Origin of the sequence: Gilliamella sp. wkB308 (assembly GCF_001690185.1) — a bacterium.
In the GTDB taxonomy this organism is placed as follows: Bacteria; Pseudomonadota; Gammaproteobacteria; order Enterobacterales; family Orbaceae; genus Gilliamella; species Gilliamella apicola_I.
On sequence record NZ_LZGN01000037.1, the window covers coordinates 230,685 to 288,355 of the forward strand.

Sequence of the window (57,671 nt, forward strand, 5' to 3'; positions counted from 1 at the left end):
TACATTGTCCGCCCTCAATGCTGCCTACATAACGCAATACTTTCCCCTCTTGTATCGCTTTTTCGGATTTTGCTTTAAATTCAGCATCCAACTGAGGTAATTTTGTCATAAACTCTTCGATACTTCCTTGCGCATATTCTTTAGGTAACACCGATTCCACTTTTATCTGATCTAACTCAAGTTGTAATCCTGCTTCACGGGCTAAGATTAATAGTTTGCGAGCAACATCTGTCCCTGACAAATCATCTCTTGGATCAGGTTCAGTAAAGCCTTTCTCTTTTGCTAATTTTGTCGCCTCTGATAACGACATTCCTTCATCGAGTTTACCGAAAATAAAAGAAAGCGAACCCGACAAAATACCCGAAAATTTAATAAGTTCATCACCAGCATTAAGTAAATTTTGTAGATTTTCAATAACGGGTAATCCTGCACCCACATTGGTATCATATTGGAACTTACGTTTACTTTTTTCAGCTTCTTGTCGTAAACGTAAATAATAAGCCATTGAACTGGTATTCGCTTTCTTATTAGGGGTAACCACATGGAAACCATTGGCTAAAAAGTCTGCATATTTATCAGCCACTTCACTACTAGATGTACAATCAACCAAAATTGGATTGAGAAGACGATTATTTTTAGCAAATTCAATTATGCCTTCTAGAGTATAAGGGATGTCAGATTGTTTAATCCGTTCTCGCCAATTTTTTAGATCAATGCCATCACGATTTAATAAACTGTGTTTAGAATTAAACAGACCACAAACACGCAAATCAATCTGTTTGTTTTTAAGCCATTTTTGTTGGCGTCCTATCTGATCAACCAGTGCTCCCCCTACACCACCAACACCAACGACAAAGACATCTAACATTTTGTCGGTGCCAAATAGCATTTGATGAGTAACACGTACACCCATTACGGCGACATCATTATCCACAACGACCGAAATTGAGCGTTCAGATGAACCTTGAGCAATAGCAACAATATTAATATTGGCTCGTGCCAAAGCAGTAAAGAAATTAGCTGATAAGCCTCGTAGCGTACGCATACCATCACCAACCACCGAGATAATAGCAAGCTTATCAATCACTTCAATCGGCTCCAGTAATCCATCTTTTAATTCTAAATAAAATTCATCATTTAATGCTTCTTGAGCTCGATATAATTCTGTTTGAGGAATACAAAAGCTAATACTATATTCTGATGAAGATTGCGTAATGAGTACAACCGAAATACCTGCATAAGACATGGCAGCAAAGACCCGTGCCGACATGCCGACCATACCTTTCAAACCAGGGCCAGATACATTAATCATAGCCATGTTATTGAGATTAGTTATGCCTTTTACTGGTGTTGTTGAATCAACAACATTAGCACCGATCAATGTTCCCGGCGCATCAGGATTATTGGTATTTTTGATAAGACAAGGTATTTGGAACTGAGCAATAGGTAAAATGGTTCTTGGATGAAGCACTTTGGCACCAAAATAAGAAAGTTCCATGGCTTCTTGATAAGACATAGTCTTGAGTAATTTAGCATCCGGTACAATACGAGGATCACAAGTATAAACACCATCGACATCCGTCCAAATCTCGCAACAACTAGCTTGCAAACAAGCCGCTAATACCGAAGCAGAATAGTCAGAGCCATTACGCCCAAGCACAACGAGTTCCCCTTTATCATTTCCGGCAGTAAAACCAGGCATCAATATTATATGGTCTTCAGGGATATGCATATCACTAATTCGATGTGTGGATTGAGCAATATCAACCGTTGATTCCAAATAGTCACCTTCTGCAATTAGCATTGCCACTGGGTCAATAACCGTCACTAAATGCCCTTTCGCTTTAAGCAGTGCTTGCATAATGGCAATAGAGAGTTTTTCACCTCGACAAATGATAGAAGCATTGATGCTATCAGGGCATTGCCCCAATAAACGAATACCTTCAAGTAGCTGTTTGATATGATTTAACTCATTTAACGCAAAAAGCTTCATGGCTTCGTAAGCAAAATTTGGTTGTGCTTTTGAAAGACCTTCTAACAAATCCGCAAAGATTTTTTCCGCTTCATAAAGGTTATTTTTAATATCTTGCCCATCAACCGTTTTCTCAACCATTGCTACTAAATGGTTAGTGATTTTTGCCGGCGCCGATAATACTGTCGCTGTTTGCTCCTGTTTAGCATTATTCTCAATAATTTCTGCTACTCGTAAAAAACGTTCTGCATTAGCGACAGATGTTCCTCCAAATTTTAATACTTTCATATCACACCCACCCTTACTATCCTAAGTTATGTCATTGACCATCCAAAATACCATTGAGCCAAAACGTCTAATAAAAATTCATTGCAGTTGAATAAGATTTCTTTCTTATCTTGCCTGAAGTCGTTTCATCTTATAAGAAATTTTGAACCTCATATCTTCAATACAAAATAAAAACCCGCCTTTTTTGGCGGGTTTTCTTATATTTTTTAGAAAAATATCAACCCGCCCTAGATCGCATAATGGTGCCTAAGGTGCTAATAATGCCTGTGATTGTCATTACTATGTTCATGATATTCTCTACTCTTTTTTTATTGCTATACAAAATAAAACAGCCCGACATTTTCATATCGGGCTGCTATATCAAAATACTTTTTTGCTATTTTCGTATTCATTGACCACTTTGTTCAATGCTTGATATATGCTTTGTGCATCTTGTTTTTTCAATGCTTCATCAAGGATATTTAAATACGACAACATTAATTTTTGATTATCTTCGGCAAACTGGGGTGACACTTCCTGATCTTCATACAACATGACATAAGTTCGCGCAAACCCAAAAATCAAAAAATACACGGCAGCATTTTTTGGATCGTCTTGAATTAATGAGCGCATAGCTTTACGCAGTTTGACATAACTATCTGTGCCAGGCAAACTTGTCGCAAATGTTTTTGTTACTTCAGAGAAAGTCATTGCCATAAACCTTAATCAAAATTATAGGATAAAAGAATAGCAATCCATTAGCTTAAGTGCAAGTCTATTTTGTTTACTAAATTTAATTTTTTACTATTCAATAAAACAAAATGATTTATTTTGTTTTTTACTCTTTAAATACTGATAATCCTGCTTGAGCTTGAGCCACAGGCATAATTTCTATCGAAGTCACATTAAAATGTGGTGGTGTATTGACTAACCATGAAATGGTATTAGCAATATCGTCAGGCGTAATATAATCCACACCTTTATAAACAGCAGCGGCTTGTTCATTATTACCATGAAATCGCACATTCGAAAATTCAGTTCCGCCACATAATCCCGGTTCAATATTGGTCACTCTAATTTTTTTACCCAGTAAATCTGTTCGTAAATTGGCACTAAATTGTTTTACAAAGGCTTTAGATGCACCATACACATTGCCACCTTTATAGGCATAACTCCCCGCAACAGATCCAAGATTAATGATATAACCAAAATTACGCTCAACCATTCCCGGTAAGATTTGATGTGTTAAATGCACTAAGCCAATAATATTTGTTTCAATCATGGTTTCCCAATCATCATAATTAGCTTGATAGGCAGGTTCGAGTCCTAACGCTAAGCCGGCATTATTAATAAGAATATCAATGGGTTGAAACTCTTGAGGAAGTTGTAACAATAGAGATTCTACCGCATCTTTTTTGGTCACATCTAAAACCAATGGTAAAAAATTACACCCTAGTTCACTGGCAAGATTTTTTAATTTATCTTCTCGTCTTGCAGTACCGATGACTTTGTAACCATCAGCAATCAACTTACGACACGTTGCTTGACCAAAACCTGAAGATGCCCCTGTCACTAATGCAATATTCATCGTAACTCTCCTTATTGATTAATTGATACCTTTGAGTATAGCGCTGAAAACGTTAATATGCCTTATTAAAAAATGGCAAAGTAGCCATGTTACATTCATCTAACTTATAAAATAAGAATGGGTAGCATTGCTTTATAATAACGTGCAAAGAATAAAAAAACCCGCTGTTTAAGCGGGTTGATCGTTAACTTTTCCTTTAGCGGTTTGCTCTGCCGGTTCTTCATCTTTTAATGGAACAATCAAAGTATCAATATGTGTATTATTGATAAGTTGACGCGCAGAAGACATTAATTTACTCCAGAAATCTTGATGATGACCACATACAACAAGATCAACGTTGAACTCATGAATAGCTTCAATCAATACCTGACCAAACTCGCCATTGCCTGATAATGTATGAGCGATAGGATAACCGGCATCATCAGCTAATTTATTTAAAGCGATATGGGCATCTTCGGTAATTTTATCCTTCATATCATTCATATTAATATCAACTAAACCTGTGTAAAGATCAGAATAATTAATACCAACATGAATCAATGAGACTTGAGCATTATAAGGTCTTGCCATCGATACCGCTTTTTCAACAAGCACTTCACTTTCAGGTGATAAATCCACTGCGACTAATATATGTTTATAAGCCATTGTTCTTTACTCCTTTCTTTTTTGGCGCTTAGATTAAAAGTAAAATGAATATCTTCTTTTTTACTACTAAATTAATTTTTGAGCAAGCCAAAAAAGTGATCCAGATAGCAAAATTGAAATTGGCAATGTTAAAATCCAAGTTAATGCAATATTTTTTATCGTTTTGCTTTGTACCCCACCACCATCAACAATCATAGTACCGGCAACTGATGAAGAAAGAACCTGTGTCGTTGATACAGGCATTCCGGTATAACTGGCGATACCAATTGATAATGCGGTAGTAATTTGCGCTGACACGCCTTGTGCATAGGTCATCCCTTTTTTACCAATCTTTTCACCAATAGTGATTGCAACACGTCGCCAACCAATCATGGTACCTAATGCCAATGCTGAAGCAACAGCAATAATAATCCAAACAGGCGCATACTCAACGGTTTTGAGTAAATCATTATTTAAGGATTTTAGATATTGTCTATCTTCAGTGGAAACATTAGGTTGTTTTGCAACATGCGATACCGTATCGGATAAACAAAGTAAAATACGTCTTGCTTGTGAACGTTGATCGACCGTTAATGCTTCATAATCATTTAGTTTATTAAATAATGAATTAGCAATACCGATCGTCATAAATGAACGAGAGTAATCACAGTGATATTGATTAATATCGGTGGTTGGAATTGTCGAATCGATAGCTGGTTGATGACCAATTACGCTGGTTAAATCTTTTTGATGTGAAACAAAATACTCTTCAATATTGTGAATGGCATTACGCGTATTGGTAATGTCATAAGTAGATGCACTCATATTGACAATAAAGCCTGCTGGTGCAATTCCCATTAAAACCAACATTAACAAACCAATCCCTTTTTGCCCATCATTCGCACCATGTGAAAAGCTAACACCTGCTGCTGATATAATTAACATGATACGGATCCAAAAAGGAGGTTTCTTCTTACCATAGAGTTTTTCACGCTGTTCTGGCGTCATAAAGATGCGTTCTCTTTTTTTACTGCTTTTTTTACTTTGACCTTTACGAGTCCAGTATTTACGCAATAAAAATATCATTAAACCCGCAATGGTTAACCCTACCAAAGGGGAAACAATTAATGATAGGAAAATTTGAATCATTTTAGGAATATTAAGCGCTTCAATAATTGAAGTATCCATGATAAATGCGTTAGCAAGTGCAACCCCAATAATTGAACCAATCAAGGTATGAGAACTTGATGCAGGAATACCGACATACCATGTCCCTAAATTCCAAATAATGGCAGCAAATAAAATTGAAAAAACCATTGCCAGTCCATGCGCTGAACTAACATTAAGTAATAAATCGGTGGGTAAAAGGTGAACAATTGCGTAAGCAACACTTAACCCACCCAAAAGTACACCAAAAAAATTAAACACGCCAGCCATAAAAACAGCGAGTTGTTCTTTCAATGCTCTTGTATAAATGACAGTTGCCACAGCATTAGCTGTGTCATGAAATCCATTAATTGCTTCGTAAAAAAGAACAAAAAGCAATGCAAAGACTAATAATATAATTGTTGAAAATTCTAAATCAGCAAATAGATGAAACATAATATATCTTTCTGTAGTTAATGGCGGCTCTATTATCCTTGAGAATAAGGCAATGAGCAAAATAATTTTTATATTTTTCGCTTCGCATAACGAGCGGCTAAAAAGGCACAAATCATCAATTGAATTTGGTGAAAAATCATTAAAGGTAAAATCATTATTCCCATAATCGATATAGGAAAAATCACACTTGCCATGGGAATACCACTAGCAAGACTCTTTTTTGACCCACAAAATACAATGGTGATTTCATCTTCTTTATTAAAGCCCAATAATCTTGCGCTATAAGTAGTGAACAATAATACAAGAATTAATAATAAAATAGAAAAAAAGATGACACTAAATAGCGATAACACACCAACTTGAGACCAAATTCCATTTACAACCGCATCACTAAATGCCACATAAACCACTAAAAGAATAGATAAACGATCCGTTTTAGAAATGATATTTTTATATTTGTCGACCCATTTGCCTATATAGCGTCTGGATAAATGACCAATAATAAAGGGTAACATTAATTTAAGCATAATTGAGCTAATGGCATCCATGATATTCATGGATGCAACAGCCTGTGTATGCATCAATAAACCAACTAATACAGGCGTGATAAAGACACCTAATAACGTGGATGCTGAAGCACTACAAATGGCTGCTGCGACATTACCTTTAGCAATTGATGTAAAAGCAATGGCAGATTGAACAGTCGCAGGTAAAACGCAAAGATAGACAAATCCTAAATAAAGATTTTCAGATAGGAAAGTCGGCACCAATAGTTGCATCATGATGCCAAAAATAGGAAAAACCACAAAAGTCGTGATAAAAATCAGCAAATGTAACCGCCAATTTTTAATGCCCATAACAATTGATTGAAAAGAAAGCTTTGCACCATGCATAAAAAACAGTAAACCAATAGCAAAAGTGGTTAGATGTTCGAACACAGTTTTAGTTTCACCTTTACAAGGAAACAAGCTAGCAGTCAGCACAACGCAAATCAGAATTAATAAAAATGGATCTATCTTAAAACGTTGTAATATATTCATAGTTAACAAGTTTACACGTTAAAAAAATCGCCACAATTGTGGCGATATAATTAAAAATAAAAAAGACTATTCTAAAAAGCTACGTAACACGTCTGAACGGCTAGGATGACGCAATTTACGCAGTGCTTTGGCTTCAATTTGACGAATACGTTCACGTGTTACATCAAACTGTTTACCAACTTCTTCAAGCGTATGATCGGTATTCATATCAATACCAAACCGCATACGTAATACTTTTGCTTCGCGTGGGGTTAACCCAGAAAGAATATCACGTGTTGCGCTACGTAAACTTTCAGATGTTGCCGCATCTAATGGTTGCTCAAGCGCCGTATCCTCGATAAAGTCCCCTAAATGTGAATCTTCATCATCACCTACTGGCGTTTCCATTGAGATTGGTTCTTTGGCAATCTTAAGTACTTTACGTATTTTGTCTTCAGGCATTTGCATGCGCTCTGACAACTCTTCTGGTGTTGGTTCACGACCGATTTCTTGTAACATTTGACGTGAAATACGATTCAATTTATTAATCGTTTCAATCATATGTACTGGAATACGGATAGTTCTTGCCTGATCGGCAATCGAACGAGTAATCGCTTGTCTGATCCACCAAGTTGCATAGGTTGAAAATTTATAACCACGACGATATTCAAACTTATCAACCGCTTTCATCAAACCAATATTACCTTCTTGGATAAGATCTAAGAACTGTAAACCACGGTTTGTATATTTTTTAGCAATAGAGATCACTAAACGTAAATTTGCTTCAACCATCTCTTTTTTAGCACGACGAGCTTTCGCCTCACCAATAGACATACGACGGTTAATATCTTTAATCTGCTCGATAGAAAGATTCGTTTCCGTTTCAATTTTTTGTAGCGATTCAATTTGTGCAGCAACTTGCTGTTCAAACTCTTTTAAATTAGCGGCAAAAGCCCCTTTTGAGTTTGATGCTTTAGTAAACCAGTTCATGTTATTTTCATTACCCGTAAAATAGGTCATAAACTGTTTTTTCGGCATTTTACTTTGTTCGACACAAATCTTCATAATGACACGTTCATGTGCTCTTACACGATCCATCATGCTTCGCATATTGTTGACAAGAATGTCGAACTGCTTGCCAACCAAACGAAATTGCTTAAATATTTCAGATAAATTTTCGATCTCTTTTTGTGCTTTTTTGTGAGCTCGTCCGTATTTTTTGATCGCTTCTGATGTTTTATCGTGTTGCTCTTTTAATTCAGCAAATTTAGCACGTGCAACTTCAGGATCGATAGAGACATCATCATCTGCTGAAGAATCGCCATCATCGTCTTCGCTTTCATCATCACTGTCATCAAGTTCGATGTCTGCTTCACTATCTTCCAAATCTTCAGGAAGTGCATCACCTGATCCTTCAGCATTAGGATCAACAAAACCAGTGATTAGGTCGGATAATCGTACCTCACCACTTTCGGTTAAATTATATTGTTCTAAAAGATAAGTAATTGCTTCTGGATATTCTGATACCGATGTTTGGACTTGGTTAATCCCATCTTCAATACGTTTGGCTATATCAATTTCGCCTTCACGAGTTAGTAGCTCAACTGCCCCCATTTCACGCATATACATACGGACGGGATCGGTTGTTCTACCAATTTCTGACTCAACATTTGATAATACCAATGCAGTTGCTGCTTCAACGGCTTCTTCATCAGGGACATTGTCTGAAAGTAATAAGTCATCAGAATCTGGGGCTTCTTCAAGCACTTGAATCCCCATGTCATTAATCATTTGGATTATATCTTCAATCTGATCTGAATCAATAATCTCTTCAGGCAAGTGATCGTTGACATCAGCATAGGTTAAATATCCTAACTCCTTACCTCGAATGATTAGGAGTTTAAGCTGTGATTGAGAATTTTGCTCCATAAAGGTATCCACATTAAAGTTGTTCGGTCATGTATATTATATATGTAAAACACGGTAAAATTTGGTTCTACATATACCCAATATTTAGTCTTTTTTCGATAAAACAAGTATAAGTGTCGCTAATTCTTTTTTCTCTGCGGTACTTAAGCCGGAGACTCTCTCTTTTGCGATCAGTTCATCTTGCCGTTGGGCGAGTATATTATCATATAACTCTTTTAACGTATGCGAAAAAATTGACTCTATTTGATTGTCTTGATAATGGTGCTCCCATATTGCTAACCGGTTTAGTTGCTTATAAAACGGTTTATCAATATATTCAGTTAAGATCTGTGCAGTAGTTATATTTGGGTAATGTTGGCATAATTCAAGTAGTTCAATAAAAATTTCAATTCCCGCCATTTTCACTTGACTGATAGCTTTAATATCGGTGACTAGCTTAGCAAGATAAGGGTACTGAATTAATAAGCCGATTAAAATACGCATAGTAGTAAGTTTTACCTGAGACACAGGCGTATTAACCACCGTATTTGTATCGTTTTTACTTCGACTTGCACGCAATAATTGCTCAAGCTGAGACACATCAAGTAAACCCAAATATTTACCTAATTGTTGCAACAAATTTAAACGGAATGCTTTTGCTTTTACTTGATCAATTAAAGGTAAAGCGAGTGAACTTAATTTAGATTTTCCTTCAGGCGTTTTTAAATCAACTTGTTTTAAAAGCTCATCAAATAAAAATTTAGATAAATTTGGCGCCGTTTGTAAATAGGACTCAAATCCATCTTTACCTATTTTTCGAACCAAACTATCCGGATCTTCATCTTGTGGTAAAAAAGCAAAAGTTATCTCTTTACCGTCAATCAAGCAAGGTAATAATACATTAAGTGCTCGCCAAGCTGCACTACGTCCGGCATTATCGCCGTCATAACAAAATAGGACAGAATCAGTTGCTCTAAATAACAACTTAATATGCTCTTCAGATGTCGCTGTACCAAGTGCCGCAACTGCATAATCTATCCCAAATTGGGCAAGTGAGACAACATCCATATATCCCTCAACCACCATCAGTTGTTTAGGATTACGATTCACTTCTTGTGCTTCATAAAGTCCATACAATTGAAACCCTTTATGAAAAATAGGCGTTTCGGGTGAATTGATATATTTCGCATTATCATTGATAATCGTTCGCCCACCAAAAGCAATCACATTACCTTGTCTGTCACGAATCGGGAACATAATTCGACCACGAAAGCGGTCATATTGGTTACCATTATCATTCGTGACTAACATACCAGCTTGATTATAAAGCTCGGCTTCTGCTTTGCTTTTAACCACGTTTTGTAAGGTTAATCGCCATTCATTTGGTGCAAAACCAATTTTATAACGATTGATAATTTCGGCATTCAATCCGCGTTGTTCAAGGTATTTATTGGCATCTGTTGATGTTGGTTGGGCTAATTGTTGCTGATAAAAATGGGTAATTTTAGCCATTAACGTATATAAATCTCGGCGAATATTTCGAGATTCAATATGTTTGGATTGGTCTATTTGCTTGTTTGCGCTATCGACATAAGGGACACGGATCCCTTGCATATTGGCTAGTTCTTCAATAGCTTCTGGAAATGATAAACGTTCATATTGCATCAAGAAAGTGACAGCAGAACCCGTTGCGCCACAGCCAAAGCAATAATAGATCTGTTTTTTTTCGTTAAGCGAAAAAGAAGCCGTTTTTTCATCATGAAAAGGACAACAACCAAAATAGTTATTTCCCTGTTTTTTCATTTTAACACGTTTACTGATCACATCTAGAATGCTAGATCGAGCAATCAGTTCTAAAATAAAATCGCGAGGAATTTGACCTTTCATAATGAACGTTCAACCAATATTGGCATTTTAGAAAGACAACAAGCCGTACCTTGTGTACGGCTTGTAAGAATTCTTTATATTAAAAATATAATAAATTGATTTTTATACCAATTTAAATTTTAAGTATAAATAATCGCAAAAATATTAATATAAACGAGTGCGACGAGCGTTTTCTCTTTCTAATTTCTTAGCATGACGTTTAACAGCCGCTGCTTTAGCGCGTTTACGAATTGTCGTTGGTTTTTCGTAAAATTCACGGTTACGAACTTCAGCTAAAACTCCTGCTTTTTCGCAAGAACGTTTAAAACGACGTAATGCTACATCGAAAGGTTCATTTTCACGTACTTTAATTACTGGCATGTGCCTCTCACCTCAAAATTGGTTAATATCACAAAGGACTAAAAATTAGTGCGCAATTTTACCTCTAATCAACGTATGTTGTAAAGTAAAAATTTGATTTATTCTAATACAGCAAATTAATTTGCTAAACAGCTTTTGGCATCGGATAATTACCCTAATTTTAATAAGAAAAAGTAAGCAGGAGCTTTTATGTCACCATTTATTACAGGTCAATATCCTAAACGCCGACTTAGACGTAATCGGGCACAAGATTTTAGCCGACGTCTAATAGCAGAAAATCATTTAAGTGTTAATGACCTGATTTATCCAATTTTTATTATTGAAGGAAATCAGATTACTCAACCGGTTGCATCTATGCCAGGGGTAAACAGAATGAGCATTGATGTGTTATTAAAAGAAGCCGAACAAATTGTTCGATTAGGCATTCCGGTTTTATCTATATTTCCCGCCATTGAACCTGAAAAAAAATCGCTTCTTGCACAAGAAGCCTATAATGAAAATGGTTTAGTTCCAAAAGCCGTACGTACATTAAAAAAAGAATTTCCTGAGCTTGGCATATTAACCGACGTGGCACTTGATCCTTATACGACTCATGGACAAGACGGTATTATCAATGAACAAGGTTATGTATTAAATGATACTTCTGTCGAAACACTTGTTAAACAAGCCTTAATGCAAGCTCATGCAGGTGTTGATATTATCGCACCAAGCGATATGATGGATGGACGCATTGGCGCAATTCGTGACGAACTCGAAGCCCAAGGTTTTCATAATACGCAAATAATGGCTTATTCCGCCAAATATGCCTCGAGTTTTTATGGTCCTTTCCGAGATGCGGTCGGCTCAGCTAAAAATATAAAAGGTGGTAACAAAAAAACTTATCAACTTGACCCAGCAAATAGCGATGAAGCCTTACAAGAAATTTATCAAGATTTAAATGAAGGTGCTGATATGGTCATGGTAAAACCAGGCATGCCTTATCTTGATATTATTCGCCGAGTGAAAGACACCTTTGCTGTTCCGACTTTTGCCTATCAAGTATCTGGGGAATATGCCATGTTAAAAGCAGCAATAGAAAATAATTGGTTAGATGAAAAATCAGCAATTCTAGAATCATTACTCTGCTTTAAACGCGCTGGTGCTGATGGCATATTGAGCTATTTTTCTAAACAAGTCGCCGAATGGTTAAATAACACTTAACAAAATTAATTTTAGTCATTTATAAAATTGACATGCTCATCTTTGCATGTCGATTTTTAATCCTCCGCTTTATTTAAAATTTTGATGAACACATAATTAGGTAAACCATTATTAAATATCTAGATTTTCAAATCATCGTGATTATTAATTTTCAATTAATTTAGTTTTCTTATAATTTCAATATTGTGAAAAAATTTCTTAAAAAAATCTTCAAAATTTACAAATCAGAATAATGTAAAAAAGTGTTAGCTCACCTACTTGTTAAGCTAAATATCTGATAATATTTGTGATAGCAAGTGATTAGGGAGTAATAAATGATTTATGAATTAGTTCCATCTGAATTACACAATGATCTTAATAATTTTCTTCATAACTTAAGAAGAATAACTATGCAACGTTTTGAAGCATGTCCATTTTGTGGTGAAAGCGATTTTTATTTGATTCGCACAAACCCGACCAACACTTATCGTTGTAAAGCATGTAATAAGTATTCTACCGCGGCAACGAATACTCCTTTCAATCGTTTGACACCATTTAATTGGTTAGAAATAATATTCACTTATCGTATTAAAAATAAAAGCTATCAATATATTGCCAAAAAATTAGCATGTTCACTTGAAAAAGTTATACGACGCGATCATGCAATCATGCAATATTTAAAAATAAATTATACTTGTTTATACAGGTGGTATACCGATAATAAACAAGCCAAAATCACCACAACCTTAGAAGAACAACATCAAGTCATGAACTCAAAAATACTGGCATTACTCAATGAGAAAACGCCCATTTGTCTTCATTGTGGATCATCAGAAACAACCAAAGTCGGAACACGAACATGTTATCGATGTAAACGTTGCCGACAAAGTTTTAATATTTTAGGTGATACCCAATTAAATAAATTACCTAGAGCGGACTTATGGTTACAATTTATCGATTTACTGGTGTCAGGTGAAAATAATTTGCAAATCGAAAAAAAGATGAATTTTAGCAGTAACACTGTCAGACGTTGGCGTTCTGCATGGTGTGACATGATGAAAAACTGGGATTGTAATGCGTTAGCGGTATGGTGTAGCCGTCACTAAAGTGTGAATATTTTTAAGAAAACAAGATGAAAACGTTTAAACTTAAAAATATTCATTAAACCGATAAAACAACTTTAATCTTCACCAAACTTATCGTAATCACGACAAAGCACAATAGTATCTTCGATTAGTCGCCTTGCTATTGTGCCATATTCTGGGATTTTAGGCAGATTCGAATAATGATACCAACCTGCATCAACTAATTCGTTTTTATCTATTTGTATCTCTCCGCTGTCATAATCAGCTAAATACGCCATCATTAGCGAATTAGGGAATGGCCACGGTTGTGATGCCACATAACGGATATTTTTTATTTGTATTTTGGATTCTTCGAAAACTTCTCGCTTAACGGCCATTTCCATTGTTTCACCAATTTCAGTAAATCCCGCCAAGACAGTATATAAATCATCCTGATTATGACGAACATGCTTTGCAAGTAAAATTTTATTTTTGTCTCGAATAGCAACAATGATAGAAGGTGAGATTTGTGGATAATAACGCTCTTTACAATTATCACACATACAACACCATTCCGTCTTACTGATAGACATTTCACTTCCACAATAACCACAATATTTATGAGAACGATAAAATTCAGATAATTGAACCGCTCTCCCTGCCATATGGAATAATGACTGATCGGCTTCATAGGTAAGCAAAGATCGAATTGAACTCATAGAGTTTTTCATTTGCTTGCAAATAAGCCAAGCCGTTTGTCCATTCCATTCACCGATTGGTTGTGCAAGCACTTGAGTAAAACCCAATTCGTTTGCTTGTCCAAACGGCACTTTACCATTCGGTAACCATAGACGCCCATTTTGACTAACAAACCAATATCCCTTTTCATCTCCAGTTAAATGTAATTGTTGCTGTATATTCATAATCAATTAATACTCAAAAACAGATACGAAAAAGGAGGATTTTACTCCTCCTTCAAATTCTCATTATTTCTTTTTCTTTTCGTGAAGACCTTTTTTCTCTAATTCCCAATAGATAATACGTTGCTGTGCAATCGTAAATAAATTACTGACGATATAGTATAAAACTAAGCCAGATGGGAACCATAAGAAGAATACCGTAAAGATTAATGGCATATAGGTCATCAATTTTTGTTGTAATGGGTCTGTAACAGGTGTTGGTGACATCTTCTGAATTAAGAACATCGTCCCACCCATTAATAACGGTAAAATATAATATGGATCTTGTGCTGATAAGTCATGAATCCAAAGGGCAAATGGGGCATGACGGAGTTCAACACTATTACCTAACATATAGAATAATGACAAGAAAATTGGCATTTGAATCAATAGTGGTAAACAACCACCTAACGGATTTACTTTTTCTTGCTTATAAAGCGCCATAGTTTCCATGCCCATTTTTTGTCGGTCATCACCATAACGCTCTTTTAACGCTTGTAATCGAGGTTGTAATAACTTCATTCTAGCCATTGAGCGATATTGTGCACGTGTTAATGGGAATAAAATACCACGAACGATAAACGTGATAGCAATAATTGCAATTCCCCAATTACCAACAAAACTTTGGATAAATTTCAATAAATAAAATAGAGGTTGAGATAAGAACCATAACCAACCATAATCCACAATCAAATCAAGATGTTTTGCGGTTTGTTTTAATTCGCTTTGAATTTCAGGGCCTAACCACAATTTTGCACTAATCGTTTGGGTACTGCCTGCTTGCACTGTTGTGGATTCACCTTTAAAACCAATAGTTGCTTGCGAATTCTTTGCCGCAGCTCGAGAATAGAATAAATTCTTCTGATCTTGTGTTGGAACCCAAGCCGATGCAAAATAGTGTTGCAACATCGCAACCCAGCCTGTTGTTGTTTCGATAGATAACGCTTTATTTTTAATATCATCAAAACTGTATTTGCTATAATTTGTATCAGCGCTAGAGTAAGCCGTACCACGGAAAGCACTTAGCCCTAACCCGCCACCGCCTTCAGTCACGGCATCATGAGGTAACTCAATAGTCTGTTTTAACTGTCCATACATCGCAACTTCAACAGGCGTTGAACTTTGGTTATCAATTGCGTACTCAACATCAATTGCATAACTGCCACGATGCAACACATAATATTTAGTATATTTCACGCCATTGATTTGATAACTGAGCGGTACGCGCAGTTCATCTTGCCCGTCGGCTAACGTATATTCGGTCTGCGCTGTTTGATAAACTGGACGTTGAGAGTTTTGCGTCGCATTATCAGGGCCATCTTTACCGGTTAAACCACTTTCGGCAATATAAACATAATCAGGACGTGAGGTTAACAATTGGAAAGGTGTACCTGAATGGAGAGTCTGCTCATATTTTAATAATTGAGCCGCTTGCACATCACCACCATAAGTATTAATGGTAAGTGAAAGAACATCAGATTTAACAATAATGCTCTTACCAAGCAGTGAAGCATCATTCGAATCATTATCACTAACATGTTGTGTCATTTGATTGGTAATAGGTGGTTTAGGGGCATGATCCTCTTCCCAAGCCTTCCAAATAAAAAACGATACAAAAAGTAAAGCAATAACTAAAATATTACGTTGAGATCCCATTAGTGTTTTTCTCTATTGTTTTTAATATTAGGAGGAACAAGATCTTCTCCTCCCTCATGTAAAGGGTGACATTTTAATACACGTTTCACTGTTAGCCAACCTCCTTTTAATAATCCAAAGCGTCTTAGCGCAATTATTGCATACTGAGAACAAGTTGGCGTAAAGCGACATTTTGGACCAAATAAAGGGCTAATGACTTTTTGATAAATACGAATCATTAAAACAAAAATATTTATTATCAATAACTTACAAGCCATTACATGCTGTTTAATAATCAATAAAATTTTGTTCAAACCTGATGTTTGCCGACAATTTTTTGGCATAGTTTATCTAATGTAGCGAAAAGTTGTTGATTATCTAATTCTATAACAGGTTGCTTTGCCATTAAAATAAAATCAACGTTAGGTAATTGATGTTGATGATGACGGAAATACTCTTTAGCAAGTCGTTTGATCCGATTACGCTCATGTGCTCGCTTAACCTGCTTTTTAGCTATAGCAAACCCCAAACGTGGATGCGATAACTGGTTTTTACGAGTAATTAGCGTAAGAAAAGGCGATCCCGCTCGTGTGGACTCTTGAAAAACATAATTAAAATCAAAGGGAGTTAACAAGCGCAACTCCCGAGGAAAAGTGAGTTTAGTCACTCAACTTTAAATTAGCTAGAAACAGTTAAACGAGCACGGCCTTTAGCACGACGGCGAGCAAGAACTTGACGACCGTTTTTAGTAGCCATACGTGCACGGAAACCGTGAGTTCTGTTGCGTTTTAATACTGATGGTTGAAATGTGCGTTTCATGACGATTTATATCCAAATCTAATTTATCAACAAGTTGTAGAGTAAAAACTCCACAGCATTAATTAAAGAGGTCGGAATTATAGAGGCTATTTTATTTTTCGTCAATGAGATTTTAAAAGATAAATGATATAAAAATAACCTAAAATAGCCATCACTGCCGTAAGTATCAGATATCATGTCACCCTTTAATTTCGAATAAATTAATCATTAAAAGTTAGGACTCGCTTACTTTTTTCACCGCCGACTTCACGTGCTAATTTAGGAACTAAATAGCCCGATACCTGTTCAGATAACTGCTTCATTAATTGTTTAGCGTGCTTGTCTTCTACTAAAAAATGAGCGGCTCCTTGTACTTTATCTAATAAATGTATGTAATAAGGCAAAATACCATTATCAAACAGCTTATTACTCAATTGTGCTAACGTCGTCACATTATCATTAATATTTTTCAATAACACACTTTGATTAAGAACGGTCACATTATGTTGCTTTAATTGATTAACTGCTTGTGACACATCATCATCAATTTCATTAGGGTGATTAATATGCGTGACAACAACAATTTGTAAACGACTTTTAGCAAAAAGTCGACAAAGTTTAGCGGTAATACGAGAAGGAATCACTACCGCTAAACGGGTATGAATGCGTAGCCGCTTAACATGCTTAATTTTTTCTAATTCACTGATTAAATAATCCAACTCATGATCTTTAGCCATTAATGGATCACCACCAGATAATATGATTTCATCAAGTTCTGCATGATTCGCAATATAATCTAATGCAACAGTAAGATTTTTTTTATTACCCTGATTTTCATGATACGGAAAATGTCGCCTAAAACAGTAACGGCAATTAATCGCACACGCCGTTTTAGTCATCAACAAGGCTCGATTGTGATATTTATGCAATAATCCCGGAATGGCGTTATCTTGTTCTAGCAGCGGATCGGCACTAAAACCATTAACTTCAATCATTTCATTATCATTACAAAGTACTTGTAACAACAGCGGATCGCTATAGTCACCCTTCTTCATTCGATGAATAAAAGCCATAGGAACTCGAAGCGGAAACTGTTTTTTCGCTTGTTTCATTGACATAGAAATCGTATCTGGATCCAAATCTAAATAACAATAAAGTTGCTTGATATCGGTCACAACATTAGCAAGATCAAAAATCCAGTCATCTTTATTTGGTAGTTCAACTTTTTGCTGTATAATATGGCTCATTTTTGTAATTCAGAATCATAGTTGGAGCTTTTATGGCATCTTATAGTACTAATGAGTTTAAAGCCGGTCTTAAAATAATGCAAGATGGTGAGCCGTGCGTAATAGTTGAAAACGAATTTTATAAACCTGGAAAAGGGCAAGCAATTAACCGCGTTAAAATTAAAAAATTACTTTCTGGTAAAACCGTTGATAAAACGTTCAAATCTGGTGAATCTGTTGAAGCAGCCGATGTTGTCGATATGAACTTAACCTATTTATATACCGACGGTGAATTTTGGCACTTCATGAATAACGACACATTTGAACAACTATCTGCTGATGCCAAAGCGGTTGGAGACAATGCTAAATGGTTAGTTGATCAAGCTGAATGTATTTTAACATTATGGAACGGACAACCTATCGCCGTTACCCCACCTAACTTTGTTGAACTTGAAGTTATCGAAACAGATCCAGGTTTAAAAGGTGATACAGCAGGAACTGGCGGTAAACCAGCAACATTATCAACTGGTGCTGTTGTCCGTGTACCACTGTTTGTACAAATTGGTGAAGTACTTAAAGTTGATACACGTTCAGGCGAATACGTTTCACGTGTTAAATAAAATCGGTTAAGTATCTTAACGATTGAAAGAATATAGCGAGGCTTAAACAGTCTGGCTATATTCCAAACAACGCTCACAAAGTTACTTGTCAACATTGATAAAATAGCTAAACTCTTTTTTCATTCTTCATTTCTAGTTTTTCAAACAACGACTAAATAGTTATTTAGCACCGATATAACCTAATTGTCGCCATGATTCATAAACTACCACCGCAACGGAGTTAGATAAATTCATGCTACGGCTATTGGCTAACATAGGAATGCGAATTTTATGATCTTGTGGAAGCGCATCAAGTATAGAAGCTGGTAATCCCCGTGTTTCTGGGCCGAACATCAAAAAGTCATTGTGTTTATAACTGACTTCACTATGTGACTTTTGCCCTTTTGTCGTTAATGCATAAACTTGTGTGGCTAAATCAATTTGGTTTGATTCTAAAAAATGATGAATATTTTTATAACGTTTTACATCGACAAACTCTTGATAATCAAGCCCTGCACGCCTTAGTTTTTTATCATCCCAAAAGAATCCCATTGGTTCAATAATATGTAAATTAAAGCCTGTATTTGCACAAAGACGGATAATATTACCTGTATTAGCAGGAATTTCGGGTTCAAACAAAACAATATTTAATGGCGCTATATACACAACAATTCTCTTCTATTTTTTATTTTGGATAGGCAATACTATCACAACTCTTAGTCCCCCTAATGGACTTTTCTCTGCTTTAACAGTTCCGTGGTCTCGTGTAATTGCGTTACAAACAATGGCTAAACCTAAACCTGTTCCACCTGATTCACGATCTCGTGCTTCGCTGGTACGATAAAAGGGTCTAAAGATTTGTTCTAATTCATTGTCAGCCACCCCTAACCCATCATCATCAATAGTAATAGTTAGGTATTTATGATGAGCGACAAAATCCACCACAATTTTATGATTTGAATAACGAAAAGCATTGCGTATTACATTTTCAAGCGCACTACATAACGCCGCTGGATAACACAAAATAGTCTGATTGCCCGGTGGATTTATAATTAAGAAATCTTTTCCAATTTGTTCTGCTTCAAATGTGGCATTATCAAGCACTTGCTTAAATAACACATTGATACTATTTAATTCCCGAATTTCATTATTATCATATTGATGTCTGGCTAATGATAATAAATCCCCAATCATGGCATCGAGTTTTAAGGCTTCATTGTTAATACGAGTGACTTCTGTACCTTCGCCTTGCTTACGACGCAATAATGATGCGGCAAGCTGTAAACGTGTCAATGGTGTTCGTAATTCATGAGAGATATCGGAAAATAAACGTTGTTGAGATTCTTGCATACGTTTCAGTTCCCGTAACATATGGTTAAAACTTGCACCTGTTGCTTTATACTCAGAAGAACCGATCGTTTCAAGATCTGGCCACTCTTGTAAATTACCTTTAGCAACCTGATCAGCTGCGCTTTTTAAACGTCTTGCTGGTTTTGCGATACTCCAAGATAGCCAAAGTAAAAATGGCGAGCTAATTAGCATAGTTAGTGCCAACAACAAAAAGGGATGATCGAAGATAAGGCTAACAAACTGTGATTGAATATCCGATGCTGGCTGTAAAACATACAATTTATATTGCTCTTTAGCGTAATTTACCAGAAATGGGCCGATGATTTCTTGCGAACCATAAATCTTTTTAGCAGGATCATCAACATTATGTGATTTTTCACTAAAGTTTTTTACTAAATCTATGTTTTTAGTATCTGCGGTTATGATTTGCTCATTGGGTGTTAAGATAAATAAGAATTGTTCGGATTTTTGATGATTATCCATAACAACAATAAAACGCATCCACCAACGAAAACTATTTTTAGGAACATTGATTAGCTCTTTTTCGAGCTGATTAGCGAGTATATTGCCAGTTTCTTTTTCTTTATTCGCCAAATAAGTTAAATTTCGGGAATCCAGAGTCGGCAAAACGATAATCAGCATCAAAAAAAAAGCTATTGTAAGTAAGAATATAGTGAATATTCGGATAGTCAGACGATCAAAAATCCACATATCTTCTTACCTTTTTAATAAACAACATCTAACTTTGTAACAGATCATCATTCTGATCTACGACAAATAGATAGCCCTTAGATCGCAATGTTTTAATCCACGGTAAGCCATCACTACGGGGTGGAAGCTTCTTACGTAAATTAGAAACATGAACATCAATTGAACGCGCAAGAGGAATAAACTCTTTACCAAGCACTGTTTCACTCAAGGTATCACGAGAAATTATTTTTCCTGCATTTTCAAGAAGTTTTAATAATATTTGAAATTCGGTGCCTGTTAATTCAATATATTTGTCATCAAAAGAAACAGATTGTTGCTTTCGATTAACGGTTAATTTATCAATCGTATATTGAAGAGACTTCTCACCAAAGCCACCAACTAAATTATCCCAACGTTTACGACGTAATAGTGCGTTAATCCGCGCAACTAACTCCCTATCATTAAATGGTTTCAAGATATAATCATCTGCACCAAGTTCAAGTCCAATAATTTTGTCAAACTCGTTGTCTTTAGCCGTTAAAAAAATAACCGGAACCGTGTATTTATTTCTAAGTTGAGATAAAACACTTAATCCATTCATTTCAGGCATCATAATATCAAGTAAAATAAGATCAATGGTATTATCAAACTTATCTAAAGCCTGTACGCCATTATTAGCTGTTACAACTTCAAATCCTTCTAATTCTAATAATTCACACAACAACGAGGCTATCTCTGGATCATCATCAACTACAAGTAATTTGTTCATTACAACCCTCTTAATCCTATTGATTCATAATATTTATATTTTAATTAAAATTAATCCTATTATTGATATAGCTTTTATTTTTTCCTTACCGTTATTATATATGCAAAAAGTGCTAACAATATACAAAATTCTTAGCAATTTTATTCTTTAAATATTTTAACGTTACAAAAACCCTGTTCAATAAGGTATAAAGCCTGTAATTTACTCATTACACCTCGTGCACAATAAAGTAAATATTGCTTAGATTGATCTAAATTGCCAAATTGAGTAGCCAACTTATAAAATGGAATAAGCTTAACTTCAACATCGCTTAATTCAAGAGGTTGATCTTCTTGTTCATCTGGGGAACGAATATCAATAACCACATGTTCATCATTAAGTTTACTAACAGTTTCGACTTGCGTAATAGTTGTATCGGCTTGTTTAGCAATTTCACGAATATCGATATTTTCAGCTTCATTAACCGCCTTATCTAAAATAGAAAAATCAAAATTCAACTCTTCGGCTTCAATTTTTTCTTTTACTGCCTTCACGGTTGGACTTTTCGAAATCACACCACAAAATTCTGGCATCGTTTTAGCAATATCTTCCGTTCCAATCTGACGAGCAAGATTAATAATGGTTTCTTTATCATGCGTAATAAGAGGACGTAACACTAAAGTATCGCTGACATTATCGATTAAGCGTAAATTGGTCAATGTTTGACTTGAAACCTGCCCTAAAGCCTCACCAGTCACCAATGCTTCGACCTTATAGCGCTGAGCAATTTTTGACGCGGCTCGAATCATCATTCGTTTAAGAATAACCCCCATTTGACCGTCATCAACCTTTTCAAGAATCTCACCTACCACATCAGCAAAATCGATAGCAATAAAACGGACTTTATGCGAACTTCCAAAACGCTCCCATAAATAATGCGCCATCTGTTTAACACCAATTTCGTGTGTCTTACCGCCAAGATTAAAAAAGCAATAATGAACACGACAGCCACGTCTAATAAGCATATAGCTTGACACACCAGAATCAAAACCGCCTGAAATTAACGAAATCACATCTTCTTGTGTTCCTGTTGGAAATCCACCAATACCATCATATCGACCTTTAACAAGTAACAACTTATCTTTATCAATTTCTAAATTAACGGTAATGTCAGGGCGAGTTAATTTGACTTTGGATGAAGCAACATATTGATTAAGTCCCCCACCAACATAACGCTCAACATCAATCGAGGTAAAATCATGTTTTCCTCGACGTTTAACCCGTACACAAAATGATTTATTTTCAATTAAAGGCGCATAATAACCCAATGCTTTTTCGAATATGTCATGAATATTCACATAAGGTAGCTCATCGACCGCTAAAATATGATGAATACCAGGAATTCGGATTAATAAATCAAGAATTTGCGCTTCACTGTTGGCAACTTTTGGACGGACTTCAATAAAATCCCAATGACGAATAACCGCGACTTCTTCAATATGACGTTTCAAAATATTACGAATATTACTGGTCAATATTTTTATAAAACGTAAACGAACAGATTCACTTTTGATGGTAATTTCAGGAAACAACTTAACAATAAATTTCATAAAACAACGATACTATAATAAAAATGGCGACATTATACTGATTTTTACCCCGGAAACATACAATTGATTACGATAAATACAGAAAATAAGAAAATATACTTGCTTGTTTGTCACACTTTCGCTAATATTTCGCATCTATAAATTTTTGTTGTATAACACTTAAAAAGTGACAGGTTAAAATGTACGGAATTTTAATAGCAGGTTATTTGATTATAGCACTAGCAATAATTGTACTAGTATTAATACAGCGTGGTAAAGGTGCTGAAATGGGCTCTTCATTTGGGGCAGGTGCATCTGCAACCTTATTTGGTTCATCAGGCAGTGGTAACTTTTTAACACGTACAACTACCGTTTTAGGTGTGCTATTCTTTGCATTAAGCATTGTGTTATCTAACATGGTCGGTACCAGTAAATTCAGTCATATTGATGTGAATGAAAGTACGCCTGTGACAACACAACAAAATACTAGCGAACAAGCAACACAACAAACAACAAATGATAATCCGACATCGGATATTCCAAATTAATTACGGCGCCGTGGTGGTGAAATTGGTAGACACGCTATCTTGAGGGGGTAGTGCTCTAAGGGCATGCGGGTTCAAGTCCCGCCCACGGCACCAATTCAATAATCAACAACATTCTTCAAAATCCTTTAAAACACATTAAAATCAGCATAAATAAGGCTTTAAGTCTATTTTTACTTCTAAATATAATCTTAATCTTTTTGTTATAAAATTGATTTATTTGTCATTTATAAAGTAAAACAATTTTATTTAAAACACTGCAAATAAAATCCCCTCTTTTCATTAGTATTCACTACCTCAAATTTGACTTTATGAATATAAATACAGTGCTATAATGTAGCTAACTGAATATTATAATATTATTTGCATCTAGGCTAATCCCCCGAACATTCGCAACTATAGCGAACTGGCGCAAATATCTATTAGGGGCGTGAGGGGCGTATGAATCATTCTAAACTATTGACATTAAAAAGATATGTGACCTTATCAGAGGCAGCTGAACGGTTAACTAGATTATTTGGGGAATCAGTTACAGTTATTGATATTTTAGAGTGGGTTTTAGATAAAAAAATAGTTTTATCGGTTAAATTTCCTTATGGAGTAAAAGTAATTGCTTGTAAATACGGGGATCATAGGCAGCTACAAAGTGATTTCGATAGAATGATATTTGGAATGTTTCATGCTCCCAAAGAGCTTAGAAATGAACATTCAAGAAATACAGAAGAATATAAAAAATTAGAGATGGAATATTTAAAGGATCAATATAAACATCTGCTTTCTAAGCTACAAGAAAAATATGAAAATGAACAGCCAGATATATATCAAGAATATCTAAAATATAAAGACAAATTCACATTTGATTTTTATATGGAAGAGCTAGTTTTAGTTACAAAAGGAACTATTGGTAAATCATTTTATTTAGATAAGGATATTTATGATTTTCCTTTGGTAGGAACAGAAAGAGTTTGGATTGAAAATCTTATTTCTTCATTAAAACAGCATACTGTAGTTGAACGATTTGTGATTGATGGTAGCTTTCTTCTCGATGAAGATGGAAATATTTTAAGTCTTAGAGAGCAGTTTGAGGATAGCCCAGAAGATTATCCTGCAGATAATTTACCTGAGGATCATGAGTTGGTTATTACTACCAAGCATTTATTAGAGTTTGAGCAGTCTTTAATGGGAAATGATGATAGTATTGACTATAAATATTCACAATTATTACTTGCTTCAATATTGAAAATTTTGAAAGAATCTAGCCCTAAAAAATGGACTCAAGGGGAGTTATCTGATTTGATTTCAGAACAATCACAATTCAAAGGGTTAGGAAAAAGGAAAATTGATTCTTTCTTTTCTCAATGTAATAAATTATTATATAATTCAATAAAATAGGCTAATAATATTTTGCATGCAAAAATTTAATTTTGTGTGCAATGATATATTTTATTAACAGTTATATCCTTTACCTGTCTTTAAACATCAGGAGAATATAGCTAATGACCAATCAAATTTTATCCAAAAAAGAAGTAAAAACCTTACTTCAATTCAAATCTGACACTAGCCTTTATACGCTAGAACAGAAAGATGAGACCTTTCCCCAAAGAATCAGAATAGGCTTGCGCCGTGTTGGCTATCGAGCTGATGAGATTTATTCTTGGCTTGAATCTCGCAAAGTAGAACATCGCGAGGTGGCATAATGGTGATAAAGCAAAACCCTTTATATGACGAAATAGTAAAGGGCTTAGATTGGAACTTAGACGCCTCCAATCATAGCCAAACTTGCTATAAGTGTCTACATAAAAAGATAACCATTTAGTTAATTATTTAAGAACAAAGCGCATTTTTGCGCTGACGGTATCCCCTTGCCTAAATTTAGCTAAATGGGGAATAAACAAACAGAATTGGAGAAAAAAATGACAAATATAACTAATTTAGTACCAGTAACCGAAACGCAATTAAACGGCAAATTACAGCAAACAGTTAGCGCAAAGGATTTGCATAATTACTTAAACGTAGGAAATGATTTTTTAACCTGGATAAAGGGAAGAATAAAAGAATATGGGCTTATTAACAATGATGATTTTCTAATCATTGATTCATCAGAATTTAGGAATCAAAGCACAAATAACGAGCAACAAATAAAATGGACAAGTGAGCGAGGTGGAGATCGTAAAAGTACAGATTACATCCTGACAATCGGAACCGCTAAAGTATTAGCAATGATTGAAAACAACGAAAAAGGTAGAGCAATAAGAAAGTACTTTATTCGTTGTGAACAACATTTTAAGGAAATTGAGCCTGTAATCCAAAAGAAAGAGCTTAAGCGGTTAAAAGCACGCATCGAGGTAGCGGATTATAGCCGTCCTATGTGTGACGCATTAACTATACAAAGGTTATCACAAAATAAAGAGACTAAACTACATCACTACACTAATGAATTTAATATTATTAATGGTATTGTGCTTGGTATGTCTGCGAAGGATTTTAGAAAAGCACATAATATCACTGGTGATATTCGCAACTATCTTAATGAACAGCAGCTTAATCACCTAGCCTACCTAGAAAAATCAAATATTACATTAATTGATATGGGGTGGGATTACGAAAAACGAAAACCAGAGCTTATCAAGCTATCAAAAAGCTATATGATTCGGTTATTGGGCGATGAAGCATCATGTCCTTAAATGCTAATTTAAACTATTTAAAAGCCCTAGCAATAGGGCGATCTATCCACTCACTAAATAATCGCTTAGTAGATCGCTACGGCACGATTAACGCTATCCAAAAGGTGAAATTTTCTTCTTGGTTGGCAATGAAGATTTTCTACTATCAATAGCCAATCAAATAGCTACTTTTTAGGAATAATTTAATTTTTCGACATACTGGCAAGATTTAATATTGAATTTCATAAATAGGTTTCTTGAGTCCATAAAAAAGAAAATAAGAAATTTAAGGGAATAATAAAAAAGAACCCATAGCGAGAATAAAATCAATACCACTAATCAGTGGTATTAAGTTAAAAGATTATTTCTTTTTTGATTTAGCTAGCTTTTCACGGCAAGCATCCTTGACCCATGCGCTAAAGTTACTATTTTCTTGTAATATTTGTCTTTCTATTAGTTCAAGTAAATCGTCTTCAAAACGGATTATTTTAGATGTACTCTTGGAACGATCAAAACTTCTTTTTTTATTTTCTTCTTGCATTGGTTTATACCATTATGTTAGATTATTAGTTAATGGTTTATACCACACTAAAGGTAAGACCATTAAAAAGCAATGCCTCGAAGTGCTACCAACACTATCGAAGCATCTAACCACAAACATTAAACGGAGTAATGCTATGGCTAATAGTAATGATACCCTATACCCTGAAAACGGGCAACTTGACCTGTCTAATTTACTTTCTGTCTTAAATCTTTATAAGGCGGATATTCCTGTCGAACATTTATCACGAGCAGAGAGCCATTTTGAAGAACTGCAACAATCGATTTTAGGTGGAATCGGTGCGATTGGTAATTTGATGTTCTGGGCTTGTGAAAATGAAGATTATACCGAGCAAAGCTTTAAAAATGATATGCGTGACATAGGTTATTTGTTCATACAATTAAGGGATTTGGCTTGTTTCGCTACCAATCAAAGAAATCGACTCAATACCAAACTTAGCAATAAGGAAGGTAAATAATATGTTGAACTCAAATCATAAAATATCAATCAATCATAATATTAAATTGTTTATATTTTATAACTTGTCACTTGCACAGGTAGTCAAAACGCTGGTGTTCACAGCCCCTAAGCAGGTAAAAGTAATACGGTTATCGGCACAATGGACGCTTTAGAAAAAGCAAGATCATGCATATATTGAGTATGTCCAAAACACAGGGCCTAATAAGCCCCTTTTACTAAACAGCTTTGGCACATCATTAGATTAGGCTCAAAAGGCTTATATTAAGAACGTAATAATACTGTGATGGGAAGAAATTTAGATATGAGTAAAAATTGGCTTCCTAAAGCCGAAGAACCTAGTTAGTTGTTATTATTTTTTATCACATAAACCGCTTAATTTGAGCGGTTTTTTGTTGTTTGCTTAGGCAAGATAAGATACATTAAATGGATATCTTTTTATAAATATAAGGTTGTAAAATTGAGTAATTTATCTCTCGATGAAATTTTATCACTTTATAGATTTAATCAATATTATGGCTTACCTTCAGAGTATTTTTATTCGAGTGCCTTAGTAATTGATTGGGCTGAAAAACAAGTTATGCAAGGTAATGATTCAGAAACACTATTGATTATTGCGTCTTTAGGACTTGATAAAAAAATAGATAGCGATGAGGTTATGACGTACTTAAAAAGATATCTTTCCGAAAAAAATATTTCTATACCAAGCATTAATTATAGTTGTTTAGTTTTCATGAGACTATTTAGCCAAAAAATTATGACTTGTAATAGTCTAGAAGATATTGGAAATCTTCTTCATAGTTTTGTATTTAAATACATAGAATTTGGGAACAGGTATTTTCATCGAATAAAAGACCATTGGCTTTTTATCTATTATGATTACTTTGATATGTATGATGGTCTTAATTGTTGTTGTGCTGAAAAACAGCTCAGTGAAAAAGAACGATATACTAATATAAAAACCTTAGCAAAAGGATTTAATTCTTTTTTAAATAATAAAGAAATGGTGGAATATTTAGCTAAACATTTATAGCTAGATCTAAATTAATCCATTATTTGTACTGTAGTGAACACCTAAAGTGAACACTAGTGAATAGTAAACCCTTAAGTGTTCACCGCCTGAATCCTTTTAGAATAAGGCTTAAAAGAAATAGTGAACACCGTGAACACTTTTTTATAAAATTTTATTTTTATGGGGGGTAGGTAAATCTCTACAGATTTTAGTCATCCAAACCGCTCACCCTCTTTCATTTTAACGCTAACCCGATTTTTTTAATTTTTATGCTTTGTGTATCAGGATAATAATATCTAATTTATGGGGTCATTTTTCGTTTTAGTTATACGTTTAGTTATACGAATCAATTATAAAAAACAGAAAGTATCGATTCAAAAAGGAATTAAGCAGTGCCTTTCAAGTCCCGCCCACGGCACCAATTCAATAATCAACAACATTCTTCAAAATCCTTTAAAACACATCAAAATCAGCATAAATAAGCCTTAAAGCCTAGTTTTCTATTCCTCAAGTGTCCACAAGAAATATTTACAACCACATTATTTATGTATACGTATCTCATAAAACTAAAAATCGTATAACGATGGCTTGTATAACTATTCCCTTAACAGTTACTCAAATCAAAAAAGCTAAATTACAAGATAAAGATTATTCGTTATCAGACGGCAACAATTTAGTTTTGAGTTTAATTTGGTTTGATTATTTTTATTCCTTTGTTTTTGAATAAGGTTAAGCTATTGGTTGATATAAGGCTTAATCACTTAAATTATTCTCTTTTTTTAAATTGCGATTAATATTTGTTAATACTGGTTAATTTTTCTTATGTTATCACTACACTAACAAGAAATGACTACATATTATTTTCTTTTTAAGCTATTCTATTAAGTACGCTATAACTAATTTTTTTGTTATAGCTTTTCTATTAGCCTTTAATCATTTGGCTATATTACTTAATCCAATTTACTAAACGAAACAATGGAATATATCATGAAAAAATTCATTCCTATATTATTCTTATGTAGTTTGTATGGTAGTAATAGTTATGCAGATGAAAGTCAAAATAGTTTCCAAAAACAGCCTCAGTCACAAACAAATACCGATTATACTGAATATAAAGCCCAATTAGCCGATAATCTTTCTTTGTCTTTTTTTGTTGATAGCCAAGAACAAAAAGCCATACCCGTGTTATTGAAAGATGGCAAAAAATATCAACCAATTAGTATTAAATATTGTATTAAAAATTCTGATGCTTGCTGGCGACAAATTATTTATCATAATTCACTTTCTCATATTAGTTATAACCTTGATAAACCCGAAAGCAGAAAGAATTTATTGATATGGAAAATAGAGTATCTCGATAATGGTCAATTAGCTGAAACCGATTTTACACAGGCACCAAAAACAGGAGCTTTACCTGATGGGGATGATGATTATGATCCGTATATCCTTTGGCAATCAGATTTGAGTAATTATTAATTCAAAATAATGATAGCAAATAAGTTAATATAATAAGGATTTGCAAATCGATAATTTGCTTTTTAATTATATTAACTTATATTTTTCTTTAAAAATGAAATTCAATCGGTCACCACAAATTAGAATTTTATTCTTCTAACTCAATTTGTATTGGAAACTCACGTTAATTTACTAAAAAAGCATTTCTAAAATTATCTTTTCAAATCAATAATAATGGCGATAACTAAAATAAGAAATATTCTATGTGAATATCTGAATTTTCCTTAAAACTTAAGCAGTTTAAAAAATTTTATAATTAACAACTAGTTGTTAAAATTGTATTTTTATGTTAATTTGCATCATCAATTTAACAATCTTATAGTTAGACATAAGAGTTATTGGATATTTAATAAGGATATGTATGTTATCAACTATTATTATTATTCTAATTTTTATTACCGGTTGGTTATTCTTTGCCTATAATAAACTACGTGGTTTAGCCGAAAATGTTAAGCAGAAACAGGCTAATATTTATGCTACGGTCAAAAAGAGACAAGATATAGCACAACGACTTTCTGATATTGCTTCGAGCTATGGGAATCACGAAAAGCTTACACACTTTACCATTACTGAAAGTGACAGCATTAGCAACGCAGCTACCCGCACATCACAAACTTCTCAGATCTTAGGTAATGTTCAAATGATAGCTAATCGATATCCTGATTTAAAAGCCAATACAACTTACCAACAATTAATGGTTCAATTAGATGAAATTGAAAACACCGTTCTAATACGAAGAGAAGCTTACAATGCCGCTGTACAAGTATATAATTCCACTCGCGGTAGTGTTCCTCACCTATTCTATGCTAGTAAACTAGGATTTGGTGAAGCGGCCTATTTTGAAATGGATCAAAATGGTACTGAACAACAAGCTTCGTTTAAAACCGACGATGGTAAAATATTAAGAGACACAATTGGTAGAATGGCCTCAGTAGCTTCAGGAAGAGTAAAAAAAATCAAAGAAAAAACAAATAATAACTCAGAAGATAATCAGTCCAATCAACAAAATTAGTTAATCCTATTTTCATACCTAAAGCCTTGTTGTTTTATTAGAATAACAAGGTAATATACCTCATTTAAAATAATTTTTTGTTTCTCATCACAATTAATTAAATTTTTAGCAGTCTATAGTTGTAGGTTTAAAAAATAAAGGTAAAGCACTATTCTGAATATTGTTAACCCGTGCCTAATTAATTTTGATATTCTTTTTATTAAAAGCTTATTGTTGAATTTTAATATCAGACAATAACCTCTTTATCGACTTTCATCAATAAAGAGGTGTTATAAATCAATCCAGTATTCCGTTATGCAAAGCCTTTTAATCCAACCACATGAACATGTTCTTGGTTGTTGATAACTTTACGTACCAGTTTGTAGGTTGTCCCTTTTTCTGGACTAATGTTTTCAGGCGCAGCAATAATAAGCTGCATTTCTAACCGTTCACAAAGTTCAAAGAGTGTGGCAATTGATTTGGCATCAAGTCGAGCGGCTTCGTCCAAGAATAATAAACGACATGGCGAGATGTCTTTATTACGTAAGCGTTTGGATTCTTCTTCCCAACTTTGAATAACCATCAATAGTATTGACATACCGGTACCGATTGCTTCACCGGTTGATAATGCACCACTTTCAGCTCGTAACCAACCGTCTGCACCCCGATTAACTTCAACGTCCATTTCTAGATAGTTGCGGTAATCAAGCAATTCTTCACCAATATTTTGCGCGGTTCGTTGTCCCATATCGATATGAGGATTTAAACGTTGATAAAGTTTCGCTAACGCTTCAGAGAAGGTTATGCGGTTATTGCTGAAGAGATCTTGATGCTCGTTCTGGTCATCGGCTAATGCCGCTAACAGTGATGAGTGAGCTTCACGAATCGTGACATTTAATCGTACACCATTCACCTGTCCAAATGCCACCGCTTGCAAACCTTGGTTAAGCATACGAATACGGTTTTGTTCACGCTGAATAGTTTTACGGATAATATTTGCTACACTTTTTGAGCTAATGGCTAACTGTTGCTCACGTGAAGTTAGTTCTTCGGTCAAGCGTGATAATTCAATTTCCATTTGTTCAATGGCTTCAATTGGGTCATCCGTTTTAACGATATCTTGGCGAATTCGCTCACGAAGATGTTTATAAACCGCAATGTAAAATTGAATTTTACGTTCTGGTCGTTTTGGATCTTCGGATAGTCTTAAAACATCACGTAAGTGCTCGTTATCGTTGACCGCTAAACGTAGTGAACCTAACGCTTTATCCGACATTGAACGTAGTTCATCTGCACTTAAATAAGCCAGCTCACGACGATGCAATCGACGTTCAACACTGTTTTCTTTAACTAGACGTAATACTAAGCACCACCCTGCTTTAGCTTCAACAACTTGTTCTCTTAGCTGTTTATAATCTCGCAGTGTTTGAGCAAGTCGTTTTTGCATTTGGGTCATTTCGCTTTCACACATAATGAGCTGCTTTTCAAGCGAAGTACAATGTTGACGATTACTATTTAGTTTTTGATGAATTTCATCACGACGAGCTCGAGCTCGCTCTTCAGTGATCGCATCCGCTTTCACACCAATTTGATCTATTTCTTTATGCAATTCATTAAGCATATCTCGTTTAGTTTCAAAGGCGCTTTTTAGTGATGCTAACGTTTGATTGTATTGATTATACTTTTCTTGATATTGCTGCATTTGACTGCGTGCTTCGGTTCTTTGTGCTTCAACAATTTCTAATCGAGCGCGCAATTTTTCGTTCAAATCAGTATTTTCATTCAACATTCCTGCTGAATCTTCATAACTAAAGTGAGCCCGGCGCTGCATCACTTCCGTAAGAGCAAAGACTTGCTGGCGAATAGTTTGTTGCTGTGCTTTAACGATGTTGTATTGTTCACGCAATGCTTCGTTTTGCTCAGGATCACTTTGTAATACAGCAACTAACGGTTCAAGCTCAGAAACGGTATGGCGATGACGGCTGACGTATTGCGCCGCATCTTGTGCTTCAGCAACTTGCTCACGCAATTCATCTACTCTATCAGCCAAATCATCATCTGCCAGTAAATGCATTTGAGCAACTAATCGGTTTACTGTCACTAGTTGCTCTTTACAATTGGCAACTTGCTGTTGATTTTGTTTATCGATCGATTCTTGTGATGTTAATTGACGTTCAATTTCATTGCGTCTTGTCGCTAATTTTTGCGCCTCAGCTTCGGGATCGATATCAAAAGCCACCGATAAGTATTCACCAATAAATTGACCAACATTTTGCTCAATACGTTGTAATTTTTGTAAATCAAATGAAAGGTTAGCATAACGTTCATGCAGTTCATCTCGCTCTAATGATAGTTTTTCAAGATGAATTTCACGTGCTGCTCGCCCAAATAATGGAACTTTTGGAAAACTTGAGAAGCGCCATTGGCGTTCACCTGTTTTAACCAATACAGCCTTATTCATCTCTTCACAATCAAAAACACTATCATCAAATGAGGATGGATCACCTTCAATAAAATAGATATCTTCTGGATAATCTTCTTCACTGGTGGTCAGATTTTCAAGTTGCGCTTTAACTTGCGACAAATCCGGCACCACAATTGCTTGACGTGATGGGCCATATAACGCTGAGAAATAAGGTGCATCATCAATGGTAACATCTTCATAAATTTCAGAAAGTAATACACCATTAAATCGCTCAGCTAATGCCGATAAACGACCATCATCAACCCCACTTGGTTGATTAAGTTGTTCAATTTGAGTATCTAATTGATTTCGTTTGAACGTTATCTGATCGCGTTCTGTGACCAGTGCACGTTCTTGTTCAAGCAGCTGTTGCATATGTTGCGTGACAGCTTGACTGTGGGTAAAGCTTTGTCCAGTTTGCTCTTGTAGAGCAATTAAGGCATCTTGTGCTTTTATCCACATTGGTGCTTTTTGTCGATAATCCGCTATTTTGGATTGAATTTGTTCAAGTTCTTGTCTAAATTCGATTCGTTTTTCACTTGATTCATTGGCTAATATTGCGTTTTCATCAAGTTGAATTTCGAGTTCTTGTTTTAACTCGTCAAGTTGATCATACTCAATTTGGCGACCAATACGTTTACAGAATTGAGTTAATAGTGATTCGGCTTCTTTTTGTTCAAAAAAGCGTTGTTCTAATTCATCAAGTTGGAGTTGCAAATGTTCAGCTTGTTCAGCTTGATAGCATTGTGACGGCCATTGTCTTAATGCTTCTTTGGCTGCACGCCAAGCATCACTACGAACTACATCGCCGACTAATTTCACCACTAATTGATATGCTCGATCAAATTGATTTATCGCCGCATCAGAAACACTGAGTCTTTGCTCCATTTCAAGCACTTGATCAGTTATTTCTTTTTGTTTTTCTTCAAAAACTTCAAAATGATTTTCGATATTGCTTATGCCTAATTTGGGTAATTGACATAAAGATTGAGCATTTTTTAGTGCTTGCAGCGCTTGTTGATATTGAATTGCACGAGTTTGTTGTACATCAAGTGCTTGTTGATAATCCGCTAATTGCGTTTTGATTTCATCAACTTCGTGTTCGGTGTGTTCCACTTGATCTCGATAGGTTTGATACTGTTCATTCGCTTCAAGTACAACTTCATTTTGCTCTTCAAGTTTTAAATTGAGATCATCTAAATCAGCTTGATAACGGTCAATTTTTTCTTGTTGGCGAAGCGCTGTTTGCGCTAAATTAAGGTGATCATTGGCTGCTTGTAAATCGGTTTCTAAGTCACTTTGTGCATCTTGGAACTCTTTAAGTTCTTTTGCCATTTCAACTTGGCGGAACTGGTTACTAATAAGCAAATCTTGTGTTTTGAACATATCACGACGCAAACCCAGCACCGATTCAATATGTACACGACGCTCGTTAGCATGACGCATATAATCCGCAGCCACGTAATCGGTTGATTCAGTGATAAGATGTTTAAATAGGTCTCGGTCAGATTGAGTCACCCGAATAGCTTCTAATGTCATTCGGTTTTCACGAAGTGCCGCTTCCATATCCTGAAACGCTTTACGTACACCACTATTTTCAGGAAGTAAATAATCACGAAGTGAGCGAGTAATCGCACTTGAAATACCACCATATAGTGACGCTTCAATCAATCGGTAATATTTACTACGATCGGATGACGAACGTAAGCGCTTAGGTAATATACCAAAGTCAAACATAACCGAATGATAATCGGTAATTGAATTAAATTGCTTAAAGATAACGCCTTCTATTGTGTCGACTTTATCTTTTAATTCGGGCAAAGATAAAATTCTTGCTTGTTTATCATTTAAACGTTCGGTTACCAGTTCAGTTGGGCTAATGCCAACAGGCAAACCTTGTAATAGAAACGGTTTAATGTCGACTTTTTTATCACGCCCAGCCACTTGCTGTAATCGAACACCGCATATAATTCGCTGATTACGTGAGTTAATCACATCGAGCATGGAATAACAAACACCAGGTTTTAATTTACCATGTAAACCTTTATCACGTGATCCTGATGTCGCACCTGCTTCAGTAGTATTTCGAAAGTGTAATAGTGTTAAATCAGGAATTAATGCGGTCACAAACGCCGCCATGGTTGTGGATTTACCTGCCCCATTCCCCCCTGAAAGCGTGGTGACAAGTTGATCTAATTCAAATGTTCTGGCAAAAAAACCATTCCAGTTTATTAGGGTTAATGAGTGAAACTTACCGTGTCCAATCATAATTATTCAATCTCCTCATTAACATCTTCTTCTTGTTCTTCGTTATTATCATCGTCTAGGATAAGCGATGACTCGATTTTGATTGCTTCACCGTCTCGAATTAAACGTAATTGCGCTTCTTGTGCATCATCACTACTGCGCACATCGGCCCCAAAACGGAAGATAGATTCGTTGATACGAAAACGGCTACTGTCATTGCCCACAATAAAAAATATCATGCCTAAACGACGTAATCGATTAAGTGCCGTTTTGACTTTATCAAATAGCTTTTGCCGATCCAAATCTGAACCTGTTGAACGTTGATTAACTAATTTAAGTAATTTACTCTCATCCGTTAACGAAACAAGTTCATCAAAAAGTTCTTGTAAGGTAAAAATACCTTCATGTGCTAACCGTTCAGGACTTAGATATAAGTAACAAAGGACTTTCCCGACTAACATATCAAGTTCTGATAATACCGAACGAGGGATTAATGTTGTTGAACGAGGACGAAGGTAGAAAAAGCCTTCCGGTGCACGAATTAATTCGACATTATAACGTTGATAGAATTGTTCCAGTTCAAGTTGAAAATCCATTAAAAAGGCGTGATTATCCAGTTCATCTATACCGATATGGCGTCCGGAACGCAATAAGCTATCAAGCTCAGGAAAAAGGGGATTGGCAATTGCCTGTGCTAATTTAACGGGCATATATTTATCGATAGATGCTTGGGAACTTGCCGCAATGCGCCCCATGACTTCATCAAGATGATGAGCTGTTTGTTCTAATTCTAAATCTTTAGTATCTGTTGATGACATGTGCTTGTACCTTAGCTCCATAATCGTTAATAGGTTTCCATTCGGCTGGGATACCGAGTAAATCATTTTCGGCAATCCCTAAACGAATAGCCTGATCGATAAATAATCTTGCAATATCAAAATGTTGTTCCCGTGGGAACTGTGCTAGATAACTATGAATAGCAATACTCATATCCAGTGGTTTATTTTCTTGTTTGAAGACCAATAAATTTTGTTCGATATGGGCAATAATGTGTTCTTGAATCTCTTCAATCATCTCAAATTCAAGTTCTGACGGTAATTCACCCGTTACTTCTGCTTCATGAAGTGCAAGTTCTTCATCACGCATATCAAGTAGACGATCAGCATTGGCAAAAATAAGTGACCAAGGTAAATCGAAATAGCCTTGTATTGATTTACGTAATCGCTGTGAAAAGACTCTATTTTTATCTAAATCAATAGCGGTACGGATAAATTTATGAACATGGCGATCATAACCAATCCAAAGATCAATCGCCTTTTGTCCCCAGCCAATAATACGATCAAGTTTACTTTGTAAATCCATAACCACATTATTGATTTTATCAAGATCAGGATTATCCAAGGTTGCATCTTGAATCAAAAGCAGACTTGCTTGGAGTTTATCACCAGCAGCGGCTAGCGTATCTTGCAATTCTCGTAATGTTTGTGACGTTTCAGTGAGTAAGCCTTCACAACTACTAATTGCTGCTTGCCAATCTTGGCTTAATAAGGCCGAAATATTTTGTTTTACATCCGCTTGTTGCTCATCCATTACCCGTTGGGTGATATCAATACTATCAAAAATCTCTGCAACGGAGTATTTCAAAGGTGCAAAAACGTTGCGATGCCAGTGAAGATCATCACCACCTTCAAGCGCCGCATCAGCTGCACGTTTTAGCTCTTGAGCAACAATAGAAAGCTGAATCGATAAACGTAATGTAGAAAATTCTCGTTGACGAATGTAGTAATCCGAAATGCCAATTCCCAAAGGCGTCAAACGATAAATTGAATAACCATCCGTCATTTCGCTAGTAAAACGCGTAATTAATCGCTGGCGTACTAAATCATTAATGGCATTATTTGCTCGAACAGTGATGGTATCTTCACTCTGTTCAAAAATTTGTGATACATGCCTGAAAGCATCAATTAATTCAGATTCAGTCATTTCACCATCAAAGCGTTCGCTATTTAAGACGGCTATCGCCAATAAAAAAGCGAGCCGTTCAACTGGCAAATTAATTGAAAAATCATTTTTTTTTGCCCAAGAGACCAGTTCTGGCACTGATTGGGAAAAATCCATCATAGTGGTTCCTTAATAATAGATGCTCAATTGTTGAATGCGCCCTAAATATAAATGAGTAAGACAATATATTGCGTTAAGGACAAAATACTTTTGATTATATAACAAATTATGCTAGTTAAAAATAGCAAGTTTAAGATTTGTTATTCATAATATGTTTTTATATATCAAAAAAATAAAAACACAATTTGGTTATTTATATTCAAGAATTGTAATGCAATAATTTTATTATTAAAGCGATCAAAAACGAACAAAACATATTTTATATTTAATTATCATATTAAACATTTTTTGATGATCAATAATTAAACGAATAGCATTGACTTTTTTTATATCGATATGATAATGATTATCATTTTCATAAAATATAAGGACTTTTATAATGCGTAAATTATTTGTACTCATCTTATCAGGAAGTGTTACTTGTATGATATCACAATCGCTTTCTGCTCATGGTATTTGGATCGCTAATCGGGTTGATCAAAAGCAAATCGTTTTAGGTGAAGGCCCGTTAGATAATGGTTATCAAACGGAAAATGTAAAACAGATAAATGCTTATAATGGTAATTGGGCTTCTTTACCGATTAATCAGAAAAAGCATCAAAATTATGTGACCGTTGAACCGACAGACAATACCGCTGTTGTAACAGTTAGTTTTGATTATGGCTATTGGACGAAAAATGCACAGGGTAAATATGTTAATCTTCCAATGAATAAAGTAGAAGGTGCTAGTAAAGGAACCCATGCTATTAAATACAGTGTCAATTATTTATCTTCCGTCAATGCACCTAAACGGATCGAAGATATTCCGTTACAAATAGTACCAGCACTTGATCCAACTCAATTAAAACGCGGTGATAATTTACTCATAACGGTGTATAAAGATGGTCAGCCATTAACAAATACTGCTGTTATTATCGATGTCGTTAATAATTTAGATCAAACGGTTACAACAGATGATAAAGGTCAAGCGACCATTACTATTCCTAATCAAGGCTTAAACGTAATAGGTGTCGAAATAGGTTTTCCACTAAAAGATAGCCAACTTGCGACCCAAGAAAAATTTTTTACAACATTGGTTTTTACACTTATGCCAGAAGAAGATTAATTTAGACAATAAAAACGGGATTAAAAATCCCGTTTTTATCTTGTTTTATACTTCAGCATCGACAGGTCGAGGAATAAAGAAGCTACAGAGTAAAGCTAAAATTGTAATAATTAACCCAAGTAGCATCCCATTAAAATAGCCCTTAACAGTATAACCACTTATCATTTGTACAGCAGGCAATAAAGCAAAACTTAATCCAGCGCCTAAGTTAAAAGCGCCTGCATTCATGCCTGGCAGAAAACCTAAATTCTCTTTTGGCGATAAAACTACACCAAGACCATTTAAAATGATATTCGCCATTCCCGCATAAAAAACACCTAACGCCAGAACACCAATAATTAATATTGGAAGAGAATCAATACCGTAAAACATTATGATTAATATGCTAATTACACAACCCATTAATCCTAATTTTAGAACATTATTGTATCCTAAACTTGGCGCCAAACGTCCAGCAAATGGCCCTATCAACCACCCAATTAAGGCATAAGGTGTTAATAAAATAAGGGAAGCCCAATCAGCTTCTAAACCAAATCCGATTTCAGGATTTTGCGCTAATGACATCACTAACCCATTAACGACGGCAAAAATCCCTGTCATCGTTAATAGTGTCGTTAATAATAGTGCCCAAGTCGCTCTGGTTTTTAAATGAATCGTGGTAACTAATGGTTGTTTGCTGATTTTTTCTGTTTTCCAAAATAAGATAAAACACATACCAGCAAAAATCGTTAGTCCAATGACTTTAAACCAATTAGCATGTGCTAAACTCCCTGCTTCATTAAGTGCTAGTAACAAGGCAGCAACGGTAAGCACAATGAAAAGCACGCCTAACCAATCCATTTTCGTTCCTTCAGATGGTTTAGATTCTGAAGCATAACGATGAACAAAATAGGTTGACAACGCAGCAACAATCGCAATGACCCAAAATACCGAACGAAAACCGCAATAAGTAGCAAGCAGACCACCTGCAATTGCATCTATACCGGCAATACCGCCATTAACAGCAGTGACTATACCCATTAACATACCGTATTTTTTAACGTCTTTGACTTCATGGCTGAGCATCAGTAAACAAAGCGGAACGACTGGCCCTGATACACCTTGAATAATTCGCGCAACATATAATACAACGATATTAGGTGCCAGCGCTGCAAGCACAGTACCTATAGTCATAATAAACAACATAATCGTTAAGACTTTTTTACGACCTTTAATATCACTTAAACGCGGTAAAAATAATGAGAACAGTGCAGCAGAGGTAAAAAAAGCAGTTTGGGATAATCCGACTTGTGCGTCGTTGGAACCTAATTCTTTAGCGATAGTCACTAATACAGGGCTTAACATACTCGCATTGAGTTGAAATGCCATACAAGCAGCAAGCAATGCAAACATTAAAGTCAACATATTATTTTTTTTCTGGCTTAATTCGGCCATATTTTACCTCGTTAATACTTATTATTGGACAATACTTGGATTTACCATAATCTCAACAGCAAATTACAGGGCTATTAATTGTTACGTATAAATCAAAACAACACTGTTTTGTGTTTATAAGACTGGCACTAAAAATCCCAATGATTTAATATCAATTGGGATAGGTTAACGTTTTATCTCGCCAGCATTATTTGCCGATTTTTCCGTAAATCTTTTTATTTAACTATTTTTATTGAATGTTCTGATAAATTCCAAGTTTTATACGATGAATCACAAGCCAATTAAACCTGTTTTCTTTCTAATAAATGTAAAGCTATCAGCAGAAGGAATGATCAATTTTAGGTAAACTAACACATCTATTTCTTCCTTAATTAGTTCACTATCAAAAAGATTTAATCACATTGGTTGCAGGGTAAATATTTTAATTTTAATTCACAGATTTAAAATCCAATTATTATTAAATTTAATATTAATATTTCGATAATAAAAAATAAATTCCCTACTCGCACCGTCGCTAATTTATGCTAAAATCGAGAAACATTTACAAGCTCACTTAACATAAGGACGTAACGCAATGCATATCGGTATACCTAAAGAACGGTTAGCCAATGAAGCAAGAGTTGCTGCTACACCACAAACTGTTGGACAACTGTTAAAACTTGGTTTTACAGTTTCAGTTGAACAAGGTGCTGGACATGCTGCTCATTTCGAAGACCAAGCTTTCATTGATGCTGGAGCCACAATTCAAAACACGCAAGATATTTGGCAAAATGACTTAATTCTCAAATTTCACGCACCAATTGATGAAGAAATTGCGTTGATGAAAGAAGGATCAACGCTCATTAGCTATATTTATCCTGCTCAGCATAAAGAGTTATTGGAAAAACTTGCTGCCAAAAATATCACAGTAATGGCAATGGATTGTGTGCCACGTATTTCACGAGCACAATCACTCGATGCATTAAGTTCTATGTCTAACATTGCTGGTTATCGTTCAGTCATTGAAGCAGCAAATCAATTTGGTCGTTTTTTTACCGGTCAAGTTACCGCTGCAGGTAAAGTCCCACCGGCAAAAGTTTTAGTCATTGGTGCTGGTGTTGCCGGTCTTGCTGCAATCGGTGCAGCGGTAAGTTTAGGTGCAATTGTTCGGGCATTTGATACCCGCCCTGAAGTTGCCGAACAAATTAACAGTATGGGCGCTGATTTTTTAGAATTAGATTTTGAAGAAGAAGCCGGTTCAGGCGATGGCTATGCAAAACAGATGTCAGCCGCTTTTATTGAAGCTGAAATGGCGTTATTTGCTGAACAAGCCAAAGATGTGGATATCATCATCACAACCGCTCTTATCCCAGGTAAACCTGCGCCGAAGTTGATTTCTAAAGAAATGGTAGAGTCAATGAAACCAGGTAGTGTGATTGTGGATTTAGCGGCACTAACAGGTGGTAACTGCGAACTAACCAAACCAGGTAAAGTTTTTGAAACCCATAATAACGTTAAAATTGTCGGTTATACTGATTTAGCTAATCGTATGCCTGCGCAAGCCTCACAACTTTATGGTACGAATATTGTTAATTTGCTAAAACTGCTCGCTAAAGAGAAAGACGGCAATATTGATATCAATTTTGATGATGTTGTTATTCGTGGTGTAACCGTGGTTAAAGATAAAGAAATCACTTGGCCTGCCCCACCAATACAAGTATCGGCTCAACCGCAACAAAAAGCGACAACGCCTGTTGTGAAACCCGAACCGAAACAAATGGCACCACAAAAGAAATTTGGAATTCTGGCACTATTAATCATCGTCTATTTTTGGATTGCTAATTCAGTTCCGGAAAGCTTTTTAGGTCATTTTACTGTTTTTGCCTTATCCTGTGTTGTGGGTTATTACGTTGTTTGGAATGTCACCCACTCTTTACATACACCACTTATGTCTGTAACAAATGCGATTTCGGGCATTATTTTAGTCGGTGCCATATTGCAAATCGGTGATGATAATGGTTTAACGACTGCCATTGCTTTTGTGGCTATTTTGATTGCTAGCATCAATATTTTTGGTGGATTCTTTGTTACTCAAAGAATGCTAAAAATGTTCCAACGTGGCAAATAGAGGGGAGTATCAATAATGTTCAGTAATGGAATTATTCAAGCAGCCTATGTGATTGCTGCATTACTTTTTATATTTAGTCTACGTGGACTTTCAAATCAAGAGACAGCTAAATCTGGCAATATTTACGGTATGATAGGCATGGCTATTGCACTTATTGCTGCCGTTGCAAGTATTAAAGGTGGATTGCATTGGATCATTATTGCCATGATTCTGGGCGCTGCTATTGGTTTATACCTAGCCAAAAAAGTCGAAATGACGCAAATGCCAGAACTGGTGGCATTACTTCATAGCTTTGTTGGGATGGCAGCAGTACTTGTTGGTTTAAATAGCTTTTTAAATTTAAATAGTGCAATACTGATATACCATAGTAGTGAAATGACCGTCCATCTGGTCGAGATTTTCGTCGGTGTCTTTATTGGTGCAGTAACATTCTCTGGTTCTATTGTCGCATTTGGCAAACTTAATGGACGCATTAGCTCAAAACCATTATCTATTCCAAATAAACATTATTGGAATTTAGCTGCGATAGTTGTTTCAATCATTTTAATGTTTACGTTTATTGAGCTAAAAACAGGCGCTGGCGCACTGCTCTGCTTACTTGCCATGACCATTATTGCATTTGTATTTGGCTTCCACCTTGTTGCATCTATCGGTGGTGCAGATATGCCTGTGGTTATTTCGATGTTAAACTCGTATTCAGGTTGGGCTGCCGCCGCTGCCGGATTTATGCTAAGTAATGATTTATTAATTGTTACCGGTGCATTAGTCGGTTCTTCAGGCGCCATTCTTTCTTATATTATGTGTAAAGCAATGAATCGCTCATTCATTAGCGTTATTGCAGGCGGTTTTGGTACTGACGGTAGCTCAGCTAGCGCTTCAGATGAAGAACAAGGTGAATATCGTGAAATGCAACCTTCTGAAGTTGCACAAACATTAAAAGAAGCGCGTTCTGTCATTATTGTACCGGGTTATGGTATGGCGGTGGCACAAGCGCAAGGCGCTGTCAGTAATATTACAGAAAAACTACGTGGTATGGGAATTGAAGTAAGATTCGGGATCCACCCCGTAGCAGGACGTTTACCGGGTCACATGAACGTATTATTAGCAGAAGCTAAAGTCCCTTATGATATCGTGCTAGAAATGGACGAAATCAATGATGATTTTCCTGATACAGATGTTGTTTGGGTCATTGGTGCAAATGATACGGTTAACCCTGCGGCAGAAGAAGATCCAAATAGCCCTATCGCAGGCATGCCTGTACTTGAAGTTTGGAAAGCGAAAACAGTGATTATTTCTAAACGTTCAATGAATACCGGTTATGCTGGAGTACAAAACCCACTATTCTTTAAAGAAAATAGCTATATGTTATTTGGCGATGCGAAAGATAGTGTTGAAAAAGTATTACAGAATCTGTAATGATTCTTGATCAAATGATTTTATTTAACTGCGGGTTAAACCGCAGTTTTTTTATAACCAAATTATAGATACTTATTAAATAAAAAAATTAGCGATTTTCGAGTTTAATTTGCTCTTTATGATAAAGGTAATAAGCGCCACGCGAAACCATACGAAGTTGAAATATCAGATCTTCGATGAGTTCCTGACGTTGAACTATATCAAAATCAATTGCTTCGGCACCCGCATTAAATGCAATGGTTACCATTGCCGCAGCTTGAGCTTCATTATAATAATGGGGCATGCTATTGGCATTATCTAGATAATCAACCAGTTCAACAATAAAATGTTGTATTTCGCGAGCGATAGCGGAGCGAAAAGCTGATGAGGTTCCGGCTTTTTCACGTAATAGTAATAAAAAAACTTTCGGATTTTTATCAATAAACTCAATGAAGGTTGTAACAGAGGTGCGTAAGACACTGCCTCCTTTCTCAATACGTTTTCGAGCTTGACGTAATAATTGACGAAGTGTTAGACCACTTTCGTCAACCATTGCTAAACCTAACTCATCCATATCTCGAAAATGACGGTAAAAAGAGGTCGCTGCAATACCTGCTTCACGTGCAACTTCACGTAAACTTAAACTTGCAAAACCTTGCTCTGCGTTAAGTTGATTAAATGCTGCATCGATTAAGCTACGGCGTGTTTTTTCTTTTTGTTTTGCACGCACACCACCTGATTTGCTATTTTTCATTTTTATTTTTAATAATTTTAAATAAATTCATTCGTTCTAAAATAGTTAATTCGCCACGTTAAGTAATTTTTCTTTTTCAGCAAATACTTTTGGCATATGATCACGAATTGTTTTAGCAATGGTTTCATAACGAGACCGTAATGGTGAACCCGGTCGATAAATCAACTCAATACTTCGTGAAGGAACAGGATCAGTACAAGGGATATAACAAATATTATCACGAGTTCGCTCGTTTGGCGCGGCTAACTCAGGAAATAAAGTAATTCCACGACCGGCTGAAATCATACTGCGTAAAGTCTCAAGACTTGTTGCTTTAAACTGCTTGTCTTCGTCAATCCCAACTTGGAAACAATAGCCCATAGCGTGTTCACGTAGACAGTGTCCGTCTTCTAACATAAGGAATTTTTGCCCTTTCAAATCTGAAAGTTTGATGGTTTTTTGATTAGCTAAATCGCTATTGGTAGGTACGGCTAAGAACATCGGTTCATCAAATAAAGGTAACTCAATAAATTGTGCTGTCTCTTTAACTTGAGCAACAATCGCACAATCAAGTTTACCGCTTTCAAGTTGTGCAACAATACTGGCCGTTTGAGCTTCGTGCAAATAAAGTTCTAATTGAGGGAAAGATTCATGTAAAACCGTGATGACATGAGGCAACAAATAAGGTGCAATGGTGGGAATTAATCCAATATGCATTGGCCCTGACATCTCTTCACCTTGGCGGCTTGCCATCTCTTTCAAAATTTGGATATTACGTAATATCTCTTTGGCTTGTTCTACAAGCATCATGCCAGTTTGCGTAAATAAAACCTTGCGACTAGTACGTTCTAACAACATTACGCCAAGTTCATCTTCCAATTTTCTGATCTGTCCACTTAAGGTTGGTTGACTTACATTACAAGCATCAGCTGCTTTACGAAAATGCCGGAATTCAGCTAAAGAAACAAAATATTCTAAATCACGAATATTCATAATGCCCCCGATAAGTTATCAGTTAATAGTATATACTCAAGTGATTTTGGGAACTTAATTGCAGTATAAAAATTAACGGTAAAAATGTCTTGTAATCATGTTTTAACGTTGTGTCTGTTGCTGGAAATTATTGTTTCCCTACAATTAACTCAAAAAAATTCAAGTATAAGTTTAAATAATTATAATCAGTTCCATGATATTACATAGATACAAACGAAATTAAATAAGTCGTTTTGATTGAACGATATTACTATATTGTACTATATAAATAAATGTTATTTTTGATAATTGTATTTAAAAAAATCAGATAGAAAAATCATTGACAGTTTTACTACGACCTGTTCGAGAAGTTTAATCATTACTTAATAGTTGTTGGTTTGAGCCGTGGAAAGTTAATTTCAATTAAGCTATAATTCGGCATTATATTTGATTTACAATTTATAACAAATTTTGAGGTGCGCTATTTTTAAACAAGTTTCCCGCTTTTATCGTAAGATGTTTTGCCATGATAAACACCCTGAATCACATTATGTGTCCATTCCTCGTAATGAACATAATATCTCTCGCAAAGAGATAAGTGAAAATGCGCTTAAAGTGCTTCATCGATTAAATAAACACGGGTATGAGGCTTATTTAGTTGGCGGGTGTATTCGGGATCTTCTTTTAGGCAAAAAGCCAAAAGACTTCGATATCACAACCAATGCGACACCAGAACAAATACAAAAGATTTTCCGTAATTGCCGTTTAGTTGGTAGACGTTTTAGACTTGCCCATATTATGTTTGGTAAAGAAATTATTGAAGTGGCAACTTTCCGTGGTGAACATGATAATCAATTGGATCAAACCAATATATCTAGACGTTCGCAATCCGGAATGTTATTACGCGATAATGTGTATGGAACCATAGAGCAAGATGCTATCCGTCGGGATTTCACCATAAATGCACTGTATTACAGTTTAAAAGATTTTAGCTTACGTGATTATTGTGGCGGTATTGCAGATTTACAAAAAGGTCTAATTCGCTTAATTGGCGATCCTCAAGTACGCTACCGAGAAGATCCGGTCAGGATGTTAAGAACGGTACGCTTTTCCGCTAAATTGGATATGGAAATTGAAACACAAACAGCAAAACCCATTAAGCACCTAGCACCATTATTGAAAAACATTCCAGCTGCTCGACTTTTTGATGAGTCGCTCAAACTCTTACAAACGGGAAATGGTTACGCAACTTATAAATTATTAAAAGAATATCATCTTTTTGAACAACTTTTTCCAGCTATTAACCGATTGTTCACAAATAATCAAAATAGCTTTTTAGAAAAAATCATCGAGCAAGTTCTTAAAAATACCGATTATCGCATTGCTAATAATAAAAGGGTTAACCCGGCATTTTTGTTTGCTGCATTTTTTTGGTACCCAATTATTGAGCAAACACAATTAACTTGTATTGAAGGTGGTTTGCAATTTCACGACGCTTTTTCTGTTGCTATTAACGATGTTCTTGCTGAACAATGTAAAGTGCTCGCCATCCCTCGACGGTTAACCTCTATCATGGGCGATATATGGCGTTTACAGCTACGCATGAAAAAAAGAGAAGGCAAGCGAGCATTTGCAATTTTAGAAAATCCTAAGTTTCGTGCTGCTTATGATCTTCTTGAAATGCGAGCATCAATTGAAAAAGGCGAATTACTGGAACTGGCTAAATGGTGGGATGAATTTCAATTTACATCGCCTGAAAAACGAGTAATCATGGTCAAACAACTCAATAAAACATTTAAACGCAAAGGAAAACGTTAATTTTTCATTCGCACTTTTATAAATAACCGTTATAATGTGTTAATTATAAAAAACATAATTAATTTTAATCATTGATGAAAAAATTAACGCCATCACTAATCACATTAACCATAGTTTTTTCCTTATATAACAATGTTTGTTACGCTATTGCTTTGCCAAAATCTGATAGCAATAACGCTCAATGTCTAAATAATGTGCCTAGATTTGATCGACCATTAGTCAATGGTAATATCAATACATTACCGGTTAATGCTGAATCAAACGAATTTGAAGCTAATTACCCAAATACAGCCACTTATAAGGGTAATGTATCAATTGAACAAGGCAATCGAGTTATAAAAGCCGATAAAGTGACAATAAACTCAGAAAATAATACCCAAACCGTCACCCTCGATGGCAGTATCAATTATCAAGATAATTTAATTCAAATGAAAGGCGATCATGCATCGATGAATCTTAATAATAACGATACTGCAATAACATCAAGTAAATACCATTTGGTAAATCGCCTTGGTCGAGGTCAAGCCGACGAAATCAAACTTGAGAACAATCGTTATGTGATCTTGAAAAATGGTAGTTTTACGTCTTGTCCTGTTGATAACAATACTTGGAGTATCAAGGGTACAACCGTAATTCATGATAACAAAGAAGAATTGCTTGAAGTATGGAATGCAGTTTTTCGAGTCGGAAAAGTACCTGTTTTATATTCACCTTATTTACAATTACCTACCGGAAATAAACGACGCTCAGGGTTATTAATGCCGAATCTTAGCTTTAATAACAAAGATGGCGTTGATTTTTCGCTACCTATTTATTGGAATATTGCACCTAACTATGATGCAACTTTTCAACCAAGAATCCTAGTAAAAAGAGGATTTCAATTAAAGACTGAATTCCGTTATCTTAACGAACTTGGTGCGGGTACGCTTGCATTTGATTGGCTACAACATGATAGTCAATATAATAAAGACCGAGATAATAAAGCCAATGGTATTAATTATGATGATAATCGTCAACGCTGGTTATTCTATTGGAAAAACGATGAACTGATTAATTACAATTGGCGACTAAAAATTAATGCTACACGTGTCAGTGATAACCAATATCTTTCGGATTTAGATTCCGATTATGTTTCATCAACGGCGGGTTACCTTTCTCAGCTTTATCAGTTGGGTTATAACGATGAAAATTGGGACATTACATTAAGCCAATTAAACTTCCAGACTTTCCGTACTAATTTAAGAGATAATCTTTATCAAACTCAACCGCAGTTAGATATTACCTATTACAATTATGATTTCGGACCATTTAAATTTAAAAACTATGCGCAAATTAGTCATTTTGTTAGCAAAGGGAAAAATGAACCTAAAACTTGGCGTACTCATATCGAACCAACATTAAACTATACGTTAACTAATTCTTGGTCTTCGATATCAACTGAAGCTGGTTTTATGGCCACTTATTACAATCAGGATTTACCGAGTAATAGTAACCGTTTCAAAAATCTTGATAAAAATGTCAGTCGATTTATACCCAAAATATCGGTTGATGGTAAAATTATTTTTGAACGAGATACAACTCTTATTGAAGGCTATACCCAAACATTAGAGCCACGTGTAAAATACATTTATATACCTTATAAGAAACAATCAAATATATTAAATTATGATTCGACCTTACTCCAATCAGACTATATTGGATTATTTAGGGATCAACCTTATAGCGGTCTAGACCGAATTCCATCTACTAATAAAATTTCAACCGGTATAACAACACGTTTCTATGATATAAATAAAGTTGAACGATTCAATTTTTCGATTGGGCAAACCACGTATTTTACTAAATCAAGAACCAGTGAAAACAATACCAAATTGGATAGAAACTCTGATACTGGTAGTATAACTTGGGCAGCAGACAACTTTTGGCAAATTTCAGATGAAATTGTATTTAGAGGTGGGGTGCAATATGATACTCGCCTTGATGCAGTATCATTAGCCAACAGTATTTTTGAATATCGTCCTTCGAGTAATAAATTAATTCAATTATCATACCGTTATGCAAATCATAAATACATCGATACGGTTGATTTAAACTCGATTTATAATAACTATAAGCAAAATATTTCTCAAACTGGTATTATGACTACTTGGCCACTCTCTGAAACAGTTTCAGCAGTTGGATCGTATTATCATGATGTCAAAAAAGGACAAATGGTCGATGGGTTTGTTGGATTACATTATAGCGACTGTTGTTGGGGGATGACAGTGCAATATGGACGAAAACTAACTGATTGGAATATCGATACGCATAAAAGTAAATACGAAAATAAATTGTCTTTAAACTTTGAATTACAAGGATTTGGACGCCGAAGTGACGCAAAAGCAAAAATGTTAAATTACGGTAAACTTCCTTATGTCTCAGCGTTTGAATAAATTGTTCAAAAAACATAATCAATTAATTTATTACTATAGCAATGACACTATAGCAAAAAAATGAGTTAACAATATGAAATTATTAAAACTAATTATTGCGTTAAATTTAAGTTTAAGTATTGGTCTGCTTAATCCTTTAGCAGCAAATGCTGCGCCACGCGTTATTGAGCAGGTTGCTGCTGTTGTAAATAATAACGTCATTTTAGAAAGTGATGTTCAAGAAATGCTTAAAACCATTAAAGCAAGCACGAATCCTAACAATTTACCGAATGACAAAATACTTCGTCAACAAATCATTGATCGTTTAATTGTTGAAAACTTAATATTACAAAAAGCAGCTAAAGCTAAAATTACAGTTAGTGATGATGAAGTAACCAAAGCAATAGCTCAAATTGCAAGTGAAAATGGCATGACCGTCAATCAATTACGCAGTAAGTTATCAACGATGGGAATTAGTTATTCAGCTTATCGTGAACGTATTCATAACGATATGCTAATTGATCAAACACGTATGAATGAAGTTAGACATCGTATCAATATTTCTGACAAAGAAGTGGAAAATCTATCAAAAAATTTGACTAAACAACTTACGAATAATTTAAGCGTAAAAATTAGTCACATTTTAATTGCCATTCCTGAGAAAGCGTCTAAACAACAAATTGATGTTGCAACAGAAAAAGCAAGAGATGTAATCAATCGAGCTAAAAAAGGCGAAAATTTTGCTAAACTGGCTGCGTCATATTCAAATGACGATCTTGCTTTAAAAGGTGGTAACATGGGGTGGCGTAAACTCAACGAGCTACCAACCATATTTGAAGAACGTTTAATTCGTGCACCTAAGGACAGCATTATAGGACCCATTCGTTCTGGGGTAGGATTACATATTTTAAAAGTTGATGATACTCGCACTGAAAAACCAAAAGCAATTACTGTTCAAGAAGTGGATGCTCGTCATATTTTGATTAAAACAAATGTCCTTGTTACTGACCAAATAGCTAAACAGAAATTAACAGATATTCGAAAAGCAATCGTGAGTGGTGCTACCACCTTTGAAGCAGCAGCGAAGGCGTATTCTGAAGATCCGGGTTCAGCCGATAACGGTGGTAATTTAGGTTGGAGTATGCCAGAACGTTATGATACTGGTTTTAAAAATGGATTACTTAAACTTAAAAAAGGTGAAATCAGTCAGCCTGTTCAATCTGCTTATGGCTGGCATTTAATTCAGCTACTCGATACCAGAAAGGCAGACAAAACCGAATCAGCAAAACAAGATCACGCTTATCGACTTATATTTAATCGTAAATTTGCTGAAGAATCTCAAATCTGGATTCAAGAATTAAAAGGTGACGCATATATCAAAATCAAAGGTGTAGATGATAATGAATAATCGAGTTCACCAAGGACATTTTGCCCGTAAACGTTTTGGGCAAAATTTTTTACATGATGATTATATTATTGAAAGTATTGTTGCCGCAATTCAACCTAATAAAGATCAGGCTCTAGTTGAAATTGGGCCTGGTCTTGCAGCACTAACTATACCCGTTAGTAAACTTGTCGATCACCTTACTGTCATAGAAATTGACCGTGATTTGGCGGAAAGACTAAAGCAAAATCCTTTATTAACTAACAAGTTGACCGTAATCGAACAAGATGCGCTTAATTATGACTTTAATATACTTACTACTGAATTAGGTAAACCATTACGTGTGTTTGGTAATTTACCCTATAATATTTCCACTCCTTTAATGTTTCACCTTTTTGAATTTGCAAATATCATTACTGATATGCATTTTATGCTACAAAAAGAAGTGGTTACACGTTTGGTCGCAGCGCCGAATAGCAAAGATTATGGTAGATTAAGTGTTATGGCACAGTACTATTGCCAAATCATTCCCGTTTTAGAAGTTCCTCCGAGTGCTTTTAAACCTGCACCTAAAGTTGATTCGGCGGTGGTTAAATTAATCCCTTATAAGCAAAAACCTTACTTGGTTAATGATGTTAAGATACTATCTCGTTTAACTACTGAAGCCTTTAATCAAAGGCGTAAAACGATTCGTAATAGCTTATCCAATATGTTCACTGTAGAACAACTCATTGAATTAGATATTGATCCAACGCTGCGAGCTGAAAATTTAACTGTGCAGCAATATTGCCAGCTTGCCAACGCATGGAAATGATGTGATGGCAAACTTACTTATCGGTGATATTCATGGTTGTTATGATGAGTTTATGCGATTGCTTGAAAAAGCTGAATTTTCCTCAACCGATACGTTATGGTTAACCGGTGATCTTGTAGCAAGAGGCCCTAAATCATTAGAAGTTTTAAGATTTGTCAAAACGAATACCAGCCAAATTCGGCTGGTATTAGGTAATCATGATCTTCATTTGTTATCAGTTTATGCTAATGTTACTCCTCCGAAAAAGAAAGATAATCTTGAAGAGGTGATCAATGCACCAGACTATGATGAATTGATGAATTGGTTACGTAAACAGCCTTTAGTTCAAATTGATGAAAAATTAAAAATCATTATGACCCATGCAGGTGTCTCACCGCAGTGGGATATGGAAACATTAAAAAAATGTGCTCATGATCTCAATAAAATATTATCTAGCGATTCTTATCCCCTCTTTCTTGACAAAATGTATGGAAACTTTCCGGATGAATGGTCATCGGATTTACAAGGTTTTGATCGTCTACGTTATGCCACCAATGCGTTAACACGTATGCGATTTTGTTATGAAGATGGTCGACTTGATTTTTATTATAAAAAACCACCTGAGCAAGCGCCAACAAAACTTAAACCTTGGTTTTTAATTCCTAGCCAAATACCACCTGAATATAGTATCGTTTTTGGACATTGGGCGGCACTTAATGGTAAAGGTACGCCGGAAAATATTTTTGCACTTGATACGGGATGTTGTTGGGGTGGAAAATTAACTTGTTTAAGATTTGAAGATAAGAAGTATTTTAAGAAAAGAAATATTGAAGCTAAAAAATTAGATAAATCATTATGAAAGGGTCATTTACTATGTCTGTTTTATCCGTCATTAAATCCATATGGAAAGTTATCAATTTCCTAAGAGAACTTTTTTTTAACATTATATTCTTGATTGCAATATTACTCATTTCAAGTTTTATTGCATTATTTAAAGAATCACAAAGTTTAGACGACGTTCCACAAAATGGCACATTAGTTTTAGATCTTGAAGGTGTTATTGTTGATAGCACACTTTATAATGATGATATTTATCATTTACAAAACAAGATATATGGAAAACGAGTAAACCTTGCTCGGGAAAACAGTTTATTTGAATTAACACGAAAAATTGATCAAGCTGCCGAAGATCCAAATATAGAAAATATGGTATTAAGATTAGATAATTTTGTTGGGGCAGATTTGAGTTCACTACAATATATAGGTAAATATCTCACTAAATTTAAAAAGGCGAATAAACCCATTTATGCCTCAGGCACAAACTTTAATCAAAGCCAATATTATTTAGCAAGTTATGCTGATAAAATTTCTCTTACCCCGCAAGGTGCCATTAATGTCTATGGGCTTGCTGCTAATAACCTATACTACAAGACTTTACTGGATAATTTAAAAGTAAACACGCATGTTTTCCGTGTTGGTACCTACAAATCTGCTATCGAGCCTTTTACCCGTAATGATATGTCAGCTGAAGCAAAAGCGAATACCACAAGATGGTTAACATTGATGTGGAATAATTATTTAACTGATATTGCTTCCCAACGAAAACAAGCACCATCACAACTGGTTCCTAGTCCGGAAATCATGCTATCTAAATTGCACGAGGCTAATGGCAGCATGAGTCAATATGCGTTATCAAATGGTTTAGTGGATTTCGTAAAATCGGATTACCTTTTTGAACAAGATTTTTATGAATTTGTTCTAAAAGGTAAAGATTTACCTGAAGTCAGTATATATGACTACAAATTAAAAGATGATCAAAAACAAGATACTCATTCAGTTTCTAAACCGCTTATTTCTATAGTTTTTGTAAATGGTACGATTTCAGATGGTGAAAATGATAGCAATATCGCCGGCAGTCAAGAAATTGTTGATCAACTCAGAACAATTCGTGAAAATTTAACCGACAATAACATTCAAGCTGTTGTGTTAAGAGTAAACAGTCCTGGTGGCGGTGTAGAAGCATCAGAAGCCATTCGTAGCGAACTTGAAGCATTACATGAATATCAAATTCCTGTTGTGGTTTCAATGGGTGGTATGGCTGCTTCAGGAGGATACTGGATTTCAACTGCATCGGATTATATTGTTGCTAGCCCTAATACGATAACTGGATCTATTGGTATTTTTGGTATGATTCCAACTTTCGAAAACTCGCTTTCTCATATAGGGGTTTATAGTGATGGCGTGTCAACTTCTCCATTGGCAAGTAATAACTTTGCTAAAAACTTGCCTGAAGAGATGAATCAACTCATACAGATGAATATTGATAATGGTTATAATACATTCATTTCTTTGGTTGCAAAATCACGTAAAATGACCACAGAAGCAGTGGATAAAATTGGTCAAGGCCAAGTTTGGCTAGGTGAAGAAGCCTTTAAAAATGGGTTAGTAGATAAACTAGGCGATTTTGATGATGCCATTGAAATCGCCGCAACGTTAGCTAATTTAACCGACTATCGAATTGATTGGCAAAAACCAGAAGTCAACTGGTTTAGTGCCTTCTATTCAGATATGATTGCTATGTTACCAAAATCAACGGCGGAAGTTTTATTTGAAAAACTTCCTGAAGTAAAACAAATTCGTGAACAAGTCTCTTTATGGGATAAATTTACCGATAAACAAAATCGCTATATTTATTGTCTGAATTGTGCTGATGTTAAGTAACATCATCTTATGCCACCAAAATTTTGGTGGCATAATTTTATTTATTACCTTCCTGATAAAAGTATCGCATTTTATTCATCGCATCTTGAATATATTGATAATTTGGCGTTTGATCAACTTCATGATTTCGTGAATCCATATAATGGCTAATACCCATTCGATTAACAAAATAGATATTATCCAACGTTCGTACCGCATAAGAACTATAATTTGACATTAACAACCAATTTCTATCTGTGATTGGACTAAATAAATCATACCCGGTTGAATAATCAGATATGTCATTTTGAACATGTAAATAATGTTTCATTAACGAAGGTACAACATCCTCATGACTAGTCAAACGTTGACTATTTTCCTGAAGGATTTTTAGATCTTTCGCTCCAACAATAATAAAAGGCACCTTAGTTTGTGCATCGGTATAATTGCCATTATGCCCCCAGAATCCTAGTCCATTATCATTGATTTCTTGAGAATGATCACCCGTAATAATTATTAACGTATTATCGAGTGTTCCCGATTTTTTAAGTTCATCATAAATATTTTGCATCAAATAATCGTCATAATAGACACTCTGTTTATAACGATTAAGAATTGGTAGTGGATTAGTACTATTATTCAAGGTGATATAATTTATATCGCCTACGGGCTTATACTTAACTTCAAAGTCATTCGGAAAATCGTAACCATGAGGAGCATCATAAAATAAAAAAGAAAAAGTCGGTTTAGAGGTATCCCGATTTTGATACCAAGCTAGCCAATCATTGGTCATCTGTTTATCACGATATGAAGGCGTACCATTTGGACTGCTAATTCTCAAATTTTTAATGGTTACAAATGCTGTGCGATCAAATTCAGGCGACGAAACTTTAGCAGAGGTAAAGATACCAATATTATAATTTTGTTGCTGTAAAGTAGTAATAAAAAGTGAAGGAATACTATTACGCAAAAATGCATCCCAATAAGTACCTGGGATACCATAAAATAATCCGAAAATTCCGGTACGGGTTGCATTACCTGTTGAATAATGATTATCAAAAATGACACCATGATTTTGTTGAACAAACCGATAAGTATTGGGTGAATTATCTTCATTGAAAGTGTCGTAACGCCATGAATCTAAGACGATAAACATAATATTCATTTTTTCTTTATTTTCAGGATTAATCACTAGACTATTTTTAGGATAATAGATATTTGCACTTGATTTGGTGTACTGATTAATCACTTTACGCCCCCCTGCTTTATCAAAAAAACCCATGATTTTTTTGGAAGTAAAGGGACGATAAAGAGGAAGATACTCTTTAACAACCATAATGGGCGAATAAGCATAATAAAAAGCCACCATATGGATTACATGACTAATTAACGCAGCGCCCAATAACATGACTGTGGCTATTACAATCATTCGTTTCTTCTTTCGATGATCTTTTGAATTTGTCATCTTTTTATCTAAAAAACACAGAATGAGTACTTCGATACAAAATACTAAAGTGGCAAGAGCTAACATTACAATATACGTAATACTTGAAAAGTCTACCACTTGTCCAGAAAAGACTAATGAAAGAACTGATTGATTAATGTGAAAGCGATATTGTTGAAAAACAATCGTATCACAAAATAATACTATCTGTGCCAAACTAACCAACAGTGCGGCAATAATATTAAAAAAACATTTTTTTAACCAAAGTAAAGGAAAGAGAATCAAAAAAATCAAAAGATAGAATGAAAAAAAATGCCCTAGCACGGCAAAAAAAGAAAAAAAACCACTTTGCCATGAAAACGTGATTCCAAGTATCAAAAAGTATCTGATTGCAATTATGGATGATATAAAGGTATTGATTAAAATAAATGTATATAATTTTTTCATAATAATTGATTACTTTTAAAAATATTCAGCCATATATCAATTAGATAATACAGTAATATAAAATTAAAATTCCATTTCCAGAAAAGTTGATGCATAAAAGTTGGATTACAACGAGAGCAATAAGGGCTCAAATGAGCCCTTACTATATGAATAAATTTGAAACTATCGACGGTCAGCAAAAATTCTTAACAACAATATAAACAAGTTGATAAAATCAAGATAAAGCGTTAATGCGCCAAGAATAACATAACGTCTAAACATATTCGGATCATCTTGTGATATGTTTTCGCCTAATTCTTTTAATTTTTGAGTGTCATACGCTGTTAACCCTGCAAAAACAAAAACACCAATATAGGTTACTGCCCACATTAATGGTTCACTTTGTAAAAAGATGTTAACGATCGAAGCGATAATAATACCAACTAATCCCATAAATAGGAAACGCCCTAAACCAGATAAATCACGTTTTGTCGTATACCCATAAAATGCAAGTGCACCAAACATACCCGCAGTGATAAAAAAGACGCTTGCTATTGAAGATGAGGTATAAACAAGGAAATAAATTGAAAAAGTACAACCATTTAAGACTGAATATAACATAAATAATGTTGTCGCCGCTGCACCTGATAATCGGTTAATTAAACCAGAAATAACAAATACTAATCCAAGCTCAGCAATCAATAGAACCCACATTATATTATATAATACTCGCATAAGTTGCACATTCGTTGATGCAAACCACGCAATCATTGCCGTTAAAAGCAAACCTACCGTCATCCAACCATAAACATGACTCATATATGTTTGCACACGGCTACCGGATTGTTCAATAATTGAACCATTAGGAGTATATCCTGCCATTCCTTACCTCTCATTAAAAATAAATTGACATAACATAGCTATTATATAGTAAATAGTAATTAATACCATTTTTTCAATGCATCAACGTCAGATTTTTTTGTTTCAACCCAATTATTACCATCAATAGTATTTTCTTTTTTCCAAAATGGCGCTTCATTTTTTAATATATCCATAATAAACTCAGCTGCCGCAAATGCATCTGAGCGATGTGCACTACTCACGCCCACAAATACAATTTTTTCATTGGTTTTAATATTACCCACTCGATGAATGACAGCGATTCGACTCAATTTCCAACGTTGTCGAGCTTGTACAATAATATTGCTCAATACCTTTTCTGTCATTCCCGCATAATGCTCCAAATAAAGTCCAATGGTCTTTTTTTCTGTACAACGAACTTTACCAATAAATGTTACCACCGCACCAT

At 35.1% G+C, this 57,671-nt stretch carries 49 protein-coding genes and 1 tRNA gene (2 of these 50 cut by a window edge); 21 read left to right on the plus strand and 29 right to left on the minus strand.

Annotated features, from left to right (window positions below; genetic code table 11):
• The 9 genes from thrA to rpsU form a co-directional block, all read right to left on the minus strand.
• A protein-coding gene (thrA, locus tag A9G10_RS07455) for a bifunctional aspartate kinase/homoserine dehydrogenase I (protein WP_065558913.1) crosses the window boundary here: on the minus strand, window positions 1–2,260 show its 5' portion. 197 nt of this gene lie to the left of the window's left edge; 2,260 of the gene's 2,457 nt are visible here — the first part of the coding sequence; its start codon is at window positions 2,258–2,260; the stop codon falls past the left edge of the window.
• Window positions 2,261–2,620: 360 nt separating this feature from the next.
• Window positions 2,621–2,950: a hypothetical protein gene (locus tag A9G10_RS07460; RefSeq protein ID WP_065558914.1), complete on the minus strand. Its 330-nt coding sequence runs from the start codon at window positions 2,948–2,950 to the stop codon at window positions 2,621–2,623.
• A gap of 127 nt (window positions 2,951–3,077) precedes the next feature.
• Complete coding sequence (locus tag A9G10_RS07465) at window positions 3,078–3,827, minus strand: SDR family oxidoreductase (protein ID WP_065558915.1); 750 nt, start codon at window positions 3,825–3,827, stop codon at window positions 3,078–3,080.
• 168 nt (window positions 3,828–3,995) lie between these two features.
• A complete protein-coding gene (gene uspA, locus A9G10_RS07470) occupies window positions 3,996–4,472 on the minus strand; it encodes a universal stress protein UspA (protein WP_065558916.1) in 477 nt (158 codons plus the stop codon).
• Between the two features lie 66 nt (window positions 4,473–4,538).
• Entirely contained in the window at window positions 4,539–6,053 is a 1,515-nt protein-coding gene (pitA, locus tag A9G10_RS07475; RefSeq protein ID WP_065558917.1) for an inorganic phosphate transporter PitA, read from the minus strand.
• Between the two features lie 68 nt (window positions 6,054–6,121).
• Window positions 6,122–7,093, minus strand: a complete 972-nt coding sequence (locus A9G10_RS07480; RefSeq protein ID WP_065558918.1) for a bile acid:sodium symporter family protein — start codon at window positions 7,091–7,093, stop codon at window positions 6,122–6,124.
• Between the two features lie 66 nt (window positions 7,094–7,159).
• A complete protein-coding gene (gene rpoD, locus A9G10_RS07485; RefSeq protein ID WP_065558919.1) occupies window positions 7,160–9,001 on the minus strand; it encodes an RNA polymerase sigma factor RpoD in 1,842 nt (613 codons plus the stop codon).
• A gap of 84 nt (window positions 9,002–9,085) precedes the next feature.
• Window positions 9,086–10,867: a DNA primase gene (dnaG, locus tag A9G10_RS07490; RefSeq protein WP_065558920.1), complete on the minus strand. Its 1,782-nt coding sequence runs from the start codon at window positions 10,865–10,867 to the stop codon at window positions 9,086–9,088.
• A 144-nt stretch (window positions 10,868–11,011) separates the two neighbouring features.
• Entirely contained in the window at window positions 11,012–11,227 is a 216-nt protein-coding gene (gene rpsU, locus A9G10_RS07495) for a 30S ribosomal protein S21 (protein ID WP_034882800.1), read from the minus strand.
• A 189-nt stretch (window positions 11,228–11,416) separates the two neighbouring features.
• Here rpsU and hemB point away from each other — a divergent pair, with 189 nt between their 5' ends.
• Both hemB and A9G10_RS07505 read left to right on the plus strand, forming a co-directional pair.
• Complete coding sequence (gene hemB, locus A9G10_RS07500) at window positions 11,417–12,427, plus strand: porphobilinogen synthase (protein ID WP_065558921.1); 1,011 nt, start codon at window positions 11,417–11,419, stop codon at window positions 12,425–12,427.
• 314 nt (window positions 12,428–12,741) lie between these two features.
• On the plus strand, window positions 12,742–13,512 hold the full coding sequence (locus A9G10_RS07505) for a hypothetical protein (RefSeq protein WP_065558922.1): 771 nt from the start codon (window positions 12,742–12,744) through the stop codon (window positions 13,510–13,512).
• Between the two features lie 74 nt (window positions 13,513–13,586).
• Here A9G10_RS07505 and nudC read toward each other — a convergent pair whose 3' ends face one another.
• The 6 genes from nudC to epmB form a co-directional block, all read right to left on the minus strand.
• Window positions 13,587–14,393, minus strand: coding sequence for an NAD(+) diphosphatase (nudC, locus tag A9G10_RS07510; protein ID WP_065558923.1), 807 nt, complete (start codon window positions 14,391–14,393; stop codon window positions 13,587–13,589).
• A gap of 63 nt (window positions 14,394–14,456) precedes the next feature.
• Window positions 14,457–16,085 (minus strand): membrane protein insertase YidC, encoded by a 1,629-nt coding sequence (gene yidC / locus A9G10_RS07515; protein ID WP_065558924.1) that lies wholly within the window; start codon window positions 16,083–16,085, stop codon window positions 14,457–14,459.
• A complete protein-coding gene (yidD, locus tag A9G10_RS07520) occupies window positions 16,085–16,342 on the minus strand; it encodes a membrane protein insertion efficiency factor YidD (RefSeq protein WP_065559029.1) in 258 nt (85 codons plus the stop codon). Before yidD ends, yidC begins: the two co-directional genes overlap by 1 nt.
• Before the next feature lie 32 nt (window positions 16,343–16,374).
• Entirely contained in the window at window positions 16,375–16,731 is a 357-nt protein-coding gene (rnpA, locus tag A9G10_RS07525; RefSeq protein ID WP_081299137.1) for a ribonuclease P protein component, read from the minus strand.
• Between the two features lie 11 nt (window positions 16,732–16,742).
• Window positions 16,743–16,883, minus strand: coding sequence for a 50S ribosomal protein L34 (gene rpmH, locus A9G10_RS07530; protein ID WP_039105005.1), 141 nt, complete (start codon window positions 16,881–16,883; stop codon window positions 16,743–16,745).
• A gap of 200 nt (window positions 16,884–17,083) precedes the next feature.
• Entirely contained in the window at window positions 17,084–18,109 is a 1,026-nt protein-coding gene (gene epmB, locus A9G10_RS07535; protein ID WP_065558926.1) for an EF-P beta-lysylation protein EpmB, read from the minus strand.
• A gap of 32 nt (window positions 18,110–18,141) precedes the next feature.
• On the opposite strand from epmB, the gene efp reads away from it, so the two are divergent.
• Complete coding sequence (efp, locus tag A9G10_RS07540; RefSeq protein ID WP_034882790.1) at window positions 18,142–18,708, plus strand: elongation factor P; 567 nt, start codon at window positions 18,142–18,144, stop codon at window positions 18,706–18,708.
• A 159-nt stretch (window positions 18,709–18,867) separates the two neighbouring features.
• Here efp and trmL read toward each other — a convergent pair whose 3' ends face one another.
• From trmL to thiI, 4 genes are all read right to left on the minus strand, one after another.
• Complete coding sequence (gene trmL, locus A9G10_RS07545) at window positions 18,868–19,347, minus strand: tRNA (uridine(34)/cytosine(34)/5-carboxymethylaminomethyluridine(34)-2'-O)-methyltransferase TrmL (RefSeq protein ID WP_065559030.1); 480 nt, start codon at window positions 19,345–19,347, stop codon at window positions 18,868–18,870.
• A gap of 18 nt (window positions 19,348–19,365) precedes the next feature.
• Window positions 19,366–20,748: an envelope stress sensor histidine kinase CpxA gene (gene cpxA / locus A9G10_RS07550; protein WP_218837359.1), complete on the minus strand. Its 1,383-nt coding sequence runs from the start codon at window positions 20,746–20,748 to the stop codon at window positions 19,366–19,368.
• A 28-nt stretch (window positions 20,749–20,776) separates the two neighbouring features.
• Window positions 20,777–21,496 (minus strand): response regulator, encoded by a 720-nt coding sequence (locus A9G10_RS07555; RefSeq protein ID WP_065558927.1) that lies wholly within the window; start codon window positions 21,494–21,496, stop codon window positions 20,777–20,779.
• Between the two features lie 140 nt (window positions 21,497–21,636).
• Window positions 21,637–23,085 (minus strand): tRNA uracil 4-sulfurtransferase ThiI, encoded by a 1,449-nt coding sequence (thiI, locus tag A9G10_RS07560; RefSeq protein WP_065558928.1) that lies wholly within the window; start codon window positions 23,083–23,085, stop codon window positions 21,637–21,639.
• 179 nt (window positions 23,086–23,264) lie between these two features.
• On the opposite strand from thiI, the gene secG reads away from it, so the two are divergent.
• The 5 genes from secG (at window position 23,265) to A9G10_RS07585 (ending at window position 26,293) form a co-directional block, all read left to right on the plus strand.
• The gene (secG, locus tag A9G10_RS07565; protein ID WP_065558929.1) at window positions 23,265–23,612 is read left to right on the plus strand and encodes a preprotein translocase subunit SecG; all 348 of its coding nucleotides are present in this window, start codon (window positions 23,265–23,267) and stop codon (window positions 23,610–23,612) included.
• Between the two features lie 7 nt (window positions 23,613–23,619).
• Window positions 23,620–23,705: transfer RNA gene (locus tag A9G10_RS07570), tRNA-Leu, on the plus strand.
• Between the two features lie 345 nt (window positions 23,706–24,050).
• A complete protein-coding gene (locus A9G10_RS07575) occupies window positions 24,051–25,001 on the plus strand; it encodes a hypothetical protein (RefSeq protein ID WP_065558930.1) in 951 nt (316 codons plus the stop codon).
• A 104-nt stretch (window positions 25,002–25,105) separates the two neighbouring features.
• A complete protein-coding gene (locus A9G10_RS07580; RefSeq protein WP_065558931.1) occupies window positions 25,106–25,306 on the plus strand; it encodes a helix-turn-helix transcriptional regulator in 201 nt (66 codons plus the stop codon).
• A 216-nt stretch (window positions 25,307–25,522) separates the two neighbouring features.
• On the plus strand, window positions 25,523–26,293 hold the full coding sequence (locus A9G10_RS07585; RefSeq protein ID WP_179855820.1) for an antA/AntB antirepressor family protein: 771 nt from the start codon (window positions 25,523–25,525) through the stop codon (window positions 26,291–26,293).
• A 340-nt stretch (window positions 26,294–26,633) separates the two neighbouring features.
• Here the strand turns inward: A9G10_RS07585 and A9G10_RS07590 are convergent, their stop codons facing one another.
• Window positions 26,634–26,813, minus strand: coding sequence for a YlcI/YnfO family protein (locus A9G10_RS07590; protein ID WP_065558933.1), 180 nt, complete (start codon window positions 26,811–26,813; stop codon window positions 26,634–26,636).
• A gap of 136 nt (window positions 26,814–26,949) precedes the next feature.
• Here A9G10_RS07590 and A9G10_RS07595 point away from each other — a divergent pair, with 136 nt between their 5' ends.
• From A9G10_RS07595 to A9G10_RS07610, 4 genes are all read left to right on the plus strand, one after another.
• Complete coding sequence (locus A9G10_RS07595) at window positions 26,950–27,291, plus strand: hypothetical protein (protein WP_065558934.1); 342 nt, start codon at window positions 26,950–26,952, stop codon at window positions 27,289–27,291.
• Window positions 27,292–27,750: 459 nt separating this feature from the next.
• Complete coding sequence (locus A9G10_RS07600; protein ID WP_065558935.1) at window positions 27,751–28,323, plus strand: hypothetical protein; 573 nt, start codon at window positions 27,751–27,753, stop codon at window positions 28,321–28,323.
• A 966-nt stretch (window positions 28,324–29,289) separates the two neighbouring features.
• Window positions 29,290–29,778 carry a hypothetical protein gene (locus A9G10_RS07605; protein ID WP_065558936.1) on the plus strand — a complete coding sequence of 163 codons (489 nt, stop codon included), beginning with the start codon at window positions 29,290–29,292 and terminating at the stop codon, window positions 29,776–29,778.
• Between the two features lie 400 nt (window positions 29,779–30,178).
• Entirely contained in the window at window positions 30,179–30,829 is a 651-nt protein-coding gene (locus A9G10_RS07610; protein WP_065558937.1) for a LemA family protein, read from the plus strand.
• Window positions 30,830–31,121: 292 nt separating this feature from the next.
• Here the strand turns inward: A9G10_RS07610 and mukB are convergent, their stop codons facing one another.
• The 3 genes from mukB to mukF are packed head-to-tail and all read right to left on the minus strand — an operon-like array spanning window position 31,122 to window position 37,640.
• Window positions 31,122–35,540, minus strand: coding sequence for a chromosome partition protein MukB (gene mukB / locus A9G10_RS07615; RefSeq protein ID WP_065558938.1), 4,419 nt, complete (start codon window positions 35,538–35,540; stop codon window positions 31,122–31,124).
• 2 nt (window positions 35,541–35,542) lie between these two features.
• On the minus strand, window positions 35,543–36,274 hold the full coding sequence (mukE, locus tag A9G10_RS07620) for a chromosome partition protein MukE (protein WP_065559032.1): 732 nt from the start codon (window positions 36,272–36,274) through the stop codon (window positions 35,543–35,545).
• Between the two features lie 43 nt (window positions 36,275–36,317).
• On the minus strand, window positions 36,318–37,640 hold the full coding sequence (mukF, locus tag A9G10_RS07625; protein WP_065558939.1) for a chromosome partition protein MukF: 1,323 nt from the start codon (window positions 37,638–37,640) through the stop codon (window positions 36,318–36,320).
• A 379-nt stretch (window positions 37,641–38,019) separates the two neighbouring features.
• Here mukF and A9G10_RS07630 point away from each other — a divergent pair, with 379 nt between their 5' ends.
• On the plus strand, window positions 38,020–38,745 hold the full coding sequence (locus A9G10_RS07630; protein ID WP_065558940.1) for a DUF4198 domain-containing protein: 726 nt from the start codon (window positions 38,020–38,022) through the stop codon (window positions 38,743–38,745).
• Between the two features lie 45 nt (window positions 38,746–38,790).
• Here A9G10_RS07630 and uriT read toward each other — a convergent pair whose 3' ends face one another.
• Window positions 38,791–40,179, minus strand: a complete 1,389-nt coding sequence (uriT, locus tag A9G10_RS07635; RefSeq protein WP_065558941.1) for a uridine transporter UriT — start codon at window positions 40,177–40,179, stop codon at window positions 38,791–38,793.
• 574 nt (window positions 40,180–40,753) lie between these two features.
• Between uriT and pntA the strand changes: the two genes are divergently transcribed.
• Together pntA and pntB are read left to right on the plus strand one after the other, a co-directional pair.
• Window positions 40,754–42,286: a Re/Si-specific NAD(P)(+) transhydrogenase subunit alpha gene (gene pntA, locus A9G10_RS07640; protein ID WP_065558942.1), complete on the plus strand. Its 1,533-nt coding sequence runs from the start codon at window positions 40,754–40,756 to the stop codon at window positions 42,284–42,286.
• Window positions 42,287–42,301: 15 nt separating this feature from the next.
• Window positions 42,302–43,702: a Re/Si-specific NAD(P)(+) transhydrogenase subunit beta gene (gene pntB, locus A9G10_RS07645; protein WP_065558943.1), complete on the plus strand. Its 1,401-nt coding sequence runs from the start codon at window positions 42,302–42,304 to the stop codon at window positions 43,700–43,702.
• Window positions 43,703–43,790: 88 nt separating this feature from the next.
• On the opposite strand, the gene fabR is transcribed toward pntB, so the two are convergent.
• Both fabR and oxyR read right to left on the minus strand, forming a co-directional pair.
• Window positions 43,791–44,435, minus strand: a complete 645-nt coding sequence (fabR, locus tag A9G10_RS07650) for an HTH-type transcriptional repressor FabR (protein ID WP_065558944.1) — start codon at window positions 44,433–44,435, stop codon at window positions 43,791–43,793.
• 45 nt (window positions 44,436–44,480) lie between these two features.
• Complete coding sequence (gene oxyR / locus A9G10_RS07655; RefSeq protein ID WP_065558945.1) at window positions 44,481–45,407, minus strand: DNA-binding transcriptional regulator OxyR; 927 nt, start codon at window positions 45,405–45,407, stop codon at window positions 44,481–44,483.
• Between the two features lie 495 nt (window positions 45,408–45,902).
• Between oxyR and pcnB the strand changes: the two genes are divergently transcribed.
• The 6 genes from pcnB to sppA all read left to right on the plus strand — a co-directional run bounded on the left by pcnB (window position 45,903) and on the right by sppA (window position 54,513).
• Entirely contained in the window at window positions 45,903–47,204 is a 1,302-nt protein-coding gene (gene pcnB, locus A9G10_RS07660) for a polynucleotide adenylyltransferase PcnB (RefSeq protein ID WP_065558946.1), read from the plus strand.
• Window positions 47,205–47,278: 74 nt separating this feature from the next.
• Window positions 47,279–49,636, plus strand: a complete 2,358-nt coding sequence (lptD, locus tag A9G10_RS07665; RefSeq protein WP_065558947.1) for an LPS assembly protein LptD — start codon at window positions 47,279–47,281, stop codon at window positions 49,634–49,636.
• A gap of 73 nt (window positions 49,637–49,709) precedes the next feature.
• Window positions 49,710–51,023 (plus strand): peptidylprolyl isomerase SurA, encoded by a 1,314-nt coding sequence (gene surA, locus A9G10_RS07670; protein WP_081299140.1) that lies wholly within the window; start codon window positions 49,710–49,712, stop codon window positions 51,021–51,023.
• Complete coding sequence (rsmA, locus tag A9G10_RS07675; protein WP_065558948.1) at window positions 51,016–51,813, plus strand: 16S rRNA (adenine(1518)-N(6)/adenine(1519)-N(6))-dimethyltransferase RsmA; 798 nt, start codon at window positions 51,016–51,018, stop codon at window positions 51,811–51,813. Before surA ends, rsmA begins: the two co-directional genes overlap by 8 nt.
• 4 nt (window positions 51,814–51,817) lie before the next feature.
• On the plus strand, window positions 51,818–52,651 hold the full coding sequence (gene apaH / locus A9G10_RS07680; RefSeq protein ID WP_065558949.1) for a bis(5'-nucleosyl)-tetraphosphatase (symmetrical) ApaH: 834 nt from the start codon (window positions 51,818–51,820) through the stop codon (window positions 52,649–52,651).
• 14 nt (window positions 52,652–52,665) lie between these two features.
• Window positions 52,666–54,513 (plus strand): signal peptide peptidase SppA, encoded by a 1,848-nt coding sequence (gene sppA / locus A9G10_RS07685; protein WP_179855821.1) that lies wholly within the window; start codon window positions 52,666–52,668, stop codon window positions 54,511–54,513.
• A gap of 37 nt (window positions 54,514–54,550) precedes the next feature.
• On the opposite strand, the gene A9G10_RS07690 is transcribed toward sppA, so the two are convergent.
• From A9G10_RS07690 to moaE, 3 genes are all read right to left on the minus strand, one after another.
• Window positions 54,551–56,383 (minus strand): sulfatase-like hydrolase/transferase, encoded by a 1,833-nt coding sequence (locus tag A9G10_RS07690; RefSeq protein WP_065558951.1) that lies wholly within the window; start codon window positions 56,381–56,383, stop codon window positions 54,551–54,553.
• Window positions 56,384–56,545: 162 nt separating this feature from the next.
• The gene (locus A9G10_RS07695; RefSeq protein ID WP_065558952.1) at window positions 56,546–57,244 is read right to left on the minus strand and encodes a Bax inhibitor-1/YccA family protein; all 699 of its coding nucleotides are present in this window, start codon (window positions 57,242–57,244) and stop codon (window positions 56,546–56,548) included.
• 59 nt (window positions 57,245–57,303) lie between these two features.
• Window positions 57,304–57,671 carry the 3' portion of a molybdopterin synthase catalytic subunit MoaE gene (gene moaE / locus A9G10_RS07700; protein WP_065558953.1) on the minus strand. The gene runs 76 nt beyond the window's last position, so only the last 368 of its 444 coding nucleotides appear in the window; its start codon lies off the right edge, out of view; the stop codon is at window positions 57,304–57,306.

What these genes read in the sequence shown, in the direction of transcription:
- rpsU (WP_034882800.1), bottom strand. Translation starts at nt 11,227, where the DNA reads ATGCCAGTAATTAAAGTACGTGAAAATGAACCTTTCGATGTAGCATTA.
- secG (WP_065558929.1), top strand. Translation starts at nt 23,265, where the DNA reads ATGTACGGAATTTTAATAGCAGGTTATTTGATTATAGCACTAGCAATA.
- A9G10_RS07590 (WP_065558933.1), bottom strand. Translation starts at nt 26,813, where the DNA reads ATGCAAGAAGAAAATAAAAAAAGAAGTTTTGATCGTTCCAAGAGTACA.
- rsmA (WP_065558948.1), top strand. Translation starts at nt 51,016, where the DNA reads ATGAATAATCGAGTTCACCAAGGACATTTTGCCCGTAAACGTTTTGGG.
- uspA (WP_065558916.1), bottom strand. Translation starts at nt 4,472, where the DNA reads ATGGCTTATAAACATATATTAGTCGCAGTGGATTTATCACCTGAAAGT.
- lptD (WP_065558947.1), top strand. Translation starts at nt 47,279, where the DNA reads ATGAAAAAATTAACGCCATCACTAATCACATTAACCATAGTTTTTTCC.
- thiI (WP_065558928.1), bottom strand. Translation starts at nt 23,085, where the DNA reads ATGAAATTTATTGTTAAGTTGTTTCCTGAAATTACCATCAAAAGTGAA.
- efp (WP_034882790.1), top strand. Translation starts at nt 18,142, where the DNA reads ATGGCATCTTATAGTACTAATGAGTTTAAAGCCGGTCTTAAAATAATG.
- yidC (WP_065558924.1), bottom strand. Translation starts at nt 16,085, where the DNA reads ATGGGATCTCAACGTAATATTTTAGTTATTGCTTTACTTTTTGTATCG.
- sppA (WP_179855821.1), top strand. Translation starts at nt 52,666, where the DNA reads ATGTCTGTTTTATCCGTCATTAAATCCATATGGAAAGTTATCAATTTC.
- nudC (WP_065558923.1), bottom strand. Translation starts at nt 14,393, where the DNA reads ATGAATATACAGCAACAATTACATTTAACTGGAGATGAAAAGGGATAT.
- yidD (WP_065559029.1), bottom strand. Translation starts at nt 16,342, where the DNA reads ATGGCTTGTAAGTTATTGATAATAAATATTTTTGTTTTAATGATTCGT.
- mukF (WP_065558939.1), bottom strand. Translation starts at nt 37,640, where the DNA reads ATGATGGATTTTTCCCAATCAGTGCCAGAACTGGTCTCTTGGGCAAAA.
- pntB (WP_065558943.1), top strand. Translation starts at nt 42,302, where the DNA reads ATGTTCAGTAATGGAATTATTCAAGCAGCCTATGTGATTGCTGCATTA.
- uriT (WP_065558941.1), bottom strand. Translation starts at nt 40,179, where the DNA reads ATGGCCGAATTAAGCCAGAAAAAAAATAATATGTTGACTTTAATGTTT.
- dnaG (WP_065558920.1), bottom strand. Translation starts at nt 10,867, where the DNA reads ATGAAAGGTCAAATTCCTCGCGATTTTATTTTAGAACTGATTGCTCGA.
- A9G10_RS07460 (WP_065558914.1), bottom strand. Translation starts at nt 2,950, where the DNA reads ATGACTTTCTCTGAAGTAACAAAAACATTTGCGACAAGTTTGCCTGGC.
- A9G10_RS07630 (WP_065558940.1), top strand. Translation starts at nt 38,020, where the DNA reads ATGCGTAAATTATTTGTACTCATCTTATCAGGAAGTGTTACTTGTATG.
- rpoD (WP_065558919.1), bottom strand. Translation starts at nt 9,001, where the DNA reads ATGGAGCAAAATTCTCAATCACAGCTTAAACTCCTAATCATTCGAGGT.
- mukB (WP_065558938.1), bottom strand. Translation starts at nt 35,540, where the DNA reads ATGATTGGACACGGTAAGTTTCACTCATTAACCCTAATAAACTGGAAT.
- oxyR (WP_065558945.1), bottom strand. Translation starts at nt 45,407, where the DNA reads ATGAATATTCGTGATTTAGAATATTTTGTTTCTTTAGCTGAATTCCGG.
- A9G10_RS07695 (WP_065558952.1), bottom strand. Translation starts at nt 57,244, where the DNA reads ATGGCAGGATATACTCCTAATGGTTCAATTATTGAACAATCCGGTAGC.
- pcnB (WP_065558946.1), top strand. Translation starts at nt 45,903, where the DNA reads ATGTTTTGCCATGATAAACACCCTGAATCACATTATGTGTCCATTCCT.
- epmB (WP_065558926.1), bottom strand. Translation starts at nt 18,109, where the DNA reads ATGAGCCATATTATACAGCAAAAAGTTGAACTACCAAATAAAGATGAC.
- A9G10_RS07575 (WP_065558930.1), top strand. Translation starts at nt 24,051, where the DNA reads ATGAATCATTCTAAACTATTGACATTAAAAAGATATGTGACCTTATCA.
- mukE (WP_065559032.1), bottom strand. Translation starts at nt 36,274, where the DNA reads ATGGGGCGCATTGCGGCAAGTTCCCAAGCATCTATCGATAAATATATG.
- hemB (WP_065558921.1), top strand. Translation starts at nt 11,417, where the DNA reads ATGTCACCATTTATTACAGGTCAATATCCTAAACGCCGACTTAGACGT.
- rpmH (WP_039105005.1), bottom strand. Translation starts at nt 16,883, where the DNA reads ATGAAACGCACATTTCAACCATCAGTATTAAAACGCAACAGAACTCAC.
- A9G10_RS07690 (WP_065558951.1), bottom strand. Translation starts at nt 56,383, where the DNA reads ATGAAAAAATTATATACATTTATTTTAATCAATACCTTTATATCATCC.
- A9G10_RS07480 (WP_065558918.1), bottom strand. Translation starts at nt 7,093, where the DNA reads ATGAATATATTACAACGTTTTAAGATAGATCCATTTTTATTAATTCTG.
- A9G10_RS07585 (WP_179855820.1), top strand. Translation starts at nt 25,523, where the DNA reads ATGACAAATATAACTAATTTAGTACCAGTAACCGAAACGCAATTAAAC.
- cpxA (WP_218837359.1), bottom strand. Translation starts at nt 20,748, where the DNA reads ATGTGGATTTTTGATCGTCTGACTATCCGAATATTCACTATATTCTTA.
- A9G10_RS07555 (WP_065558927.1), bottom strand. Translation starts at nt 21,496, where the DNA reads ATGAACAAATTACTTGTAGTTGATGATGATCCAGAGATAGCCTCGTTG.
- A9G10_RS07605 (WP_065558936.1), top strand. Translation starts at nt 29,290, where the DNA reads ATGAAAAAATTCATTCCTATATTATTCTTATGTAGTTTGTATGGTAGT.
- A9G10_RS07580 (WP_065558931.1), top strand. Translation starts at nt 25,106, where the DNA reads ATGACCAATCAAATTTTATCCAAAAAAGAAGTAAAAACCTTACTTCAA.
- pntA (WP_065558942.1), top strand. Translation starts at nt 40,754, where the DNA reads ATGCATATCGGTATACCTAAAGAACGGTTAGCCAATGAAGCAAGAGTT.
- A9G10_RS07610 (WP_065558937.1), top strand. Translation starts at nt 30,179, where the DNA reads ATGTTATCAACTATTATTATTATTCTAATTTTTATTACCGGTTGGTTA.
- pitA (WP_065558917.1), bottom strand. Translation starts at nt 6,053, where the DNA reads ATGTTTCATCTATTTGCTGATTTAGAATTTTCAACAATTATATTATTA.
- surA (WP_081299140.1), top strand. Translation starts at nt 49,710, where the DNA reads ATGAAATTATTAAAACTAATTATTGCGTTAAATTTAAGTTTAAGTATT.
- A9G10_RS07505 (WP_065558922.1), top strand. Translation starts at nt 12,742, where the DNA reads ATGATTTATGAATTAGTTCCATCTGAATTACACAATGATCTTAATAAT.
- apaH (WP_065558949.1), top strand. Translation starts at nt 51,818, where the DNA reads ATGGCAAACTTACTTATCGGTGATATTCATGGTTGTTATGATGAGTTT.
- A9G10_RS07465 (WP_065558915.1), bottom strand. Translation starts at nt 3,827, where the DNA reads ATGAATATTGCATTAGTGACAGGGGCATCTTCAGGTTTTGGTCAAGCA.
- A9G10_RS07595 (WP_065558934.1), top strand. Translation starts at nt 26,950, where the DNA reads ATGGCTAATAGTAATGATACCCTATACCCTGAAAACGGGCAACTTGAC.
- fabR (WP_065558944.1), bottom strand. Translation starts at nt 44,435, where the DNA reads ATGAAAAATAGCAAATCAGGTGGTGTGCGTGCAAAACAAAAAGAAAAA.